Source organism: Thermosynechococcus sp. QKsg1 (genome assembly GCF_031586415.1).
Classification (GTDB): Bacteria; Cyanobacteriota; Cyanobacteriia; order Thermosynechococcales; family Thermosynechococcaceae; genus Thermosynechococcus.
The window spans coordinates 395,832-452,521 of sequence record NZ_CP134200.1; the positions used below are offsets into that span (position 1 = coordinate 395,832).

Genomic DNA, 56,690 nt, shown 5'->3' on the forward strand with positions numbered 1-56,690 from the left:
ACGCAAGAAGAAATAGCGATTGAACTTGCCCAGCGCATTCGTGAGGCCATTACCCGTTATCGCCAAGATCGCGTTCCCCAAAACCTGCTCAAAAATACTGTTTTTGCAGTTTTAACAACGATTCTCACCCTGATCCTCTGTTCAGTGATTATTCGCATCTCCGGTAAGATTTTCCCGCCGGTAAGCCGCTGGGGTGGCGAGCGGATTCCCCCTTTACGCCTGCAAAATTTTGAGATTATTTCTCAGGAAACGGTTGAGCTTTGGCTATTGCGGATATTGCAGTTTACGCGGTTGGCGCTGCTGCTATTTATCCTCTATCTGTACCTGACGTTTGTTTTCAATCTCTTTCCTTGGACACGCGCCTTTGGCAAGAATTTTCTCAATCACTTCTTGGGTTCCCTTGAATTTATTCTCACGAGTATTGGCAACTATCTGCCTAATCTGGTGGCGATCGCCGTCATTGTGGCTATCACCTACTACATCTTGAAAGGGGTGCGGGCGATTTTTTATGCCCTTGAAACCGAGCGTTTGGTCATTCCGGGCTTCTACACCGATTGGGCAAAACCCACCTACAACCTGCTGCAAATTTTAATTATTGCTTTGGCGGCAGTCGTTGTCTTTCCCTACTTACCCGGCTTTGACTCCCCAGCCTTCCGAGGTATTTCTGTGTTTTTGGGGATTCTCTTTTCCTTGGGTTCCACCTCGGCGATCGCCAACGTGGTGGGTGGCGTCATTCTCATCTATACTCGCTCCTTTCAGGTGGGCGACCTCATTCAAATCGGCGATGTTAAGGGGATTGTGGTACAAAAAACGCTCCTTGTCACCCGTATTTGTGCCTTCAATAATCAAGTGATTACAGTTCCCAACTCGTCACTGCTCAACAGCACAGTCATCAATTACGCTGTAGCCATTCGGGAAATGGGTCAGCCCTTGATTTTGCAAACTACGATTACCCTTGGCTATGATGTCCCTTGGCGCGACGTTTATGCAGCCATGATTGAGGCGGGTCGCCGCACTACAAACATCCTCAATGATCCTGCCCCCTTTGTGTTGCAAATTGCCCTCAATGACTACCACATCGCCTATGAGCTGAATGTTTACACCCGTAACTGGAAGGGGCTACGCTATACCATTTCTGAATTGCATCAAAACCTCCAAGACGCCTGCAACGAAGCGGGTATCGAAATCATGTCACCAAGCTACTTGGCACTGCGGGATGGCAACACCAGCACGATTCCCAGCAACTACTTAGGGGATGACTATCTCCCCCCCGGCTTCCGCATTACGCTACCGAAATAGCTCAAGTCATTGAATCCGTTAACAAACTCTAAAACTGGATGGCAATCCCAAAAATCCTGTGCTAGAATCAAGCAAAATTGCTAGTTGTACTTCACTGCTACCATGGAAATCTCTAGTCTTTTGGAGGCTGCTCTCGAACACCTCAAGGCTGTAGATACTGCTGTTAACCAGATTACTAAACGCGATCCACAAATTCTTAACCAGCCTCACTTACAGGCAATACTCCAACAGTTTTACGATACCTACACCGAAGCCAAAGAACGGCTAGAACATCCCACCTTTCGCATTGCTACTATTGGCACTACATCTTCAGGTAAATCTACCCTTGTTAATGCCCTTATTGGTCGTAGAATTGCGCCAATTGAAGCACAGCAAATGAGTGCAGGAATTTTACGCATTCATCACAGCCTTCAAAATAGATTAGTCATTAATCCCACGATTGGTTGGCAAAACCTCACTGATGAGGATATCTACAGTAAGATTAAGGAGTGCATGACTCGTTACCATGAAAGAAAAAAAGTAGAGTCCGACCTTCCCTTCCCTGAAATTGAGGTCTATTGCCCAATTTTGCCAGTCATAGATCGCTTAAAAATTGGACTACCAGAGAGCGTGAACATCGAAATTCTTGACCTACCTGGCTTGGAATCAATTAACGATCAAAAAAACTTAAAGCTTATTCAGGATACCATCAAAGGCTGCTTTAGTATCGTTACAATTAATTATCAAGAAACAGATAGTGATAAACAGGAAACGCTTCTTAAAGAATTAAAAGACATTGTAGAGTGGTTTGGGGGAGACCCCAAAATGATGATTTTCATTCTAAATAAGATAGATAGCCGTACGAGTGAAGACGACTCAATAGAAAAGCGCATTCAGAACTTGAAGGCACAAATACAAACAACCCTAGGGCTAGGCACACCACCTGAAATCATTCCAATGACAGCACTATTCCTCTACTATGCACAGCTAATTCATGCTTACTCAGAATCAGCCTATCAATTGGATATTCTAGAAAACCTGCTGCATGATTGTGCAAACATTTTTACAAGAGAAGAAAAATATAATGAAGAAATAGCTAATTTCTATGATGATCTAAGACGGAAATCTCGTCGTAAAACAGCACTTACATCAGAAGAATCTAAAAAACTTTTAGACTATGCCTTGAATATAAGTGGCAGCAAGATATTTTGGCAAACTTTAAGTAAATACTGTCAGTCATCATTTCGGCAAAGTGTTCTTGCACCCATTTTATTAGATTTCATTAACAAATCTAAAAATCTTCAAGCAGAGATAGGTACTGCTCTTGAAATTAAACGTAAAATCTCAATTGAAGAAATTGAAGAAGAAAAGCAAGAAATCGAAACCAAACAGAAAGAAATTCAAAAAAAGATAGAAGAAACTTTTGAAGAATTCAGTAACAAACTAAATCAGTTAAGTAATGTGATGATATCTAAAAGTACTGAAACTGAAAAAAGAAGCAAGATAAAAGAGTTAAGACTTCCTGAGCAGTGTCAAGGAAATGTTACTAAAACAATTGACTTTCCAAGTGAAGTCAAGACAGATCTATCAATTGAAATTTTAAGTCCTGTAAATCAATACTTGAGAGGCTCTAGAAATTATGATAGCCATAGTTTACCTAAGTCATACGATAATTTAAGGCAAATTCTTCAACCCCATCTATTCAATCGTGTTCTTCAAAATTGCCAAAACCTTAGTGAAGTTATTGACAAAAGCATCGACATTCTAATTAATGTTTTAGATGCGGATGACAACATAAAAAGTCAAACAATTAACCAAGTAAGGAAGGCAATTGAGGGAGCCATTATTGTACTTAGTTCTGATATAGAAGAAGCTTGTCAAGAACGAACTAGGTTTCTCATTCAAGCCCATCGCTCCACTCTCGAAAACTTTGCTAACTCCTACAGCCAAATTACTCTTGATAACTTGATCCATAAAATAGATGAAATTTTACCTCAATTGAGTATTGCAGAACGTATTAAGACTAGTATTGAAGCTGCTCGATCTTATCCTAATGTAGATGATCTTTTGAAAAACTTGTCAATAGCCAAAAGAATATCTATCCCTATTTCCAATCTTAAAGACACGGGGGAAGCTGCTGCAGGCGGTGCATTCTTGGCAGGAATGACTGGGGCTTTACTAGGTCTAATCTTTGGCCTTACAACTGCAGGGGTTGGTGCAGCTATTGGGTTTGGCTTAGGTGCAGCAGCTGGCTCTAGTATTGATCGTGACAATAGAATAAAAGAAATCAAAGATTTAAAACTAACAATTATTAACAAGCTTTATGAAAATTGGGAATCATCATTAGGGGCGTCTCAATTTAACAATAAAGTTGTTGAAGCGATCACAAGATGGGTTACAGCAATAATAGATGACTCAAGAGAAAGGATTCAAGAAACAGTAAAACAAGTTTCCGAAACATCAATAGAATACTTAAATAGCCAACGTTATGAAATAGAGCAAAAAAGACAAGGAAATGAAGATGATTTAGATTACTTAAATCAGCAGAATAATTTGATAATTGATAATCTGACTGAATTAAAGAAAATAGCTGGGGTTGAATCTGTATAATAGGAAACTCCAGCGGAGAGGGTGCAGCGACTCCTGCGCCTTTCCCCCCAAGATAATGCACTTACACCCCAACAGCGCTACAACCGTGAACGGGATGTGAGAGTTGAGTTTGCGATGACCTATTTTGGACAACTGCCACCGTCATGGTTCCAGACTCAGATTGCCTATGCAGAATTCCTCGACTGGCTACTTGCTAGGCTAGGCTTAGGTAATGTTTGGAGCAGCGGATCATGAGTCTTCTGGGCAATATCATTTGGCTAATCTTTGGCGGCTTCCTGACGGGCATTGGCTATATGCTGGGCGGTGTGACGCTGTGCCTGACGATCATTGGCATTCCCTTTGGGATTAAAGCCATTCAACTGGGCTGGAGTGCTCTATTGCCCTTTGGGAAGCAAGTTGTTGAAGCGCCCGCTGCCAACAGCACCCTAACGATGATCTTTAATATCCTGTGGCTTTTGGTCGTGGGCTGGGGTATTGCCCTCAATCACCTCTTTTGGGGGTTGCTCTTGGCGGTGACGATTATTGGCCTGCCCTTTGCACAGCAGCATTTCAAGCTGATGATTTTAGGATTACTGCCCTTTGGCCGTGAGTTGAAGTGATTACCAGTAATGGGGGGCTAGGGTGCCCCCTCCATCCCTTCCTCTGAAGTCCTACTTGAGGATGCCAAAGTAGTAGGCGGCAACCAAGAAGTTAATGGCCAACAGCAGCACAGCCCAAAAGGTACGGAAAGCGTAGGTGGGTTTTGCAGATTTTGTTGCCATAGTTGACATCCTCTGGATAGGAAACGGTAACTTTATTATACGCCGATAGCCCCTCGGATGCTTGGGACAGCATGATATACTTCAAATGAATTCTAGCTGCAACTGCCTAGGGTCTGGAACACCAAAAAATAATCCGAAGCCCAAGGGTGGCCTAAAGGTTGCTAGAGTATATTTTTAAGGCTGCTGATTCGTTATAAGGGTTCTGTTTATGTCCAGTGCATTGTCCGTCACGGATGCCACCTTTGAAGAAGAAGTATTAAATAGTGATATTCCTGTACTGGTGGACTTTTGGGCGCCTTGGTGTGGACCGTGTCGCATGGTGGCTCCCGTTGTTGACGAAATTGCCAATGAGTATCAGGGCAGGGTCAAGGTTGTCAAGGTGAACACTGACGAAAACTCTAAGGTGGCCACCGACTACGGTATTCGCAGTATCCCAACACTGATGATTTTCAAGGGCGGTCAAAAGGTGGATATTTTGGTGGGTGCAGTACCCAAAACCAAAATTGAAGCAACCCTTGCCCAGTTCCTCTAGGTTGGATATGCCCTTGTCACTATGGTTCCTGTTGAGCCAGCGATCGTCATCCATGTCAATGGCACTCCTCACACCTTGAGGCGATCGCTCTCAATTCCAGAACTCTGTGACCTGCTCAATATTCATCCCCGCCTTGTTGCCATTGAATACAATGGTGAGATTTTGCATCGGCAGTTTTGGGACACCACCTATGTGCAGGCGGGCGATCGCTTGGAAATTGTCACGATTGTCGGTGGCGGCTGATGCGCGGGTGGCGATGGCCTCTAATTGCGCTACTGGTTTGTCTATGCACCCTCAGCCTCGGAAGCTGTGCTGGCCTAATTACGCCGCGTGGCAACCAATTGGTGACCGCCGTCACCTCAGACCCAAAAACCTTTAACTATGCCCTGAGCCAAGAATCTCCCAATGTCTTTGGCTACCTTTACACAGGGTTAATTCAAGAAAATGGCCTTACAGGTGAGCTAGAGCCAGCCCTTGCTGAGTCTTGGCAAATTAAGCCTGAAACCCTCGAGATTGTCTTTCAACTCAAGCCGAATCTGAAATGGTCGGATGGGATGCCCCTCACCAGTGAGGACGTGGTCTTTACCTACAACGAGATCTATTTCAATCCGGAAATTCCCACCAGTAGCCGCGATATTCTGCGCATTGGCCAGAAGGGGTTGCTCCCTGAAGTGACGGCCCAAGGCGATCGCCAAGTAACCTTTAAGCTCCCCGAACCCTTTGCCCCTTTTTTACGAAACACGGGTCTGCCGATTTTGCCCGCCCATCTGCTGCGGGAGGCCGTACGAGAACGGGATAGTCAAGGGCGGTTGAAGTTTTTGTCAATGTGGGGAACTGATACGGATCCACGGCAGATTGTGGGGAATGGTCCCTTTGTCATGGATCGCTATGTGAATAGCCAGCGGCTGATTTTTCGGCGCAATCCCTTTTACTGGCGATCGCCCCTACCCCATCTTGAACGGTTTATTTGGCAAATTGTGGAATCCACCGACACCGCCATGCTGCAATTTCGCTCAGGCGGTCTGGATTTATTTGCCGTTACCCCTGAGATGTTTTCCCTCCTCAAGCGGGAAGAAAAGCGCGGCCAGTTTCGCATCTACAACAGTGGACCGAGTCCCAACACCCTCTTCTTGTGTTTTAATCTCAATCGCGGTCGCCGCAATGGCAAGCCCCTCGTAGATCCGGTGAAATCGGCGTGGTTTAACGATGTCCGCTTCCGGCAGGCAGTGGCCTATGCCCTCGATCGCCAGCGGATGATTAACAACATCTACCAAGGCCTAGGGGCGCCCCAACACTCAACGATTCCCGTACAAAGCCCCTTTTACTTCTCCCCTGAGGAGGGATTGCCCACCTACCGTTACGATGTGGCCAAAGCCAAGGCATTACTGCAAGAGGCAGGCTTCCGCTACGACAATCAAGGTCGCCTCTTTGATGCTCAAGGGAACCGCGTCCGCTTTTCACTGATTACCAATGCGGGCAACAAAATCCGTGAGGCGATAGCGACACAAATTCAGCAGGACTTGGGGGCGATCGGGATGCAGGTGGATCTGCAATTTTTGGCTTTTAGTACCCTAGTAGATCGCCTGTCCAACTCCCTAGAGTGGGAAGCCCACATCCTTGGTTTTACAGGGGGTGGCAATGAACCCAATAGCGGTGCCAATATCTGGCGCGTGGATGGCCTTTTGCATACGTTCAATCAGCAACCGGCCCCCAACCAACCTCCGATTACGGGTCGAGTCGTGGCTGACTGGGAGCAGCGCATTAGTGATCTCTATGTACAGGGGGCACAGGAACTCAATCTAGAACAGCGCAAGCAAATCTATGCTGAAGCCCAGCGGCTGGCTCAGGAATATCTCCCCTTTATCTACTTGGTGAATCCCCTCTCCCTCACGGCTTTTCGCAATCATGTGGTGGGCGCGAATCCCACGGCGCTGGGGGGTGCCCTGTGGAATCTGGATGAACTGAAAGTGGAAATGGCAGCCATGGATTAGGCCTCTTCGGGTTTGGTCTCCGGTGGCACTTCGGTTCGGTTGTCTGCGGCTAACTGTACCTTGGCCTGTTGCCATAGGGCTTCCAGTTCTTCTAGGGTGTAAGTTTCAAGGGGGCGATCGATGGCAGCCTCAATGCGTTCGAGGCGTTGGATAAAGCGTTGGTAGGTTTGTTGCAGGGCATTCACAGGATCTAGTTGGCACCAGCGGGCGAGGTTAATCACACTAAAGAGCAGGTCTCCCAATTCCGCAGCCTGTTGCTCGGCATTCCCTTGTAGAAGCGCCTCTTGAAACTCCGCCAGCTCCTCGTAAAATTTCTCCCACGCACCGCTAATGGTCGGCCAATCTAGGCCAGCGCGACTAGCTCGCTCACCAATTTTCATCCCCGCCATCAGGGGGGGCAGGGTACGGGCATAGCGTTGCAGCTTTTGACTCAGGGGGAGAGGTTCTTCTGTCCCTTTTTCAGCCGCTTTGATTTGCTCCCATTGGTCGCGCACCTCTTGCGCAGTGGTGAGAGCCACTTCACCAAAGACATGGGGATGGCGACGGATCAGTTTATCGGTAATTCCTTGAATGACCTGGGCAAGGGTAAATTGGTTGGCTTCTTGGGCCAGTTGACTCTGGAGCACGACTTGCAGCAACAGGTCTCCCAATTCTTCGGCGATCGCCCCGGTGTCTCCCTCTTGAAGGGCATGGACGACTTCATAGGCCTCCTCAAGAACGTAGGGAATGAGGGTGGTGGGTGTTTGCTGCAAATCCCAAGGGCAGCCTCGCTCAGGATGGCGCAGTTCTCGAACCACGTCAATCAAGCGTTGAAACTGAATCAGTACCTCTGGTAGGGGGGGTGGCACATACAGTTGTAGCGGGCAGGTGGCCTCCGTTAGTTCTGCTAATTCGCCAAGGGTGAGGAGTGTGCTCTGGTGTTGGGCGTCAATGAGTGTCAAGGGTGTCTCTAAAGGCCAGTGGTGGCGGAGGTGGTGTGCCAAGCGGTGGGCGATCGCCAGCGTCGGAATCTCCGTAATCAGACCCCCTTCAGGCAATTCTGTTGCTTCTGCCAAGACAGTTGCCGCCGACAAAACAGTTAAGGACATGGCCATAGGCGCAATCACTGGACGCTGCATCACGATTGTTTGCCTATCATCGCCAATTTCCTGAGGTTCTTGCTAGGGGTCTCCCAAATGTTGCCCGTCAGGTGGCTGCCCTTAGGGTCAATTGAAAGGAGATAAACTAAGTGTAACGAAACATTTCTTTAGGCTAATCATGGCAGATTTTCTGTTGCGAGCAACGGCTGCGGCTGAAGGCATCCGTGCAGTGGGCGTCATTACCACTCAACTCACCGATGAAGCCCGCCAACGCCACCAACTCTCCTACGTGGCCACGGCTGCTTTGGGACGAACCATGGCCGCTGGCTTAATTCTCGCCTCTAGTTTCAAACAGCCCCAAGCACGGGTGAACGTGCGCATTCAGGGCAATGGCCCCCTAGGAACGGTTTTCGCGGATGCGGGTGCCGATGGCACAGTTCGCGGCTATGTGCAGTATCCCAGTGTTGAACTGCCCCCCAATGCCAAGGGCAAACTGGACGTGGGTGCGGCAGTGGGTCATCAGGGGTATCTCTACGTCATCCACGATCTTGGCTACGGCTATCCCTATTCCAGCACGGTAGAGCTTGTCTCCGGGGAAATTGCCGAAGATGTCACCTACTACCTCGCCACTTCAGAGCAAACCCCCTCAGCCCTGATGTTGGGTGTTTTTGTTGAAGAGGCCGGGGTGACTGCCGCCGGTGGGTTGATGTTACAGGTGCTACCCAAAGCTGCCAATGATGAACACCTGATCGCCACCCTTGAACAACGGGTGGCCAATCTCAAGGGCTTTACACCCCTGCTACAGGCGGGGCGGACACTGCCAGATATCTTTCAGGAACTCCTTGGGGATATGGACTTGCAACTCTTGCCCCAACGGCAAATGGTGCGCTTCCACTGTGGCTGTTCCCATGAACGGATGCTAGCGGCACTCAAGCTCCTAGGGGAGGCAGAATTAAAGGATATTCTAGCCACAGAGGCGAAGGCGGAAGCCACCTGTCAGTTCTGTAATGCTGTCTATTGGGCGGATCAGCCGATGTTGGAACAGTTGATTGCGGAGTTGGCCACTGCCTCAGTCTAAACTCTTGTTTCTGAGGAGTTTGTGTCATGTCCAGTGTGGTTGCGACTGCCCAACCCCCGTTGGATTTTCTCCCCCAGCGGTTTAGCTATCCAGTTTGGTGGACGGCGGCACGACTCCTGCCCCTCTACATCCGCTACGGCCTTGGTCTCAATCGGGTGGAAGGGGTGAATGTCGAGACCCTTGCCCGTTATTACGAACAGTTTCAACGGGGGCAGGTACGGCTGCTGATTGCCTTTCGCCATCCTTGTACGGATGATCCTTTGGTGATGGGCTACCTGATGTGGCATCTGTTGCCCCAGACCGCTCAGCGACTGGGGATTCGGCTGCAACCACCGACAAATGGTTATTTTCTCTACGATCGCGGAATTCCCCTCTGGGCAGGGGAGCAAATTGGTTGGCTCTTTTCACGGTTGGGGGGGATTTCCATCATGCGCGGCAAGCTCGATAGCCAAGCCCTGCGATCGGCACGGGAGTTACTCTTGGAGGGACGATTTCCCCTAGCAGCAGCGCCGGAGGGGGCAACGAATGAACACAATGAACTGGTGGCACCTTTAGAGCCGGGCGTGGCACAACTGGGATTTTGGTGTCTGGAAGATTTGGCCAAGGCGGGGCGATCGCTCCCTGTGGTCATTCTCCCCGTTGGCATTCAGTACAGCCTCAGTCAGCCCTCTTGGGAACGCATGGCCATGCTGATGACTCAACTGGAGAACCGCCTTGGCTGCCCCACCAATTCTCAGAGTACCGAACCGCAGGACCTCTACCGCCGCCTGCTCAATTTGGCGATGCACCTACTGGATCGCCTAGAGACCTTTTATGCCACGTCCTACCGCCAAGTCTTTCCAGAGCTGCCCCCCTTTGACTCCCCCAATGCCGAATTGGCAGCACGGATTCAGCGACTCCTCAACAGTGCCCTTGTAGTGGCAGAGTCCTACTTTGGTCTTAAGGCCAGTGAAGACTTTATAAGCCGGTGTCGGCGGATTGAGCAAGCGGCATGGGAGCGCATGTTTCGGGGGGATTTAGACCAGCTCTCGTCCGTTGAGCGCTGCCTAGCGAATTGGTTGGCCGAGGAAGCCAATGTGCGATTACGTCATATGCGCCTTGCGGAGCGATTTACCTCGATTACGGGTAGCTATATCCGTGAGAAATTCACGATTGATCGCTTTGCCGATGTGGCACTGATTCTCTGGCGGACGTTTGATTGGCTCGAGGGAAAAAGCCCAAATGTGAATCGCTTGGTGGGTCTGCGCCAAGTGCGCCTCAGTGTCGGAGACCCCCTCAATTTAGAGAGCTATTGGCCGCTGTATCGGCGCGATCGCCAAGGGGCACGGCAGGCCGTCAAGGAAGTCACTGATCAGATTCGCCAACAATTTGAAGCCTTGATTGTGCCTACGGATTCTTAGAGGGATTCAAGCCAAGCACAGGAGCGATCGCCCCTCCTGAAGCTGCTGCAGTGCCCTAAACAGATCGCGGGTCAGCTGGGGAGCAGTATGTTTGGGGCGGGTTAAATCGTAATTGTCCGTACTCAAGGGGGCACCAATAGCCACTTTGACATCACTCTGCCAGCGGGGATAGGGCTGAGCATAGTCCAGTAAAATCGGCACAATCTTAATTGCCTGTTCACAGCGCTGAGCTGCCTGAAGGGCTAAACGCGCCAAGCCCGGCTTTAGGGGATGAATCTGGCGATCGCGAAAGATATTGCCCTCAGGAAAGACCACCAAGGCCTGTCCCTGCCGCAGAAGTTCCACACCTGTCCGCAAGGCACTCACCGAAGGCGCTTGGGTATTGACGGGAAAACCACCACACTGACCAATCACCCAGCCTTGCAGTCCCAGCATTTCATCGTGGGAGACCATGTAGTAGAGGTCGCGTCCACTCACCCGCCGTCCCGTCACATAGGGAATAATGAGCGCATCCCAACGGGAACGATGGGTGGGTGCCAAGATCACAGGCCCCCTTTTGGGTATCTGCTCCTGCCCTTGCACCTCAAGGGTACGAAAATAGCGCCGCAGGACAATATCCCCCACCAGACGGTACATCAGGGGAGTGAGGAGAGGCGAAATGTGGGGGAATGAGGACTTGACAGAATCTAGCATCAGGCGTGAAGAGTGAACCGGCTGTGACACACAAGGACTAGCCTAGGGCGATCGCCCGAATCTGGCTAGGGATGGCGAACCAGTTCGCAAATTGGCAAATTGAGTTCCAGTGAGTTATTGGCTTAGTTATTGGCAATACTCAGAATCCAAGTCCCGATATAACGCATCAGGGGAATATCGCCGGGGGAGCCAATGCGCGCATTGAAGTAGTACATCCCGCCATGATTGGGATTGCGGACATTGTTCAAGACAACTTGTACTGGCGTACCTGCGGGAATGACCTCTGCGGGCACAATGTCAATGACGCGGTTATCGCGGTCAAGGGACACCTCCGCCAGTTCAATTTTTTGGCCAAGATTACGGCGGAATTGAAAAAAGCGATTCCCGCGATCGCCCCCTACCCGCACCTCGATACCCCTAGGATCAATAATGCCATTGTAGTAATCGGGATAAGTAATGTTAATGCGATTAATCGCGACTTTTTGTTCACCCAAGCGCAGCCAGTAGCGATCGCCCATAAAACCGGGGGTGCCGTTTTCTAGATGGTATTGGAGTTGCTGCCGTCCACTAGGGCCATCTCCCCAAGTAAACGTAAAGCCCTGATTGGCTTGGGCTCGCACAAGGGCAGGGGTCACAAGACCAAGACTACACCCCAACAGAATCAGAACCGGTAGGAAACGCTTCACCATAGACAACCCTATTACGACACACCACAGATACCTGACTTTCAGACGGGGAGGATTCGCTAGACGTTCCCCTACGGATCAGTCTGCTTAGTATCCTAACGGCAAAGAATCACCATTGCGAAGAAAAATTAAACTTTGTTGAGAGATTTTTCCTTAGTTGCTGGTTTGCTGTACGAGCTGGGCAAAGAATCCCCCACGACTAGTCACACTGGAGGGAGCATCCTTATCAGCCATTTGCACAGCCACAATTTCTGAGGTGAGGACAGTTAACTTCTTGCCCACTTGGCGATCGCACGTCAGTTCGAGGACAGTCGGGGTGCCACTGGCCATCGCCTGCTGAATTTGCTGATAGGCTGCTGTCGCTGCGGCACTTTCCTTGCGTTCAATGCTCACGGGCATGGGGACATGACGCAGAATTAAATCAATCGTGTACATTGCGTTCTTTAATCACTCAGGCTAGGTTCGTATATTCTTCACTGTAAAACGCTGTGGCCAGAAAATCATCGGTGACTCAACGTACTTGTCCACTGTTGGTGGAGCGATCGCAATAGGGGCACATCGACATAGGTCGTCCAACCCACCTCACCGTGAATCACTTGAAAGGGGTAGTCGGGTTCCCCTAAGCAATCCAAGACAAGCGCTGCATCCCGAAAATCATGATCCTTGGTGTAGTCGGTGATCGTGATAATGGTCGCTAGGCGACTGGCGGTGGCTGCCTGAATCCCATTGGCGGAATCCTCAAAGGCAAGGCACTCTTGGGGCGAGAGGCGCATCTTTTCAAGGGTGTAGAAGTAAATATCGGGCGCAGGTTTCTTGGCGGGCACCACATCCCCAGCGGCAATCACCTCAAACCAACTGACGCCATCAGCAGCAAGGGCATTTTCAAGGAGTGCGGTGACATTGGCAGGGGTGGTTGTGGTGGCGATCGCTAAACGTAATCCTGCTTCACGGGCTTCAGTGAGCAGCCGTTTCACCCCCGGCCGCAGGGGAATCGCCCCTTCTGCCAATAGCTCCGTATAGTAGCGGGTCTTCGCCTTGTGCAGGTCGGCAATCAGGGCATCCAAATTTTGGGGACGTAGCCAATCGGGACGAAAGCGATCAAGGTAATACTTCATCCGCTCCTTACCCCCCGCCACCGCCAGCAGTTGACCATAGAGGGGAATATCCCACTCCCAATCTAGGCCTGCCGCAGCAAAGGCTTTATTGAAGGCAATGCGATGGCCGTCCCGCTCAGTGTCCGCTAAGGTGCCATCCACGTCAAAAATCAGGGCTTTGAGGTGAGCCATAGAGGGTTTTTACTCTACCCCTTTTAGGGGAAAACTTAATGGAATGACTGTAATTTTACCAGTCGTGCTCGCACTGCCTGATGATTGCCCACGGGTTCACGGAAGTGCCAAGTTTCCTCAGGACCAAGGCCATAAACCTGTACCGAAACGGCACCGACCCGCTGCCCGGCCTTGTCAAAGAGTTCAAAATCCGCCTGAATCATGCGAAAGTGCTCTTCACTGTAGTTTTTCAGAACGCCCACAATAAACGGTGCACCGCCCTCGAGGTGCCACTTAAAATCGGCCATGGTGACGCCTTGTTGCGCAAGGGTACCGCCAATCAACTGCTGCATGCGTTGCTGTTGCTGCCACTGACCGAGATGATAGCCAAAGATCACTAGTAAACTCACAACCCCAGCGGCGATCGCCACCACCCACGGAGCTGAGGAAGCATACACAGGGGCAGCTAGGGCTGGGTTGGGGGGGCGTAGATCAATCACCTCTTCCCAATCGGGTTTAGGCGACCCTTGAATGCGGCCAATAATTTTAATGCGGGCAATATCGTCGAGGTGAAACTGTCCCAAGCGGGATTTGAGGAGATCCACCAAGGCAGAATAGTGGGCAACGGTGCCGGGGGGCTTATTCAAAACAATGTTTAATTGGTTGCGAAACTGATTGACTTGAACCACAACGGCATGTTCTGAAAGAACGTCCTGAAGGATTTCACGAATTTGCTCAACTTGTAGTAGCCCCATGCCCGCAACCCCTACCTTGTGGCAACAGAATGACTGTTGGGCAACCTTTGCTTACTGATGGTAAATCTGCCATTCTATGTGCCAGTGTACACAAAGTCCCAGTGATACAAATCTGTGAATTTACGGTATTTTACAGGTGCGGTTCGCAGGCCGACAGCGATCGCAATGGCCACAACGCAATCCCCTTGCCTCAGTGGCAAAACCAAAGGCTTGGAGGAGAAACTGCCAGCGGCAGCCGCGGTGATAGAGAAACTCTTGCATCAACTGTTCTTGAGTGTCTTTGGGCGGCGGTGGCACCTGTGCTAAGGGTTGACGGCAATAGTGAAAAGGGTCTTGCCAGCGGAGTGCCCCCTGTTGATGCAGTAATGCTAGGGTCAATTCCACCTCAGGAAAGTGTTGTCGCAGTTGCGGAAGATTACCCCTGAGGGGCAGATGCGTCTGAAGTGCCATGGCGCGATTGTAAGTATCTTGACTTTGGCGCTGAAAAAAGTGCCAACGCTGTTGATCTTCGCAATCTAAACCCCAGCGATCGCTCACCAAGGCCAGTGCCTGTGCTGGTTGGCCATCTCGCCCAGCGCGTCCCACCTCTTGGAGGTATTCACTGAGTTGCAGGGGTGGCTGATAGTGGCAAATCCAACGCACATTGGGTTTATTCACCCCCATACCAAAGGCATTGGTACAGACCACAAAGGGCAGCTTATCCTGCAACCAATCGCTCTCGATTTGGCGTCGCTGTGCTGCCGGCAGTCCGCCATGGTAAGCGGTGGTGCGGTGCCCCTGCTCCTGAAGCCAAGTGGCAAGGGTTTCACAGTCGCGGCGGGTGCGGGCATAGATCAAGCCTGAGGTTCTGCCCTGCTGCTTGAGAAATTGCTGGAGGCAATGGCGGCGATACCCCCGACTCCACACAGAGCGTACGGCTAAATGGAGATTGGCACGATAGGGGCTGTGAATGATCTGCACAGGCTGCTCTAGACCTAAAACCTCAATGAGGGTGCGCTGGGTCTTGGGATCGGCAGTGGCAGTAAAGGTAGCGATCGCCAGCCGCGGGTGCAGTGGTTTACATTGGCGCAGGGCAGGCCGCACGGTTCCCAAGCGACGATAAACAGGTCGAAAGCGATCGCCCCACTGTACAAGGCAATGGGCTTCATCCACAATCAAGCCATTGAGTTGAATCGGTGCTGCACAGAGGTGCTGCCAAAGGGGGGTGGAAAATAGGGACTCCGGCGAAAGATACAGCAAACGGTAGTCCCTTAGGTGCGAGAGAATCTGGCGGCGTTGGCGGCTGGGCAGTTCACTATGATAGGCTGCGGCCGCCAGACCCCGTTGCCGCAATTCAGTGATCTGATTTTCCATGAGGGCAAGCAGCGGCGAGATCACTAGCGTCAATCCGCCCTGCAGCACTGCTGGCAACTGAAAACAGAGACTTTTGCCCGCTCCAGTAGGGAGGACAATTAAGGCATCCCGCCGTTGTAAGAGTGCCGTCATCACCTCTGCTTGAGGCGATCGCAACTCAGAATAGCCCCAGTATTGTTGTAGGGCGGCCTGTATGAGATCTATATCGGCATCCGGCATTGCACTGGCTTAAGCCTTGATGAGAAGTCTCAGCGTTGCAAAAAGCGGCACAGTCTTCTGGGAACAGCAAGAGGAGTGAATTTAGAATAATTTTAAGCAAGAAATCCTAGGATGCCTAAGACCCTTTAGGCCTATCACTGTTGCCGAAGTGTAAAACGCTTATGGAGATGAACCTATGGGCATGAAATTTGTGCCGCTGGTGTGCGTGGCAATGTTGGCAGCGGTGGTCGCTCCGGCAACTGCCCAAAGCCGCCGCCAACCCATCAATCCCCAACAATTTCCCATTAGCCAACCTACCCTACCCCAAGCTTTTGAGCGTATTGATGGCAGTCAGGGGTACTGGCAAGATGATTCGATCGCAGGAGATGCTGCTTTTACATTTGGCGCTCCCACTTTTCGCGATAATGATATCGTGAATCGAGGACGGCGGATCAACTACCTTTCCACCGATGCTTGGTACCAGCAAAGCAACCAACCACCGATTCGCACCCGCGATCTCGATAGCCCCTTCTGCACTTCAATGTATGGTACTCCCTTCCCCTGTAACTTGATGGTGGAGTCTCCCTTACCACCACCGCAACCGCCCTTCTTGACCCCCCCACCCCCCCCAGCGGTGATGCCAGCTCCGCCGGTACGTGCCCTGTATTAAACGCAGTGAACAACATGAAGGATTGGGGGCACTGCCCCCTTTTTTGGTGTTTAAGGGGCGATCGCCAAGGAAAAAACTATAGCATCCGCTATGCAGTTCTATTAAAATAGATTGCAGTGGTTAAAAAGCATTAATAAATGTTTTCTTTTTCTTAAAAGTGTTCCCACTGAACCATTAGCGAACTTTTATTTTTCTGATTACGAGCGATCGCAAAACTTATCGTATATTTCCTTTTACCTTCTTTTTATCTTGTTACCTGTTGAAGGACTAGCTCTTGCTCTCTTGAATCCTGTCAAATTCTCTCCTATAGAATGTATAAAACCCATCGCCTATTCAAGCTGCTATCAACGGTTCTTCTATTACACATACATCACTGATCTATAGGTTCTCCCTAATTATGCTTACCCATCAAGAACGGCTCTCAATTTTTATCGATGGGAATAATATGTTCTATGCCCAGCAGAAAAATGGCTGGTTTTTTGATCCCCGTCGTGTTCTCGAATTCTTCACCCGTGATCCCAACATTGTATTGGTGAATGCCTTTTGGTACACCGGCCTCAAGGACATGCAAGATCAGCGTTCGTTTCGCGATGCCCTCATTAACCTTGGCTATACCGTACGCACAAAACTGTTGAAGGAATATTACGACGAGACCCTAGGCAAGTATTACCAAAAGGCCAATTTAGACATTGAAATTGTGATTGATATGTTCAACACCGTCGGTCAGTACGATCGCGTGGTTCTCTTTAGTGGCGATGGCGATTTTGAGCGGGCGATCGAACTCCTGCGCTCCAAAAACACCCACATTACGGTTGTCTCCACCGAAGGCATGATTGCCCGTGAGCTGCGCAATGCCACCGATCGCTACATTGATTTGAACGAAATTCGGCCTTTTATTGAAAAAACTGACTCGCAAAATCCCAACTAAAAAGCGCATCCAGCGATCGCCAGATGCGCAAGCAAATGAAGTGTTTTCTTAAGATGCCTAGAACAGGCCGAGAGTCAGCGACTTATCCAAGGGGAAAGCAGCACCAATCCCCAGCCATAGCGTCACCAATGTGCCAAAGAGGAAGACCGTCATGGCCACAGGACGACGGAAAGGATTCTGGAACTTGTTGACACTTTCAATGAAAGGAATCAGCATCAAGCCCAAGGGAATGGAGGCATTCATGAGCACCCCCAGCAGCTTGTTGGGCACCACCCGGAAAATCTGGAAGGTGGGATAGAGGTACCACTCCGGCAAAATTTCCAAGGGGGTGGCAAAGGGATCCGCTGGCTCACCGACCATGGCAGGATCCATCACCGCTAGACCGATCACAAGGGCGATCGTGCCCATAATCACCACGGGGAAGATATAGAGCAGGTCATTGGGCCAAGCGGGTTCGCCATAGTAGTTGTGGCCCATGCCTTTTTTCAGTTTTGCCCGCAGCGCCGGATTCGTTAAATCAGGCTTTTTCAAAACTTTTGCCATAAATCAATCGTTCTCCTAGAGGGTCAGCAAGGGGGGAGATTACTTGGAGCATAACAAGGGAAACCGCCGAGAATAGCAGGCCCTGTTACATTTCTTGATGCTTGGCTTACAGGGGACCCGAAATGCCCTGCTTACGAATCATCAGGAAGTGCATCAGCATAAAGACGGCGATCGACCAAGGCAGCACAAAGGTGTGCAAGCTATAGAAGCGAGTGAGGGTCGCTTGACCGACACTTTCACCACCACGCATCAGTTCCACCAGTTGATCACCCACCACGGGAATTGCCGCAGGGATACCAGAAACGATTTTGACCGCCCAGTAGCCCACTTGATCCCAAGGCAGGGAGTAGCCCGTGACACCAAAGCTGACGGTAATCACCGCCAAGACCACACCCGTCACCCAAGTGAGTTCGCGGGGTTTCTTGAAGCCACCGGTAAGATAGACGCGGAAGACATGCAGAATCATCATCAAGACCATCATGCTGGCGGACCACTTGTGAATGGAGCGGATCAACCAGCCAAAGTTGACCTCATTCATGATGTACTGCACAGAGGCAAAGGCTTCAGCCACCGTCGGTTTGTAGTAAAACGTCATGGCAAAGCCCGTGGCAAATTGGATTAAAAAACAGGTGAGGGTAATGCCACCCAGACAGTAAAAAATGTTTACGTGGGGCGGTACATACTTGCTGGTGATGTCGTCAGCGATCGCCTGAATTTCGAGGCGTTCCTCAAACCAGTCGTAAACTTTGTTCATAACAGTGATTAGTCCTGCGAAACCGCTGCTTTACTTTGAAAAATGTAACATATGCCCTCTCAGACTTTCCATATTCAGTTGATTGCTGCCACCCACCGTCCGATAATAAAGTCTCAACAGCTTCAGGATGCTGACTTGGGGCTGTCTCCTCTGCTACCTTACTCACAACGACCGCTTGGGAGGCTTTGAGATGAATCTGTTGAAGAAACTCTTTGGTGCGATTTTTGGCCTATTGGGGGCGATCGCGAAACTCTTTGGTTTGGGCAAAAAGGGCGAGTTTTACATTGAATTAGATAAGAGCACGGCGGCCCCTGCCGCACCGCCAACCCCTACTAAAGTGGTAGAACCTGCCCCGACCCCTGAACCTGCTACTGCCCCTCAACCCGCTCAACCCGTTGCCACAGCTCCCGCAGCACCCACACCGACCCCTGTCACCCCCAGTGTTCCCTACACCCGGTTTGCGCGGCGTCGTCCCGGAGCCAATATGGCTGCCTTCTTGAATATGGCGCGGCAAGTTCGTCCCTCTACCTAGGACACCTCATCCACAGAGCATTGGATGCAAAGGGGCTGTTGATGTGGGAATGCCCCTTTTTTTGTGCAAGGTATCCTCTCTGCGCATTGCAAGATGCCCCCAGTTGCAGTAGGATGCTGGCAAATTACGAGGGTGTACAACTATGGGTCAAAAACCGTCAAGCGGATGGGCAGCCGCCAAGGTTTTTGCAGGCTTACTTCTCCTCTTTACCATTGGTGCCTGCGAGGCGGACACCACCACCACAACCCCAACGGGTGAGGGACTGCGCATTGGCTCATTATTGCCCTCAACCGGTGACTTAGCCTCCGTGGGAACCCCTATAGCTGAAGTTGTCCCCCTGCTGGTGGAAACGGTGAATGCCTGTGGTGGTGTTAATGGCCAGCCCGTTACGCTCATTGCTGCCGATGATCAATCCAATCCTGCCTCTGGGGCAGAAGCGATGACGAAGTTGGTGGAGATTGACCGAGTTGCCGGAGTCGTTGGTTCCTTTGGCAGTAGTGTCTCCAATGCCGCCGCCGATATTGCCACCCGGGGTCAAGTGATGCTAATTTCCCCCGGCAGTACGAGTACACTCCTGACTGAACGCGCCAAAAAAGGAGACTTTAACGGCTATTGGGCACGCACTGCTCCCCCCGACAATTACCAAGCCCAAGCCCTTGCCCAACTGGCCAAAGAACAGGGGTATCAACGAGTCGCCACTGTGGTGATCAACAATGACTATGGCCGCAGCTTTGAGCAGGAATTTACCCGCGCCTTCAAAGCCCTAGGGGGCACAGTGATCAATGAAGACCGCCCGACCCGTTATGATGAGCGGGCAACCACCTTCACGACAGAAGCTGCTGCTGCCTTTGGCGGCAAGCCCGATGCGGTAGTGGCGATTTTGTATCCCGAAACAGGGAGCTTGCTTTTGAAATCCGCTTTTGAGCAAGGTCTCACCCAAAACGTGGCCATTCTCCTCACCGATGGTGTCAAGTCCGAAAGTTTCCCTGAGCAAGTGGGCCGTACTCCCGATGGCAAATATATTATTGCCGGTGCCAAGGGAACGGTTCCCGGCGCCGATGGTCAAGCCCTGAGTCGCCTGCGAGAACTGTGGCGTGCTAAAAAAGGGAGCGATCTGCCGGCCTTTGGTGCCCAAGCTTGGGATGCCGCCGCGCTCCTTGTACTGGCTGCACAAGCCGCAGGACAAAATACGGGTGAAGGGATTCGCAGCAAAGTGCGAGAGGTGGCTAACCCTCCGGGCGAAGCAGTGGATGATGTGTGCGCTGCCCTAGCGCTGCTGCGGGAAGGCAAAGAAATTAACTACCAAGGCGCTAGTGGCAATGTCGATATTGATGAAAATGGCGATGTTGTGGGGGTGTACGACATTTGGCAGGTCACGGATGACGGTAAATTAAAGGTAATTGGTCAAGTGAATCCCCAAAAACCCTAGGCATGGCAAGCACCTTTTCCTTTGATATTGTGAGTGACTTTGACTGGCAGGAGCTGGTCAATGCAGTGGATCAAACGGAGCGAGAGATCAAAGCCCGCTATGACCTCAAGGATACCCAGACCACCCTTGAATTAACCAAAGAGGGACTGACGATTCACACCAATAGTGAATTTACGCTCAATTCAGTGCAAACGATTCTGCAACAGAAGGCGGCGAAGCGGCAGTTGTCTCTGAAAATTTTTGACTATGGGCCTGTGGAAGCAGCGGGTGGTCAACGGGTGAAACAACTGATCAAGTTGCGCCGTGGCATCCCTTCAGAACTGGCCAAGGAAATTAGCAAACTCATCCGCAATGAATTTAAGAAGGTGCAGGTCTCGATCCAAGGGGATGTGGTACGGGTCAGTGCCAAATCAAAGGATGATCTACAAGCGGTGATCCAACGCCTGAAAACTGAGGATTACCCCGTGCCATTACAATTTACAAATTACCGTTAGTGGTTCAAGGGTCATGTTGGGGTCTGTATCGCTGGGAACGTTGGGGTTAATTGTCGGTTCACTGCTGACGGTGGTGGGAGTGGTGGCCTATGCCACGGGGAATGCCACCTTGAATCTAGCGGGCTTTTTCTACGGTGTGCCCCTACTCTTGGGCGGCTTGGCACTCAAAGCGGCGGAACTCAAGCCGGTGCCCTATCGTGAAGCCCCGACCCCAGAGGCGATCGCTGGCCGTGCCCAAGCAACCCCCACCCAAACCCAAATCCGTAAGGATGTCACCCGCTATCGTTATGGCCAAGAAGCACACCTAGATAGCACATTGGCCACTTTAGGCTTGAGTCCCTCGGATGCTGAGCGTCCTGTCTTAGTGGCGATCGCCGAGACCTTAACGGACGGTGCCTATACATTAATTTTAGAATTTGACTCCCCGGCGGTTCCCCTTGAGGTGTGGCAATCGAAGCAAGCCAAGATGCAGACATTCTTTGGCCCCAATATTCGGGTAAGTATTATGGATCAGGGAAACAACCGTGTGGCGGTGGCACTCATGCGCGAGTAAGGCTGTGGTCAACCCTGTTCCAGTTGACTAAGATGATTGGTAAACCGTTTTGCCTTGAATTCAGGTGTTACGATAGCATCATCATTGCGGCATTCTAGCCTAAAGAGTAAGACTTTTTTGCAAGCAGTCTCCTCCTAACAACGCATTTTTGGAAACGGCGATTACGGCTATGGGTAAAGTCATTGGCATTGACCTTGGAACCACCAATAGTTGTGTGGCAGTCTTAGAAGGGGGGAATCCCGTCGTAATTCCCAGTGCAGAGGGCGGGCGCACCACCCCTAGTATTGTTGCCTTTGGCAAATCGGGCGAACGGTTGGTGGGTCAACTGGCGAAACGGCAAGCGGTCACCAATGCCGAGAACACGATTTTCAGTATCAAGCGGTTTATTGGTCGCCGCTGGGAGGAAACCGCTGAAGAACGGGCGCGCGTGCCCTATACCTGTGTGCCGGGTCGCGATGGCATGGTGGATGTGCAGATTCGCGATCGCACCTATACCCCCCAAGAAATTTCCGCCATGATCCTGCAAAAGCTGAAGCAGGATGCGGAAGCCTATCTGGGGGAACCCGTGACCCAAGCCGTCATTACTGTGCCAGCCTATTTTAGTGATGCGCAACGCCAAGCCACCAAAGATGCGGGGGCGATCGCCGGCCTTGAGGTAATGCGCATTATCAACGAGCCAACGGCAGCCTCCTTGGCCTACGGCATCGACAAGCAGGATCAAGATCAAACCATTTTGGTTTTTGACTTGGGCGGGGGCACCTTTGATGTCTCGATTCTGCAACTAGGGGATGGCGTCTTTGAGGTGCGCTCCACAGCGGGGAATAACCACCTAGGGGGCGATAATTTTGACGAATGTATTCTTGATTGGCTCTTGGCCTGTTTTAAGGAGCAGGAGGGGATCGATCTCTCGAAAGATAAAATGGCACTGCAACGCCTGCGGGAAGCCGCCGAAAAAGCCAAGGTTGAGCTGTCGGGAACCCTGAGCACTTCCATTAACCTGCCCTTCATTACGGCTGATGAAACGGGGCCTAAGCACCTTGAAATGGAACTCACCCGCAGTAAGTTTGAGGAACTCTGCGCCCACTTGGTTCAGGCCACCCTCGAACCCATGCAGCAGGCGATCGCCGATGCGGGTCTGACTGTTCAGGATATTGACCGCGTCTTACTCGTCGGTGGGTCTACTCGTATTCCTGCGATTCAGGAGTTAGTGAAGCAATTCTGTGGCAAAAATCCCGATCGCTCCGTCAACCCTGATGAAGCCGTTGCTGTCGGGGCAGCTATTCAAGGGGGCATTCTGGGCAAGGAAACAACGGTCAAAGATCTCCTGCTGCTGGATGTCACGCCCCTCTCTTTGGGGTTGGAAACCCTGGGCGGTGTCTTTACCAAAATTATCGAACGCAATACCACCCTCCCCACCAGTAAGACGCAGACCTTTTCCACGGCTACCGATGGCCAAACGGTCGTGGAAATTGCTGTCTATCAAGGGGAGCGCCCGATGGCAAAAGACAATAAACAACTGGCCTGCTTTGAACTCACCGGCATTACTCCCGCCCCTCGGGGTGTGCCGCAAATTGATGTCACATTTGATATTGATGCCAACGGTATCCTGAGTGTGTCTGCCGTCGATCGCGCCACCGGTCGCCAGCAAAGTGTGCGCATTACCAATCGCGGTGGCCTCAGCACTATGGAAATCGAGCGCATGCGCCAAGAGGCAACGATTTATGCCCAAGCCGACCAAATCAAGAAAGAGATTGCCGAATTGCGCAACCAAGCCGATGCCCTGCTGTACAGCTATGAATCAACCATCAAAAACCATGGCATCACATTAACTCCCGATCTACGGGCACGGATTGAGCCGGTGGTTCAGAGTATGCAGGCAGCAATGGTGGATGACAATATTACTCCCGATGAAATTCGCAAGCGGATGGAAGCCCTGCAGCAGGCCTTGGTGACCTTGGGAACGGTGGTGTATCAACAAACCGCAGGCGGTTCCATGATGACCTCAACCCCGACAATGGGGGGTGCTACGATTAGTTCCCAAGCCACTCAAGTTTTAGATAGTGAGGCCACAATAATCAGCGATAATGAAGAAACAGTTGTTTCAGATTATGAAGCGGTTGATTAATTTAGGTAACGGTGGCTATGGCTCGTGATTTCTATGACATCTTAGGTGTCTCACGCTCTGCGGATGCTGAAGAATTAAAACGAGCCTATCGGCGCTTGGCTCGCAAGTATCACCCCGATGTCAATAAAGAACCGGGCGCTGAAGAAAAGTTCAAGGAAATCAACCGCGCCTACGAGGTGCTCTCGGATCCCCAAGCGCGAGCCAACTACGATCGCTTTGGTGAAGCCGGGGTCAGTGGCGTCGGGGCTGCTGGCTTCAGTGACTTTGGCATTGGTGACATGGGCGGCTTCGCCGATATTTTTGAAACCTTCTTTGGGGGTGGATTTGGTGGATTTACCAGCAGTGGGCGGCGGTCACAGGGGCCAACCCGCGGTGAAGATCTGCGCTATGACCTCAAACTAGAATTTCGCGAAGCTGTTTTTGGCGGTGAGAAGGAAATTCGCATTAATCATTTGGAAACCTGTAAAACCTGTCAAGGCACAGGGGCCAAACCCGGCACACGGCCAGTCACTTGTAGTACCTGTGGTGGCATCGGTCAAGTGCGGCGATCGGCACGCACTCCCTTCGGCAGTTTTACCCAATTGACCACCTGTCCAACCTGTGGCGGTTCGGGGGAAGTGATTGAATCTCGCTGTGAGTCCTGTGGCGGCCAAGGCCACATCCAAGTCAGTAAAAAGCTGAAAATTACGATTCCTGCGGGGGTGGATAATGGCACCCGGCTGCGGGTCTCAGGGGAAGGGGATGCCGGTCTGCGCGGAGGCCCTCCCGGCGATCTCTACGTCTATCTTTTTGTCGAACCCGATCCCGAGTTTCAGCGCGAAGGCAACAACATCCTATCGCGGATTAAAATTAGCTACCTGCAAGCGATTCTGGGCTGTCGGATTCCCGTGAGTACCGTGGATGGCGAAGCAGAACTGAAGATTCCCGCAGGCACCCAACCCGGTACGGTGTTCATCCTAGAAGGCCGAGGCGTCCCCCGTGTGGGCAATCCTGTGGCGCGGGGCGATCACCTCATTACCGTTGATGTCGAAATTCCCACCCATATCACCCATGAAGAGCGAGAACTGCTGGAGAAATTGGCCAAGATTCGCGGCGAGCGTATGGGCAAAGGCGGTCTAGAGGGCTTCCTCGGCAGCTTGTTTGGTGGTTAGGGCGTGTTGCCTAAAATAGAAAAAACCGTTGGGGGCGCCGGCCATGCTGACTGAGGTTTTGACAGCACTGGATCAAGGAAATTTTCAACAGGCAGAAAAATTGCTGGCCACCTTGCCTCCTGAGGATCCCCGTGTCCTCCTGTGCCGAGGTCAACTCTATCTCAAGACAGAGCGGCTAGAGGAGGCGGAGTCAGACTTTCGCCAATTACTGCGGCTGAACTGTGGCCCCAAGCTGACGCAAATGGCTCGGCGTGGCCTCGAAAAAATTGAGCAAATTCGCCAACAGCAGCGGCAACAGGCCATTTTAGCAACCCATGCCGTGGTGGGAGTCGAGCAGCAGGGCGTTCTGGTTTTGGAGGGGGTGGCTGGCTCTGAGCAGCGGACGATCCTCGCCCGTCTTTTGGCCACCATGTTTAAGATTGACCCCTACACGGCGCGACTGTTGATTCCGTCGCGGGGCTGGCGTTTGATCCGCACGGGCAATTTTGCGGAACTCAGGGTCTATTGCCAAGAACTGAAACAGCAGGGGTTTACCCTCTTTTGTGTCCCCTTTGAGGCACTGACAGCCACACCCGTCTTGCAGGTGCGTTATTTTGTGGCCTTGGAGCCACAGCCGCGTGTGGTGTGTACCACTTCGCTCTCGCCAGAGCCAGTGGCGTTAACGTTTACTTGGTCGCAGGTGAGCCAGCGGGTAGAGGGGTTGCTGCCGATTTTTGAGCAGGTGTTCGATCGCGATCGCCAAGGAAAAGTTACCCGCAAAGAACAAATTCAGGATCATGCCCAGTGCTGTGATCTCCACCTCTTTCAGCAAAATCAAATCCTGCGCTTTTATCGCGGCGGTTACCAGTTTCACCAAGGGATTCCCCTCAATCAAGTGGCAGAGGTGATCCAGAGTGATTTGGATTTGGATCAAAATACCTCATGGGTGAAGTGGCGGCAGTTATCGAGTCTGTGGCAGCAGCACTGTGGCGATCGCCCCGTGTGGCAAGACTTTACCAGTTTTGCCGAAACCGCCTTGGACTTTACGGAACTCCTGAGTAAAATTCCCCCCCACATTAACCTCTTTCGCCGTGAGGAAAGTCCTTGGGATGCCGCCTTCATGCTCTACAGCAGTTTGGCCTTTCACCGTGACCGCAGTGGCAGCAACCGCTAAGCTAGAAACAGAAGTCTGCTCGTGCGAGTATCTGTGCTGCACCGACTCCAACAAGCAATTAAAAATGATCTCATTGCTGGTCTGCTGGTGGTGATCCCGCTGGCAACAACGATTTGGCTATCGATTTCTGTTTCCAGTTGGGTCTTGGATCTCCTCACCCGTATTCCTAAGCAGGTGAACCCCTTCAAAACATGGCACCCCCTGTTGGTGGATCTGCTCAATGTGGCGGTGGGGATTGTTGTGCCCTTAACAGGGATCTTGCTCATTGGCTTGATGGCACGCAATATCTTTGGCCAGTGGCTGTTGAACACAGGTGAGAGCATTCTCAAGCGCATCCCCTTGGCGGGCACTATTTATAAAGTGCTGCAACAACTCCTAGAGACGATTCTGCGGGACTCGCGCGATCGCTTTCGCCGAGTAGTGCTCGTAGAATACCCGCGGCCGGGTCTGTGGGCCGTGGCCTTTGTCACTGGCACGATTAATGGTTCATTGCAAACGGTTTTTTCCGAGCCAATGTTGAGTCTATTTATCCCCTCATCGCCTAACCCCACCACCGGTTGGTATGTGATTGCCAGTGAGCGGGATGTGCGAGATTTGGATATTTCGATCGAGGATGCCTTTAAGCTGATTATTTCCGGGGGGATTGTCACACCGGGATCAGTTCCGACCTCGACCCTGCCCCCCGCCCCTGCGTCGTTGCGTTAAGAACTCGTTTTTGAGGATTTACCCATGATTACTGCTCGTCGTGTTGCCCGTGAATTGGCGTTGCTCAGTGCCGCTCAAGTGTTACGCCAACCGAAACTGCTCGATGAAAGTGACTGCCGCAGCTTGATCCTGATGGCGGTACGGACGCTGGCGAGTGATGTGCGCGATACCCTCGAACAGGCCGGCACTGAACTCAGTGAAAGTCAGCGACTGCTCAACCATAGCGAGTTTCAGTTGCCCCACCTCAAAAAGGCACAGATGGTGCTTCAAGATGCCCTCAATCGGGCGGAAAAGGGCTTGAACAAAATAGGTGCTGCCCTCGATTTACCCGAAATTCTCTACTTTGCCCATCAAGAGGAAGTTCAAGCCTACGCGATCGCCCTACTGCGCTGTTTGCAGCGACACCAAACGGAGATTCAAGAACTGGTGAATCGCTCAATGGTGGATTGGCAACTGGAGCGACTGACACACTTAGATCGCGCCATTATTGAAATGGCCGTCGCAGAGATGCGCTATCTTGACGTGGCCAAGCCAGTGGCCATCAACGAAGCGATCGAACTGGCCAAACGCTACAGCGACCAAGGTAGTCATCGCTTTATCAATGGTGTGCTGCGGCGGATCAGTGAAGCCCTTGACACGGCTCAGGCGGCCACTGGTAACTGAAACGACTGCCACAATTGCTGCCGCCCCAACTCCACATCCTCAGGCCGACATTGCCAGTGGGGATGGGCACTCATCACTAAACTTTCGAGGGTTTCGCGATCAAAAAGATGCCAAACAGGGGCACCGTCAACATGGTGGGCGATCGCCAGCAGATTTTCAGCCACGCAGTGAATTTCTAAACAGGTGGCTGCTCGCTGAATTTGCAACTGCTGCCCCGGTAGGAGCGATCGCACCGCATCCATAATCTCCCGTAGTTCCGAGATGCTCTGGACACAGACCCCCGGAATGGCCACCCGCTGCTGGGGATCCCCATTGACTTGCAGCCAATAATGACGGCTGGGATCAATTCCCAGAAGCCAAGGATCAACATCATCTAAGCGATAACGGGGAGCCAAGGAGAGTCCGTGCATCATTTATCCATTTCCTAAATCACAGCATTGATATCTAGCGATCGCAAGGGATCACTCTCGTATATGTAGTGTGATAAGTCTCCTTTATTTGATCAATCAAAGTTAATAATGCTTAATTTTTTGCCCATAGTTGTTAACAAAGCGCCGTTTTGCCACCAGCGAGATCACCGTTTTGTTACGGCAGCTACGGTTATCCGAGAGAAAACGGTTAAAATGAAGTTAAGAATAGGTTAACCCCTGAGAAAAAAGGATAGGTAAGCAATGAATAAATACGAATTTTTACATCCCCACAGCCGTTACCACGGTGAGTTTACACCCGAAAACTTTTTATTTGATGCCAACTTACAGGAGTTTGCGACCCAAGTGAGCTACATTTCCGGTCTGGAAAACAGTGGCAAGCTTTCCCCTCAGGAAGCCTATGAGCAAATTAAACGCCTTTGGAAAGAACTGAAAGCAACCAAAAAAGCGCTGCTAGATACTGCGCCCCCTAGCTAGGCTTGGAGGCGATGAAGCGTCTCCCGAATCAGTTCGGTCGGCACCTGATCAAAAATGTCCACATGGCCAATGGCAGTGGGGAGAATAAACCGCACCTGTTGTGCCTGAACCTTCTTGTCATGCTGGAGGAGTGCCAGCAGTCCCTCGACATCAAAGTGAGGCGGGATCGTTGTCGGTAGTTTTGCTTTGAGAATCAATGCCCGTTGGGCGGCGGCGGCTTCTACTGACCAATACCCCAAGGCCACCGCCAGTTCTCCAGCGGCAATCATGCCAATGGCCACAGCCTCGCCGTGATTCAAAAGACGATAGTTGCCCATACTTTCAAGGGCATGGCCAATGGTGTGCCCGTAATTCAAAATGGCCCGCAGTCCGGCTTCGCGCTCATCCTTGCTGACCACATCCACCTTCACTTGGCAGGAACGCTGCAGAATTTGGAGCAACTGCTCAGTAGGCAAAGCAGCCATGCGATCCAAGCGCGGCAGCTGACTCAACAAATCAAACAGCTCAGTATCCCAAATCACACCATACTTAATCACCTCTGCCATACCAGCCCGGAATTCTCTGGGGGGCAGGGTTGCCAAAACATCGGGATCAATGACCACAAGACGGGGTTGATGAAAGGCACCGATGAGATTTTTGCCCTGGGGATGGTTCACCCCTGTTTTCCCGCCAATCGCCGCATCCACCATCGCCAAGAGACTGGTGGGAATCTGAACCACGGCAATCCCCCGCAGCCAAGTGGCCGCTGCAAAGCCAGTCATGTCGCCAATGACGCCACCGCCAAGGGCAAAGAGGGTGGAACCCCGCTCTAAACGCTGACTCAGGGCCGCATCATAGATCTTTTCGACGGTTCTGAGGGTTTTGTAGCGTTCCCCTGCTGGCAGAATACAGGGGGTGACCTGCCAGCCTGCTTGCGTTAATGCCTCTTGCACATCCGTGCCGTAGTGCTGCCAAATTTGCGGATTGGAAACGATGAGGGCGGGTGCTTTCGGCGTCAACGGCGTATATTCGGCCAACAGTGCAGGCAACTGCCGCCGTGTGTTGACACCAATGGCAATGCGGTAGGCGTGCTCACCAAGGGGAACGGGAATCAGCGTCGTCATTGTTGGATTTGCTGGGGACAACTACATTAAGTATCTTTAAGTATTTTCAGTCATCACTGCCGGGGCGGGGAAAGGCTGGCTTCGCTTGCCAAGGGGCAAAAAACGGCAGGAGGAGAAGTGCCGGTAGGGCAGCACCAATCGTAAAGAGAAAAAAGAGCGGCCAGCCCATGATCTCTGCCGCTTTACCCGCGGGCGCTGCCAACACATCCCGACTAAAGGCAAACAAACTGGAGAGCAGGGCATACTGTGTTGCACTAAATTGAGGGTTGCACAGGCTCATTAAAAGAGCCGTTAGAGCCGCGATCGCCAGTCCGGCACAGAAGTTATCAATACTAATGGCGGCCACCATCACCGTTGGATTGGCACCGGCATTGGCCAAAACAAAGTAGGAGACATTGCTAGAAGCTTGCAATCCCCCCATGATCCAAAGAGCACGGTGAATACCGATTTGACTGATGGCCGCCCCGCCGGCAAGGGCACCAACAATGGTGGCAATCAGCCCGACCCCCCCTTGCACCGCACCAATTTGGGTTTGGCTAAAGCCCTGCTGCAACAGGAAAGGGGTCATCATGTTCCCTGTGAGGGCATCCCCCAAGCGGTAGAGGCAGATAAAGAGCAGAATAATCAGCCCTGTTCCCCAGCCGTAGCGCTGGAAAAAATCAAGGAAGGGGCGAATCACGGCTTGCGCCAATGAAGGAGGAGCCGGGGGATGGACTTCGGGTTCCGGTGCCCAAAGGGTCGTGACCATGCCCACGAGCATCAGCAGCGCCATCAGGACGTAAACCACGGGCCAAGGCAGTTGATCGGCAAGAATCAGGGCTAGGGAACCCGTGACCAAGAGCGCAATGCGATAGCCAAGGACGTAAATACCCGCACCCGCCCCCATTTCAAGGGGTTCTAGGACATCGGCACGGTAGGCATCCACCGCAATATCTTGGCTGGCGCTCAAAAAAGCAATGGCGAAGGCATTCACTGCCAACAGCCGCAGGCTCGTACTGGGATCCTGTACCGCCATTAGGGCGATCGCCCCCAAGAGGAGCACCTGAATGAGCAGTAACCAGCCCCGCCGCCGTCCCAAAAAGGGAATTGTATAGCGATCTAGCAAGGGTGACCAGAGAAACTTCAGTGAGTAGGGCAACCCCACGAGGCTAAAGAAACCAATAGCGGTCAAGTCAATGCCCTCAACGGTCATCCATGCCTGCAGTGTTCGGCTGGTGAGAAACAGGGGCAACCCTGAGGAAAAGCCCAACAAGAGCAGGGCCGCCATTTTGCGACTTTGAAACACCCGTAGAGCTGCGCCGATTCCCGCCATTCATGTCGTTCCCCTGCTTGAGACTTGCCCTAGTGTAGAGCAAAAGGGGCAGTCACCTAAAGACTACTGGCTTGACTGATGCGGCTGGGGCGAAAAGCGGGCCGACAGGTATCTAGGGAAACGGGGACGGGTTTGACGTGCCAGATGTCTTTGCAATACTCCGCAATCGTGCGATCGCTAGAGAATTTGCCCATGCGCGCCACATTGAGAATAGACATCTGTGTCCAGTGGCTCTTCTCGCGGAAGGCTTGGGCAACCCGTTGCTGACAGTCCACATAGGATTGGTAGTCCGCCAACAGCATATAGGGATCTTCGTTGAGCAGGGAACTGACAATCGGTTCAAATAGCCCCGGCTCACGTGGATTGAAGTAGTCGGAAATCAGGCTGTCAATCACTTTCTTGAGCATTGGGTTGCTGTTGTAGTACTCGCAGGGATTGTAGCCCTCAGCTTTCAGGCTCATTACCTCTTGCGCCGTCAGACCAAAGAGGAAGAAGTTCTCTGCCCCCACCTCTTGGCGAATTTCCACATTTGCCCCATCCAGAGTACCAATCGTCAGGGCGCCATTGAGGGCAAATTTCATGTTGCCGGTGCCGGAGGCCTCCTTACCAGCGGTGGAGATCTGCTCTGAAAGATCAGCCGCAGGATAGGTCATTTCCCCAAGGGAAACGGAATAGTTACTGAGGAACACGACCCGCAGACGGCCATTGACATCCCGATCATGGTTGACCATATCCCCCACCGCATTGATCAGCTTGATGATCATCTTGGCCATGAAGTAGCCGGGGGCTGCCTTGCCGCCAAAAATAAATGTGCGCGGCTGAATGTCAATGTTGGGGTTGGCCTTGATTTGTTCGTAGAGGGTAATAATGTGGAGCACCGCCAAGTGCTGCCGCTTGTACTCATGGATCCGCTTCACTTGAATGTCAAACAGGGAATAGGGATCCACTTCAATCTGGTTGTGGCGCCAGATGTACTCCGCTAGGCGTTCTTTGTTGGCTTGCTTGATTTGCTGCCACTTGGCCTGAAAGGCGGGATCCGTGGCGTAGGGTTCTAGGCCGCGCAGGTCTTCAAGGTGGGTAATCCAGCGATCGCTCTTCAGTGTTTCGGTAATCAGGCTGGCCAAGCGGGGATTACTCATCAATAGCCAACGGCGGGGGGTAATGCCATTGGTTTTGTTCTGGAACTTGTTGGGGTACATCTCGTAGAAGTCCCGCATCAGCTCCTGCTTGATCAGCTCTGTGTGCAGTTCGGCGACCCCGTTGACCGTATGGCTGCCGACACAGGCCAAATGCGCCATGCGCACCTGCTTGGGATGACCTTCCTCAATCAAGGACATGCGTGCTAAGCGGGCAATGTTGCCGGGATAGCGTTGGCGAATCTCGTTGAGGAAGCGGTAGTTAATCTCGTAAATAATTTCAAGGTGGCGCGGCAGTAGTTGCGCAAAAAGTTCCACCGACCAGCGTTCAAGGGCTTCCGCCAGCAGGGTATGGTTGGTGTAGGCAAAAGTGCGCTGGGTAATGTCCCACGCTTTTTCCCACGGGAGTTGGTACTCATCCACCAGCAATCGCATCAGTTCAGCCACACCAATGGCAGGGTGGGTATCGTTGAGCTGAATGGCTACTTTGTCGGGGAAGGCATCAAAGCTGGTGTGCCGCCGCAGGTAAAGGCGAATAATGTCCTGCAACGAACAGGAGACAAAGAAATACTGTTGCCGCAGGCGCAGCTCCTTGCCTTGGGGAGTGTTGTCGTTGGGGTAAAGAACCTTCGAGATATTCTCACTAAAGGTTTTTTCCGAGACCGCTTGGGTGTAGTCACCGGCGTTGAACACCTGAAGGTTAAAGTCCTGCGCTGCACGAGCACTCCACAGACGGAGCGTATTCACCGTATTTTTGCCATAGCCTGGAATTGGCGTATCGTAGGGCGTGCCAAAAACGGTAGTGCTAGGAACCCACCGCACCCGGTAGTGCCCTTGGACATCGGTGTAGGCTTCGGTGTGGCCGCCAAACTTAACTTCGACATTGTAGTCGGGCCGGGCAATCTCCCAAGGGTTGCCAAAGCGCAGCCAGTTGTCGGGGACTTCGTGCTGCCAGCCATTGGTGATGATTTGCTCGAAAATTCCATACTCGTAGCGAATGCCGTAGCCAACAGCGGGAATTTCGAGGGTGGCTAAGGAGTCGAGGAAACAAGCCGCCAACCGTCCTAGGCCGCCATTTCCTAAGCCTGGTTCAGGTTCGCGATCCATGAGTTCATTGAGATCTAAGCCAAAGTCGGTCATGGCCTGTTTGGTTTGCTCATAGAGGCCGACGTTAATCAGGTTATTCAGGAGCAAGCGACCAATGAGAAACTCTGCCGACAGGTAATAGACCACCTTCGCATCCTGCTCAAAATAGGTTTGGGCGGTCTTAATCCGTCGATGCAGCAGGCGATCGCGCACCGTGTAGGCCAGTGCCATGAAGTAATCGTAGGGCGTGGCAAACATGGCATCCTTGCCTTGGATGTAGTGCAGGTTATCCACAAAGGCGCGCTTCAGGGTTTGCACTGTCATCCCTGTGCGATCGCTCTCGATATACAAATCGCAGTGTTCGTCGTTGGCAGCAGGGTTGGTGTGGGAAACTGAATAAACAGGATGACCGTTAGGAGTGGAGGAACTATTCATGCAACCTGTGGCTCTGAAGGAATCGGAAATAACTTAACTTAAGGCTAATACAGATTTGTGAAATGTACATTAGATTACCGCTGCGGGAATTTTAATAATTGATTTATCTGCCTTTACATTTTTTTAATCTTCTCAAAGAGTGATCCAATCCCTTGGACAATCCCTAATCAAACCAACCAATTTCTGCATCGCCAAGGTGAGAGGCATTGGGATTGGGGATGGGAATTTCATTGACAAGGGGCTTAAATCCCACATCCTCAAAGCGGTAGGGCTGAGGCGCCGTGAGTTGGCGAATGACTTCTTTGGCCTCTTCAAATTCGGCTTCTAGAGCCTGATGGCGGGTTTGGAGGTCCTGAAGCTCAGTTTCGAGGGCTTGGGCGCGATCGCGCCACGTTTGCACTTCCTGTTGCAGTTGCTCTATCTGGGTGCTGTGAGCGGTTTTCTCAGCTTCTGCCGCTGCTAACGCTGCTTTGAGGGTGGCCAGTTCTTGCTCTAGTTCTGCCTTGGTGGGCTGGTGTCGACTCCGCTTGCTGGGCGCTTGACTTTGTTTGGCTGCCTCTTGCCGCAGTAGATCGCTGAGGTTTTGGTGTTCCATCAAATGAATGATTAAATTACTTGCACAATCACAGTCTTTCTCTTGTTGATCTTTGCATAAAATTCGCACTGATAGGATATAATCGCTTGGAATTCTTTTGGCTGTGAGAGTGAAATATGCTAACCTCGACCGCAACGCCGCTGACCACAGAGCAGGCACACCTCAAGATTCAGGGGGGCTATCGGTTATCGGGGGAGGTGAGGATTAGCGGAGCCAAGAATTCAGCATTAGTCTTGATGGCGGGGGCGCTCTTAGCAGCCGATACAACCATTCTTCGTGCAGTGCCTGACTTGGCGGATATTCGTCGCCTTGGGGAAATTTTACAGGCATTGGGGGTCAAGGTACAACGCCTCGGTAGTGAAGCGATCGCCATTGATGCCACGGACTTAAATACCAATGATCCGCCCTATCGCTTGGTCAGCCAACTGCGGGCGAGTTTCTTTGCCATTGGCCCTTTGGTGGCACGCTTGGGTGTTGCCCGCGTCCCCTTGCCTGGCGGCTGCGCTATTGGCGCTCGTCCGGTGGAACTGCATGTGCGCGGTCTGCAAGCGATGGGAGCCGAAGTCACGATTGACCACGGTGTTGTTACCGCCAGTGCCCCCAAACTGAAGGGAACCCGCATCTATTTGGACTATCCCAGCGTTGGTGCAACGGAAACCCTGATGATGGCCGCCACCCTTGCCGAGGGGGAAACCACGATTGAAAATGCCGCTCAAGAACCGGAAGTGGTGGATTTGGCCAACTTTTGTATCGCCATGGGGGCAAAAATCTATGGCGCAGGCACCAATTCGATTACCATTGTTGGGGTCGATCGCCTCCACGGCACTGAATACGAAATTATCCCTGATCGCATCGAAGCGGGCACATTTCTCTTGGCGGCTGCTGTCACTCGCTCGGCCATTACCCTCGCACCCGTGATTCCTAGCCACCTGACTCCCGTTATCGCCAAACTTGCAGAAATGGGAGCAACGGTTGAATTTCCCGATCCCACGCGCGTCCGCTTTACCCCTGCCCAGTGCTATCGTGCCACCGACATTGAAACGCTCCCCTACCCCGGCTTTCCCACGGATATGCAGGCCTTGATGATGACATTGCTGGCCATCAGTGAGGGGAATAGTTTAGTCAGCGAAACGGTGTTTGAAAATCGCTTTGGCCATGTGGCTGAACTGAATCGCATGGGTGCCGATATTCGCGTCAAGGGGAATCACGCCGCCATCCGAGGGGTGCCCCATCTTTCCGGTGCACCGGTAACAGGTACGGATTTACGCGCCACAGCGGCTTTAGTCGTTGCTGGACTGGCTGCCCACGGCGAAACCCACGTCTATGGCTTGCAGCACTTAGATCGGGGCTACTGGCAAATTGAAGCCAAGCTGCGGGGTTTGGGCGCACAGCTAGAGCGCTATATTCCGAATGCAGCGCCTTCTCCAGTTTTTTAGGCCGGCCTTGGGGGCAAGTGCCATCTCGGTTCCTATCCCCCCTGTCCATTGCACCATCACATTTGCCAGCACTTCAGCTACGGTGGGCGTCCAATGTTCCCATGCGCTAAGGGGCAAGGCCAATGCCCCCCAATAGGCACCAAAAAGACAGCTTAAGAGAAAACCAGCACTGGGTTGCTGCTTGATAACAATTTCATGGGCTAATTCTAAGTCCCACGGGGCGATCGCCAAGGCATAGCGGATCATCTCCCCTTTTTCTGAGGGTACGGCCAAAGGCTCAGGTGCCCAAGCCGCCGCGAGGTATTCATGGAGTAGGGTCTGAATCTCCTGCAACGCCGCGGGGACTGAGATCAAAGGTTGATCCCATGATGCCAACAACTGCGGCAGCTGAACGGGCCACTCCCCTTGGTTGGGGGTTAACCATTGGTGGGGTAGTGTCTGGGCTAGATAGATATCCTCTTTAGCGATGCCCCACAGAAGTCCAAGGAGGGCACCGCGAAACTGCTCATAGACGCCCCCTCTGACCATCACGCCGACTGCTTTTGACCCACAACAGCATAGAAGGGATCGGTGAATCCCAGCCAAGACCAGCGACGGGGCAGATGGGTTTCGATGACCTTAAGGGAGGGAATGCTGTTGATATAAGTTTGCACCAACTGCACGCGATCGCCCTCGGTACCCTCGCGCCACGCCTGAATCGCCTTCTCAAAAAACATTCGATTCGAGAAGCTGACAATGACCACCCCTTGGGGTTTGAGGATACGGGCAATTTCTGTAAAAGTGGCCTCAGGATACTGGAGATACTGCACCGACACCGCCATCAGCACGGCATCAAAACTGGCCTCCTCTAGGGGCAAAGCCAACGCTTCATTGAGGTTCTGGACAAAGTAGCGATCCAGCCGAGGGTTGCGGGCTAGCTCCGCCGCATTCATCCCATGACCCACCACCTCCGCAAAGGATAGCTCTGGTGGTAGATGGGACACCCAACTACTCATTAAGTCCAAAACCCGCATTTGTGGCTGCAGGTATTCGCGGTAGAGATTTGTGAGGCGCGCCAGAAAGAAATCATCCACGTGGGTAACAAAGCGCGGTGCCGCATAAAAGAGAGCATCGCTGCGGCTATCCAGTTTCGTGCGCTGGTAGGGATTGAGAATCATGGACCTAACTGCTGAGCAATCTCCTTTTGAAGATAACGAACAACCTCGGTTAAGGGGAGGGTGGATTTGGTACCGCTTGCCCGGATCACCAGTTCCACTTCCCCCTTGGCGATCGCCCGCCCCGTCACTAGGCGATAGGGAATGCCAATGAGATCCGCATCTTTGAATTTCACCCCTGCCCGCTCATCGCGATCGTCGAGGAGCACCTCAATTCCTGCCGCCTGAAGTTGATCGTAGAGGTCAGTAGCCACCTGCATTTGCTGACCATCCTCGATGTTGGGAACGACAATGATCACCTGATAGGGGGCGATCGCCAGCGGCCAAATGATCCCCTGAGCATCGTGGTGCTGCTCCACTGCCGCCTGTGCCAAGCGGGAAACCCCAATGCCATAGCAGCCCATCACCAGCGGCACTTCTTCCCCCTGTTCATTGGTGTAGGTGGCCTTCATCGCCTCAGAATACTTTGTCCCCAACTGGAAAATATGGCCAATTTCAATGCCACGGGCCGTCTCTAGGTGCTGTGTTGGATCGTGGCAGGCGCGATCGCCGGCTTGGGCTTTGCGCACATCGGCCACAATGGCCGGTAATGGACAGGATTTGCCCCAATTGACACCGACACGGTGCTGTTGATCGCGATTGGCTCCTGTAATAAACCGCTTTAACTCCGTTACGGTGTGATCGGCAATGCGAATCCAGTGGGGAATGATCTGGGGATCGGCTTTAATAACGCCGTCCTCTATGTCAGGGCCAATGTAACCAAAGGGAATGGGGGTGGCTGCCCACTCTTGGGCGGTATTGGCATCCGCCACCCGCAGATCCAGCAATTTCGTTGCCCCGTAGTTGGGCGCAAGGGAAGTGAGGGTGTTGTGCAGCTTGACGCTATTCACCTCTTGATCGCCGCGAATACTCACCAACACGAGACCCACCCGCCCATTATCGAAAACCGCTCGATAGAGGACATTTTTCACAATTTGCGTCGGATGGCACTGCAAGTGCTCAACAAGGGCATCAATGGTTGCCGTATTGGGGGTATCTAGTGTCGCCACCTTTTTGTAGGTTGTGGGCACCGCGTCAGGGGGCAGCGAAACGGCCTTTTCCGCATTGGCGGCATATTGGCCGTCAGCCGTATAGAGCACTTCATCTTCGCCGGCGGCAGCCAGCACCATAAACTCATGGGATCCCGATCCGCCGATCGCACCCGAATCCGCCTCTACAGCTCGAAACGTCAGGCCACAGCGCTGAAGAATACGGCTATAGGTGTCGTACATCACCTGATAGGTTTCCTTGAGGCTGGCCACATCGGCATGGAAGGAGTAGCCGTCCTTCATAATGAATTCTCGTCCCCGCATCAGACCAAATCGCGGGCGAATCTCATCGCGGAATTTGGTTTGAATTTGGTACAGGTGAACGGGCAACTGACGATAGGAGCGAATCAAGTCCTTAGCGAGGGTGGTGATGACCTCTTCATGGGTCGGCCCTAGTCCCAACTGCCGCTCAGCGCGATCGGTGAGGGAAAACATGATCCCTTCGGCCTTGGTATAGGTATCCCAGCGTCCCGACTCTTGCCACAGTTCAGCGGGTTGCAATTGCGGCAACAAACATTCCAAGGCACCACTGCGGTTCATTTCCTCACGGACAATGGCGCTCACTTTTTGCAGCACTCGCCACATCAAGGGCAGATAGCTATAGATGCCACTGGCAATCCGCCGAATATATCCCGCCCGCAGCAATAATTTGTGGCTGGGAATTTCTGCTTCCGCTGGATCATCGCGAAGCGTGACAAAAAGCATTTGCGAGAGGCGCATAGCTGGGCTACCGATACTGCACAGAGCCTCTATTTTACGATGACCAGCGATCGCTAGGGGGTAGCCGTTGGTTCGGGGTCTGCTGCTGGCGGTTGAATGGGTGTCGGCGTCGGGGCAACCGTGGCCTCAGGTGTCGGTGCAGGACTGGTAGGGGTAGGAGCAACGGTGGTTTCAGGGGTGGGCGTAGGCGTTGGAGATGTCTCAGGTGTCGGCTTAGGAGCAGCAGTGGCTTCAGGGGTGGGTGTGGCTGGCGGCACTGATTCTGGTTCGGTTACTGGTTCAGAAGTCCTTTCAGGGGGACTGGGGGGGCTTTCCCACCAAGCGGGCGTGGGTGCTACCTGTTGACGTTGGCGCAGGCTGAGTTCATAGTCCCACTGCCAGATGCGATTGAGGGCTTCACGGTAGAGAGCGCGATCGCGACCAATTTGCTCAGCGGTTTGAATGGCTTCCTCTAGTTTGCCTTCCCGTGCCAAGCGAATCGCTCGATCGAGAATCGGACGATCCTCAATTTCTTCCAGTTTTTCCTGCCACTCGTTGCGGTAGTTGGCCACTACAGAAGCAAGCATAGCATTGTTGGGGAAGTATTGCAGAACCCCTAGGGCGGCCTGATACTGTTTCTGTTCTGCGAGGGCGATCGCCGCATGGAGCAAGGGCTGCTCATCAATCGTACGCAGATCCCGCTGCCAAAGGGCAATCAAACCTTGGGCTTGACCCCGTTCCGGCTGACCAAGGGGCACCTGCCGAGCTTGAGCAATGGCCAAGGCATACCCCCAGCGCAGATGAGAATTGGCGAGCCACGATGCCCACTGAAGATGCTGCTGGTTGCGCAACTGCTGCTGCCATGTCTTGAGGTAGGCCTGAGCCGATGCATAGAAGGGATCCGTGGTGGGAATCTGCTGCACGCGAGCGATCGCTTCCCAGTAGCCCAAAACCGTTCCCTTGGCCGCAAGGGCTTTGGCCTGCCCCAAGATGACAATCGGGCGATCGTGGTAGGACACATCGAGAGCGGGGGCAATTTTTTCAATGAGGGCTAGGGCACCCTCGCGATCGCCGGCCGCTAGGCGTTCTTCAGCGTACACAAACACTTCGGGAATCCAACGGCGAATATCCGCTTGGGCTTGGGAATAAACAACCGCCTCGGGGGGAATTTGCAGAGCCAGCATGACCGCCTCGGCCAGTTCATTGGCTGTTAACCAAGCCGCCAAATCCCGTGCCTGTACCAATTGCACCCACGCATCCTGTTCTTGGGAGATACGCACCGAGAGCTTTTGGGCCTGTTCGCGCCAGTAGTCGGTGCCCAACTGGTTCATCAGTTTCACTTGCAGTAATGCCAGCCCCCAATCCTGCTGGCGCAGTGCCGCCTCAGCCGTGGCCAACAAGTTTCCCCCTTCTCCCACATTGGTTGCGCTCAGTAGCTCTTGGGCTTGGGAGTAGCTGGCTGCAGTGGTGGGGATTTTTTTCAGGAGCAGCGTTGCCAGTTCGATGTTGCCTTGGCTCAACTGTTGGCGGGCAATCACGAGTAGGGCGGCTGACCATTCATCCACGCGCCGCTTCGCTTGGGGAAAAAGGGGGTGATCTTCGGGCCACTGACCGACGGTTTCAATGGCTTGAGCAACAGAGGGTAAGTTGCCGTGGAGGGCGGCTTGATCGGCACAGTAGAGGCGATCGCCATCGCTCATGACGAGGCCGGGGCGACGACAATCGGGCAAGGGGGGTAAAACCAATAGCCAAGCACTGGCGGTCATCAGGGTTGCGCCGGAGATTAAAAAGGGGATGAGCCAAGGCCACCCCTCATAGGCCATGAGTCGTTGGCGGTAGGTTTGCCAGCGGGAGGGCAGAGATGCAGTGACTGTTGTCCCCACAGGGGCGATCGCTAGCTCCGCTGACTTAGGAACCCGCCGCAACCACCGTTGCCAAACCTCTAGTGCTTTCATTTCCTGCTGCGGCTCCTCACCCACTGCCTCAAATTTCCCTAGGATGCTAGGGAGGTCGTTAGAACTTTTATAGCAAATCAACTTGGCAATTCCCTCCTCAAGTTGCCGTTTCCCACGGCAGGATTATAATTTAAGGATACGAATCGCAATAATCGTTAACATTTCTCCTGATTTTGCAACGCCTGTGACCCCACTCTGGCAACGCTTGATTTTAATCTCCCCCTTTTTCTTTTGGGGAACTGCCATGGTGGCCATGAAAGAGGTGATGCCCCATACCTCGCCGCTGTGGGTTGCCGGTGTGCGCCTTGTGCCCGCAGGCCTTCTGGTGTTAGCGGTGGCGATCGCCCTCGGTAAGCCCCAACCCAATAGCTTACGGGCGTGGGGATGGATTAGTCTTTTTGCCCTTGTGGATGGCTTTTTATTTCAGGGGCTTCTGGCCACTGGCTTAGCAAAAACGGGAGCCGGGCTGGGTTCTGTCATGATTGACTCCCAACCCCTTGCGGTGGCATTGCTGTCCCGCTGGCTATATCAAGAGCGCGTTGGCGGCTGGGGCTGGCTGGGGCTATTTCTTGGCTTAGTGGGCATTAGCGGTATTGGTCTAGGCGATGATCTCTTGACGTTGCTCCATCAACCCAGCGCATGGCAAGGTATTCCTTGGGGACAGTGGTGGCAGCGAGGTGAACTGTGGATGCTGTTGGCTGCCCTCTCAATGGCCGTGGGAACCATTCTCATGCGTCCCTTGGCACGCTATGCGGATCCCGTTGTGGCTACCGGCTGGCACATGGTCTTGGGCGGGTTGCCCCTCTTGCTCTTGCCGAGCCTGAATACCCCAGCACCTTGGGCGGCTCTACAGTGGCCAGATGTCTTTAATTTGGGCTATGCCACCCTCTTCGGTAGTGCCCTGTCCTACGGTGTCTTTTTCTATTTCGCTGCCAAGGGGAATCTGACTAGTCTCAGTGCCCTGACCTTTCTCACCCCAGTATTTGCCCTCACCTTTGGGCATTGGTTCTTAGGGGAAACCCTGAGTCAGGTTCAGTTGGTGGGGGTGGGGCTAACGCTCATGAGCATTTACATCATCAATCAGCGCCAAGTGCTGGGGCGGTGGTGGCAACAACTCCCCTTACCCGCCCGCTTGCGGGAATCGGCAACTTCGGTCAGCGTTAAAGTAGTCGATCAAAAGTAGTCGATTAACCTCAGTCAAATAGGTCGGTTTCCTGCCCAGCGTCCCCACACCCCAGCAAGTCTATGAATGATCCCTTTCACCTGATCCAGTTATCAGATCTGCATCTATTTGCCACAGATGAAGGCAGACTCCTTGGCCTGCCCACGGCTCAATCCCTAGCTGCTGTTTTAGGGGTAATTCACCGTCATGCCCCTGCTGCCCTGCTGTTGACGGGAGACTTGGCACAGGAACCCGTTGCCACCACCTACGACCGTTTGGCCACTGCTTTCAGGGACTTTACCTGTCCCGTATATTGGATTCCCGGTAACCATGATGAACCAAGGGTAATGCTGCCGGCGCTGGAACGTCCGCCGCTGAGGGGCGATCGCCAGATCAATCTTGGGACTTGGCAAGGCCTGCTCCTCAGTTCCCAAGCGGATGGCAAAGTCCATGGTGAATTGCGTCCTGAAACCTTAAGCTGGCTAGAGGCAACCTTGAGTCGCGCGGGCGATCGCCCCACATTCATTGCCCTGCACCATCCCCCCTTTGAGACCGGTGCCCCTTGGCTCGACAGTAGCCGCCTACAAAACCCTGAGCACCTTTTTGCTGTGTTGGATCGCCATCCGCAGGTGAAGCTTGTCCTCTTTGGTCATATCCATCAGGAATTTGCCACCGAGCGGCAAGGGGTGACGTATCTCGGCTGCCCCTCCACCTGTATCCAGTTTTTGCCTCGCGCCCCTGAATTTTCCCTTGAACCCATTGGTCCCGGTTTTCGTCATCTGTTGTTATACCCCGATGGCACCTTTAGAACCCACATTGAACGGGTAGAGATTCCCCTCACCTTGGACTTTAGTGCCAAAGGGTACTAAAACCTAGGCGATAGCCGCATTTGTAGGCTATACCTATTGAAAAGTGCGTGTAGGTAGGAGTGGTGGGCTATGAACCTCAGTCGGAACACCGATGAGATTAAACTGGTTCCCGAGATGACCGGTGGTCGAGTCCCCTATACCCCCCGCAACCATCGCCGTATTCTCTGCATTTTCCCCCGCTATAGCCGCTCCTTTGGTACGTTTCACCACGCCTACCCCCTCATGGGCACGGTACGCGCCTTTATGCCACCCCAAGGGATTTTGTTGGTGGCCGCCTATCTTCCAGACTCTTGGGAAGTGCGCCTGATTGATGAAAATGTACGGCCAGCAACCGATGCTGACTATGCTTGGGCTGATATTGTCATTACTAGCGGCATGCACATTCAGCGGCCACAAATTTTAGAAATCAACGACATTGCCCATCGTCACGGTAAACTCACTGCCCTCGGCGGGCCTTCGGTCTCCAGTTGTCCGGAGTACTATCCCGATGTGGATATTCTCCACCTAGGGGAACTGGGGGATGCCACCGATAAAATGATTGCTTACTTTGACGAGTACGGCAGCCAGCGCCCGCCCCAACAACTGATCTTTGAAACCACGGCACGGTTACCCTTGAGTGAATTTCCTGTGCCTGCCTACCAGCACGTGCGCATGGAAAATTACTTCCTCGGCAGTGTGCAGTTTTCCAGTGGCTGTCCCTTTCGCTGTGAGTTTTGTGATATTCCCGAACTCTATGGCCGCAATCCGCGCCTGAAAACGCCGCAGCAAATCCTCAAGGAACTGGATACAATGCTGGCTTCAGGAAATCCGGGGGCGGTCTATTTCGTTGACGATAACTTTATTGGCAATCGCCGCGCCGTCATGGAACTGCTGCCCCATCTGATTGACTGGCAAAAGGCCAATGGCTACCCGCTGCAATTTGCCTGTGAAGCGACCCTGAACATTGCCCAAAGCCCAAAACTTCTAGAAATGATGCGGGAAGCCTATTTCTGTACGATTTTCTGTGGCATTGAAACCCCGGAACCTGAAGCGCTCCACGCCATCCACAAGGATCAAAACCTAAGTATGCCGATTTTGCAGGCGGTGCAAACCCTCAATCGTTACGGCATGGAAGTGGTTTCTGGGATCATTATTGGCTTTGATACCGATACACCCCAAACGGGCGATCGCATTCTTGAATTTATTCGCGCTTCCCACATTCCCACTCTGACGATTAACCTGCTGCACGCCCTACCCCGTACCCCCCTCTGGCGTCGGCTGGAAGCAGAAGGCCGCCTCAACCATGACGAAAACCGCGAATCCAATGTTGAGTTCCTGATGCCCTACGAAGAAGTAGTGGAAATGTGGCGCCGCACCATCACCACCGCCTATGAACCGGAGTTTCTCTACGAGCGGTTTGCCTATCAAATGGAACACACGTATCCCAACCGCATTGCAGTGCCGAATAGCCCAGCTCGCCTCAGCCGCGAAAATATCCTGCGGGGACTGCGGATCATGAAAAATCTCCTCTGGCACGTGGGGCTTTGGGGGAGCTACCGCAAGACGTTCTGGAAGCTGGCAGGGCCTGCCCTGAAAAAAGGCCAAATTGAACAAGTGATCCACGTGGGTGTGGTGGGGCATCATCTGATTAACTTTGCCCAAGAATGTGCCCGTGGTGATGAGGCGGCGTCCTTCTATGCCCAACGGCTACGGCAAAAAAACACAACGGCCACCTCGCCCAAATCGGCCATCAAGTTGCCAGTGAAGCTGCGCTAACGCTCCTCGCAGCATTCCCCATCCCTAGGATGGGCTGCTTTATTTACTGTACAGTCATATAATAGAGTTATTAAGCTAAGTTATCTTGATCTGTGTCTCTAGTGTGCGATATCCCCTATGGTTGACCTCCCCTCCCCTGACTTGCTCACCCACGTTGCCGAGTATTTCAAAGTGCTGTCGGAACCGAGTCGCCTGCAAGTGCTCTGTGCCCTAAAACAGGGACGGCGCAATGTCTCGGAGATTATTCAGGAAACGGGGTTGGGGCAGGCCAATGTCTCAAAGCACTTGAAAACCCTTGCTCAGGCGGGTCTGGTGCGGCGACAACCCCAAGGGGTTACCGTCTATTACGAAATTGCTGACCCGACGATCTTTCCGCTGTGTGATCTGGTGTGCCAGCGGCTGAGGCAGCGCATTGAGGAGCAATCCCAAGTCGTCAAGGAATTGGTGCACAATTTCTCCTAGGCGCCATGCCCCAATATGCGAGAATAGTTGCGTAGGTTTTGATGAGTATGGCCTCTGCGGCTTAGCACTAGCATTCAGCAATGACGAAATATGTTTTTGTGACTGGCGGTGTCGTCTCCAGTATTGGGAAAGGAATTGTCGCCGCTAGTCTGGGGCGTCTATTGAAATCGCGGCAGTATTCCGTGTCAATTCTCAAGCTTGATCCCTATATCAATGTGGATCCGGGCACAATGAGTCCCTTCCAGCACGGGGAAGTGTTTGTGACCGACGATGGTGCCGAAACGGATTTGGACTTGGGGCACTACGAGCGCTTTACGGATACACCCATGTCCCGCCTCAATAGCGTCACGACGGGATCCATTTACCAAGCGGTGATTAACAAAGAGCGACGCGGCGACTATATGGGGGGAACGGTGCAGGTCATCCCCCACATTACGAATGAGATTAAAGAACGCATTCTACGGGTGGCGAAGGACAAAAACCCCGATGTGGTGATTATTGAAATTGGGGGAACCGTTGGCGATATTGAGTCGCTGCCCTTTCTAGAGGCCATCCGTCAGTTTCGCACGGAGGTGGGGCGGCACCATGTGCTGTTTATGCATGTAACCTTGGTGCCTTGGATTCCCTCGGCAGGGGAGATGAAAACAAAACCCACCCAGCACTCGGTCAAGGAATTGCGCTCCATTGGGATTCAGCCGGATATTCTGATCTGTCGTTGCGATCGCCCCCTTGTACCGGGCATCAAGGAAAAGCTCTCCCAATTTTGTGATGTCCCTGTGGAATGTGTCATTCCCTCGCCGGATGCCAAAAGTATCTATGAAGTGCCTCTGCTGCTTGAGCGCGAAGGGTTAGCCACCCAAGTTTTGAGTCTTTTGAACTTGGAGCAACGGCAACCGGATCTCAGTCAGTGGCAGGCTCTGGTGGAGCGGCTCTACCGTTCCCATACCCCCTTAGAGGTGGCGATTGTGGGCAAATATGTCCGCCTCAGCGATGCCTATCTTTCGGTGGTGGAAGCCCTGCGGCACTCGGCGATCGCCCTTGATCAGGAACTGCGTATCCGCTGGGTCAACTCCGAAGAAATTGTTGAAAATGGTGTAGAAAATGCCCTCAGCAATGTCGCGGCGATTGTTGTGCCGGGGGGGTTTGGTATTCGCGGCGTCGAAGGCAAAATTGCCGCCATTCAGTACGCCCGTGAGCAAGGAATTCCCTTTTTGGGGTTGTGCTTGGGGATGCAGTGCGCGGTGATTGAGTGGGCACGCCATATTGCCGGTTTAGAAAATGCTAACAGTGCTGAGTTTGATGCCAATACCCCCCATCCGGTGATTCACCTGTTGCCTGAACAGCAGGACATTGTGGATTTGGGGGGAACGATGCGCTTGGGCTTGTATGCCTGCCGCCTAGCCCCCAATTCCCTTGCCGAAAAGCTCTACGGCGAAACGGTCATCTACGAGCGGCACCGCCATCGCTACGAGTTTAACAATGCCTATCGCAGCCTCTTTTTAGAAACGGGCTATCAAATTACAGGCACCTCTCCTGATGGCCGCTTAGTAGAAATTATCGAGTATCCGGCTCACCCCTTCTTTATTGCGGTGCAGTTTCACCCCGAGTTTCGTTCCCGCCCCAATGCGCCTCATCCTCTCTTTTACGGCTTGCTGGCAGCGGCAGCCAAGAATTCTAATCGTGACAATTCACAGTTAGTCCCAAGCCTCTAGATTTCGCAGCGGTTCCACAAGGATAGTGCTGGCATCTGTTGCCCGTATGGCCACATCGGTCAGGGCACCCACCCGTACGGCCAAGGTTTGACTGAAGGGGGCACGACGCAACAGGGTGACGGTTTGGCCGACGGTAAACCCCACGGCAGCAAGGCGCCGTTGCCAAGCAGGTGCCCCCTCAATGGCAGTAATCCGCGCCGAAGTACCAAGGGGGAGGTCAGAGAGCACCACAGGATAATTCATGAGACGGGTGAAGCAGGTGTCGCCAAGCGCCGGACCTCTTGAAGGGCTTCCTTGGCGGAGGGGTAGCGATCGCTAAAGTTAAATTTCACCATCTTATTGAGCACTGCCGCTAGACCTTCACTCACTGTGACACACTGCTGCCAATCCACTTCACCCGTGCGCGGATCTCGCGGTAGATCGCGGGGTTTAATACCCGTTAAAGCCTGCAGCACAATCATGCTGACAGCGTAAATATCACTGCTGAGGGTGGGCTGACCGGAGAGCTGCTCTGGCGGAGCATAACCCATCGTACCAATGACCACGGTGCTCCCTTGGGTTTTCTCCACTTCTTGGGGTTGAATTTGCTTCACTGCCCCAAAGTCAATCAGCACCAGCTTGCGATCGCTGGCACGGCGAATAATATTATCGGGCTTAATATCGCGGTGAATCACATAGTGACTGTGGACAAAACTCAGCACTTCCAAGATTTCCCGTAGGAGTTGAATGGCCTCAGCTTCCGTGTGTTTGCGTTGCAGTTCCTCACTTAGGGAAGCACCATCAATAAACTCCTGCACCAGATAGAATTCCTGATTTTCCTCAACATAGGCCAGCAAGAGGGGAATTTGATCGTGGCGTCCTAGCTTTTCAAGGATTTCTGCTTCGGTATGAAAGAGCCGTCGCGCCACCTGCATAAAGCGCTCATCGGTGCGTCCCGGTCGCAAATGCTTGACCACACAGAGGGGGTTCCCCGGTCGCTGGGTATCCTGAGCCAAATAGGTGCGGCCAAAGCCCCCTGACCCCAAGACTTTTTGGATTTTGTAGCGACCACTGAGGAGAGAACGGGGTTTGCCGGTAATTTCTGTGGGTTCTCGCAGGGCTGCATTGAGGGCTGCCGTATCCTCGGCCATCAGCGATCGCAACAGTGCCAAGGCTTTTTCCTGTTCCTGTACTTTTTCTTGGAAAGATTTTTGCTCCTGCTGCGCTTGATAGCTAACGTAGCCAACCATGCCGACACTGCTGAGCACTAGGGCGATCGCCGGCGGCACCACGGGAATCCAGCCACTCCCCATGACAAAAATGCCAAAGCCACCACCAAAAAGGACAATTAGCCCCCCCACTACCGCGCCCCCCAACCCCAGGGGTTGCCGCAACCACCAGCCAAGGACACTGCCCACCCCAGCCCACAGCAGAATCCAGCCGAGCACCACTGGCAGCGGCCAATACCAAATGGGACTTTCGCCGTCGAGGGCCGCACTCAGGAATTGACTCACCATCTGGCCATGAACAACCACCCCCGGCATTTGCTGCGTCACGGCATCACTACCGCTATAGGGGGTGAGGAAAATATCCTTGATGCTCGGCGCAGACACCCCAATCAAAACGACGCGATCGCGAATCAGGTCTTCGCTCACCCGTCCGGTCAGTACATCCGTTAGGGAAACCGTTGGCCCCACTGCGTTGCGTGAGCGGTACTTCAGCAGGGTTTGCATGCCGCGATCGTCCACCCCCACATAGCCACCGGCATCGCTGCTGAGGAGGGGAAAATGCACATCATTGAGGGTCAAACCCTTGTCATCGAGTTTGATAGTCTGAGCGGGGTCTTGTTCTAGGTAGCGCAGTGCCAGCATCAAGGCAAAGGAAAAGGGCGTTGTACACCGCTGTGCTTTAGGATTGCTGATCACAAATAGATTGCGGCGAATGACACCATCGTTATCGAGGGGGATATCGGCAAAGCCCACTCGCTCTGGCACCTGTGCTGCGGGAATACTGGGTGGTGGTGGCACTTCGGGTTGCTCCGCTGTTTCCCCCGTTGATTTGCACACTGGAATAATGCGCGGGTTGATGCGAATCATGTTTTGCAACTCGTCGTGGCCGGGGGGGTGGGGCAAATCGCGGAAAATATCCAAGCCAATGGCACGCGGGCTAGCGGCATTAAGGCGGGTGAGGAGATCGGCAACGGTAGCATCCGGCAGGGGCCACGTTTTTTGGGCTTGAATGTCCTGCTCCGTCACCAGCACCGTCAGGATACGCGAATCAGGGTCACGGGCGGGTTGCGATCGCACATAGAAGTCATACAGACTCAGTTCCGACGGCTGAAGCAGTCCCAGTTGGCGCACACCGATCACCACAGCGGTTACTCCCAGTGTGGTGGCAACAACCGGCATCGGCAGCCATTTTGGCCAAGGGTAGGGCACGATTTCAACTCCTCGCGCAATTGTGCAGCGGCGCCCCGAGAGCATCGCTAGACCGATTTTAGCGAACCGCCATCTTCCCTTTCCGCTGCTGCTAGGGGATGAGCAACGGGATAGGGGGTTAAGAAGCAGCCAATAGAGGCAACTGTTCTCTTGGTGCTAGATGGCGATCGCTCGCTCCCCAGCGCAATAATGTAACAACATGTAACAAAAGTCAGCGATCGCGCGGGGGAAACTGAACCCTTACAATAGGTTTCAGATGTGCTATTTTGCGTCACTGGCAAGCCAAACTCAGCTTTCTTGTGCGGGGATAGATATCAATTGGGCATGATTCCTGATAAGTTCAGAAAAACGCCTCTTAGTGGCACGCCTATGGCCTCAATGCCTATGTCCGAACTGCCCTTTTCCCTTGATCAATTGCGAATCCTGAAGGCGATCGCCCTCGAAGGAAGCTTTAAGCGAGCCGCTGACAGCCTTTACGTCTCCCAACCCGCAGTGAGTTTACAGGTGCAAAACCTTGAACGCCAACTGGATGTTCCCCTATTTGACCGCGGGGGACGCCGTGCCCAACTCACCGAAGCCGGACAACTCCTACTGGCCTACGGCGATCAAATTCTCTCCCTGTGCCATGAAGCCTGCCGTGCCATCGAAGACCTACAAAAATTGCAGGGGGGGACATTGATCATTGGAGCCAGCCAAACCACCGGCACCTACCTGATGCCCCGCATGATTGGCCTGTTTCGCAGCAAATATCCCGAAGTCGCTGTTCAACTCCATGTGCATTCCACCCGCCGCACCTGCTGGAGTTTGGTCAACGGTCAAATTGATCTAGCAATTATTGGCGGCGAAGTCCCCTCAGAACTGAGCGAGCAAATTACCATCACCCCCTATGCGGAGGATGAACTGGCACTGGTCTTACCCGTGGATCATCCCTTGGCTAGTGCCGAAACCCTCACCAAAGAAGACTTGTACAAGCTGGGCTTTATTGCCCTCGATGCCCAATCCACCATTCGCAAGGTGATTGATCAGGTGCTGCAGCGCGCCAACATTGACCCCCGCCGCCTGAAGGTGGAGATGGAGCTGAATTCCATTGAGGCGATTAAAAACGCCGTGCAGTCGGGCTTGGGGGCTGCCTTTGTCTCCATTTCCGCCATTGAGAAGGAGTTACAACTGGGGAGCCTGCGGCGGATAGGTATCGAAAATGTGGTGGTGAAACGCACCCTGTCACTGATTACCAATCCCAATCGCTACCGATCGCGGGCAGCCGAGGTCTTCTGCCGTGAAATTCTCACCCAATTTGCCACCTTTGCCATTGATACAGAACTGACAACGGCCAAGTCCCCCATCTCCGATAGTGAAAAACCCCTTAAGGAACTGCTGACGATCGCCCCCCTTGAGGAAAACAGCACCAATGTCAGTAATTCTTAGGGCAACGCAGTGGCAGCCAACAGGCAGAATAGTCGCGCTCAGGAGAGTTTATTATTTCAAAAGATCGGAGTATGATAATAGATCGCGCTATTCATAACTGATGACCATGGCCCTGCAACACGACGTTAAACAAGAAATCATCAACACCTACCAGATTCACGGTACCGATACTGGCTCTGCGGATGTCCAAGTTGCCATCCTCACGGAGCGGATCAAGCAGCTTTCTGAGCATCTCAAGGCGAATAAAAAAGATCACGCCTCTCGCCGAGGACTGCTGAAAATTATTGGCCGTCGCAAGCGGCTACTGGCCTATATCCATCGCCACGATGCCCAGCGCTATCGCCAACTCATTGAACGTTTAGGAATTCGGGGTTAAAGACAATGGCAAAACGGTCGGATCTGCCTTTTGAGCCTAAAAAGAAAAAAGGAGCAACCAAGCCTGCCAAAGCTCCTGCTGCCGCAGCCGTCCGTTCTAATGCCCCAAAATCCCCAGCCAAGCCAGCCAAAAAAAGTACAGGCATTCCAGAAATTGTCAGCCAACGCATGGTTACCCGGATGGCAATCTGCTGCGGTACCCCCACGCTTTTGGGATTGATGACGTTTCCCCTCAGCTATTTCATTGTCCATGAGGGCTGGTTTAAGTTGCCTAATGTGGCCGTTGTCATCGCTAGTCTCGGTCTCTTTGGCCTTGGGGCGCTGGGGCTGAGCTATGGGATTCTTTCTGCCTCTTGGGATGAGCACGAGCAGGGAAGTTGGCTCGGTTGGCGAGAATTCCGCACCAATTTTGGTCGTGTGATCGAGAGTTGGCAGGCCTATCAAGCCCAGCGATCGCAAAACGCCGAATAGGGGCGATCGTTGAGTCACATCTGCTTCTCTCATCAATAAAATGTAAGGAATTCTTTACGGATTCTTATCATTCTCCGTCGCTTATCTACCATAGATTTATATAGTTACACCCTTTCAGTCACACCTGAGCACAGTCAGCAACACCTTAAAAGGGCTTGATGGCAACACTGCTTCAGGCATGACCAACGGCAAAGGGTGCTCAAGTCGCTCAAACCTTGTAACCCCTATGACAGCAACGGAAATGTTCCCAGTTGAGACTCGCACAAACGTGGGAGATCTGCCCATTAGCCTACAGTCCGCTAGCTTTCTGCAAAATTTGCTGGGATTAGTGGCAGAAACCCTTGAAGATGTCGTGGGTCTCGATGATGCCTCTGGGTTTATTGCCCTTGTAGGGCAGCAAATGGGCAATCAAATCAACGCTCTCTACACTCAAGCCCTTGGCGATCGCCCCCTTGATGCCAAGACGGTTACCCAAATTCTTGTGGATCTCAAAAATCGCATTGAAGGGGGATTTTTCCTGATTGAGCAGGATGAGGAACGTATTATCTTAGGGAATCAGCGTTGCCCCCTTGGCAGTGGTGTGGTGGGTCATCCCTCGTTGTGCATGATGACCTCAAATGTGTTTGGCGTGATTGTGGCGCACCATTTGGGCTATGCCAAGGTCTGTATTGAAAAGGCGATCGCCAATGGGGATCAAGGGTGCCACGTGGTGATCTATACCCAACCTACTGCTGCGGCCTCAGCGGCCAAGGGGCGAGAATACTATCGCATTGAGTCAGTCTAAGCCAGTCAAGTCCTTACATTCCGGCGGGGTTAAGATGAGCGACTTTACACTCGATATTGGCGCATGGATCGATCTGTTGCCAGAGCCAACGCTGGTCATGAATGTCCAAGGCAACATTGTGGCCATTAACCCCAGTGGCCGTGAATTTTTTGGCAGCAGTGTGCTCAATTGCAACCTTCGGGAACTGGTCGCCACCCCCCCAGAGAAACTCAATAAATGGCTGCCCCTCTGGCAACAGGCGACGCAAATGGTGCCCGGCACTCTTCGAGGTCCCCAAGGACAAAAAATCGAAGTGGAAGCCGTGGGTATCCACCGTTGCCAGCCCCCCTTGATTCTCCTGCGCCTGTTTCGCCAGCCCCGTTTTCTGCGACAGTTCATCGTCCAACGGCAGCAGTTTCAGCGCTTGCAAGAGCAAATGGCTCGGCAAACAGCTCTAATTGTGGAGCTACAGCAGCGGCAAAAACAGCTAGAGGCGGAAAATCGCCATCTCCAAGGGGTCTCCCAGCAGGACAGCCTGACCAAATTGGCGAATCGGCGTGCCTTTGAAGACGGTCTGCGGTCGGCTTGGCGGGAATCGGCCACCACCCATCTTCCCTTTGCCATTGCTCTGCTGGATATTGATCACTTCAAGCGCTACAACGACACCTACGGCCATCTGGCGGGCGATCGCGCCCTGCAACGGGTTGCCCATGCCATTAAATCCCAAGTGCGGGAAGCTGATCTCGTGGCTCGCTATGGCGGTGAAGAGTTTATTCTCCTGTTGCGCCACACCCACCATGACGTTGCCATTTGCGTTTTAGAGCGGATTTTTAACTACATTCGCAGCCTAGGGATTCCCCATGCCAGTTCACCAGTGCAACCCTACCTCACCGTCAGTGCCGGCATTTGCACCGTGAGCGCCACCCTTAGGGACTGCCCAATGGCGGAGCTGCTAGCGACTGCTGATGCTGCCCTGTACGAGGCCAAACGCTCAGGGCGCGATCGCTATGTGTTACAAACCTATGCTTGGATGAGTGCGCCTGTCTCTTCCAGCCAAGAAATTCAGCCCTACCCCTAGGGAAAGCCCCTGTAGCTGCCTCTGCTAGATATAATGTGGGTGGCCAAAGCACGGCAATCCCGTAGCCGAAACGTGATAGTTGATCGCGGTTGGGACGTTGTGTTGCAGAATGTAAAGCTGAGTAAATTTTTGGAGATCGTGTAGCCCATGTACAATGCGACGAATTCTGGCAGTCGGATGTTTCGCTATGAAGTGGTGGGACTGCGACAAAATGCCGAAACCGATAAAACCGACTATGCCATCCGCAACAGTGGCAGTCAATTTTTCAACGTTCCCTATGACCGCATGAATCAGTTTATGCAGCAGATTACCCGCTGGGGGGGCAAAATTGTGAGCATTCAACCCCTCGATGGTACGGCTGCCACCACGGAACCCGTATCCAATAATAGTGCTGCCCCAGTTAAAGAAAAGAAAGTTGATATTCCCGTCAATATCTATCGTCCCAATAATCCCTGCGTTGGTAAGGTCATTTCCAATGAAGAGTTGGTGCGCGAAGGGGGCGAGGGAACCGTCAAGCACATCATCTTTGACATCTCTAGTACTGAGTTGCGCTATCTCGAAGGCCAAAGTATTGGCATTATTCCTGCGGGTACTGACGCCAACGGCAAACCCCACAAGCTGCGCCTCTACTCGATTGCCTCGACCCGCCACGGCGACTTTCAAGATGACAAAACCGTCTCCCTGTGTGTGCGCCGTCTAGAGTACAAAGACAAAGAAACCGGCGAAACCATCTATGGGGTCTGTTCTTCTTACCTGAACCAACTGCAACCTGGCGATGAAGTGAAAATCACCGGGCCTGTCGGTAAAGAAATGCTCCTGCCCGATGATCCAGAAGCAACGATCATTATGTTGGCAACAGGAACGGGGATTGCTCCCTTCCGTGCCTTTTTGTGGCGCATGTTCAAAGAAAATAATCCAGACTATCAATTCAAGGGTCTGGCATGGCTCTTCTTTGGCGTTGCCTATACCGCGAATATCCTCTACAAGGATGAGTTAGAAGAACTTCAGGCGAAGTATCCAGATCAGTTCCGCCTCACCTATGCCATTAGCCGTGAGCAGAAAACCCCCGACGGCGGCAAGATGTACATCCAAGGTCGCATTGCTGAGCATGCGGATGAAATCTGGCAACTCCTTCAGAAGAAAAACACCCATGTCTATATGTGTGGTCTGAAGGGCATGGAGTCGGGTATTGATGAAGCAATGGCAGCAGTGGCAGCCAAAAATGGTGCCGACTGGCAAGAGTTCCTCAAGGGCACGCTCAAAAAAGAAGGCCGTTGGCACGTGGAAACCTACTAGGAAGATCAGTTGGGGGGCGATCGCCCCCTTTTTTCCTCAATGCCAATTGCCCTTTGGATCTGTCAGGATAGAAGTAAGTCGCCTGATGGAGCTGTTCCTGAAAGATGTTTGGCGTACGGTTGCTAGAATGTAGCCTATTTAACGCCAAGTCATGAGCATTCTCGTATTCTTCTAATGGTATGGTGAGTACCCAGCGATCGCCTATGATTTATCCTCGCTTTCTGCGCAAAGCCTACCGTAAAGAACCCATCTCCGCCTTCCTTCTGCTAATGGGAGGGGTGGATTCGACCATTGGTGGCTTGGGGGGCTACAACGGTCTGCTGCTATTGGGTCTAGGTTTGATGGGCAGCGCGCTGCTCTATCGCCTGCTCCAGCGATCGCCCGAACGTCCTCTCCCTGAGAAAGTTCCCCAGTATGCGCTGCCGCCTCAATCCTCCCAGCCCTTGCCGATGCTGACGATGAGCAAAAAACAGCCCCCCCTGCGCTAGGCTAAAGCAGAGATCATCGTCTGAAATTTCCACAGGATTTCCTGCCATTCCCGTTCCGGGTGAGAGCCTTTGACAATCCCCGCCCCAGCAAAAAGATGGGCAGAGTTGCCCTGAAGGTGGGCAGAGCGAATTCCGACAATGAATTCCCCTTCTCCGGTGGGTGTCACCCAACCAAGGGGGGCAGCATAACCACTGCGATCAAAGGGTTCCAGTTGCCGCAGCCAGTACTGTGCCCGTGAAGCAGGATACCCTGCCACTGCTGGCGTCGGATGTAAGGCCGCCACCCCTTGGAGAATATGAATGGGTTGCGGCAGCGGGGCCTGAATCAGCGTTTGCAGATGTTGGATATGACTTAGCTCAAGGATACGTGGTTTGGTCGGCACCTCACAGGTCATGCCCAACTGTTGGAGGGTTTGGCAGAGAAATTCAACAATGACCTGATGCTCGTAGCGCTCCTTGGGGCTGTGGTAAAGGCCATTGCGCAGGCTTTGATCCTCCTGTTGGGTTTGCCCGCGGGGACGGGAACCCGCCAAAGCATCGGCACAGAGAACGCCATCGGCAATCTTGACCAAGCGTTCGGGACTCGCCCCCAAAAAGACCTGCTGCCGCTCTTGGCCAACACTGAAGATGTAGCAATTGGCGTACTGCTGACGCAGGTTTTGCAACGTTCCCAGCCAGTTGAACCCCTGAGGCTGCTCTAGGGTGAGGGCAGCGGCCAAAACCAATTTTTCGAGGTCTCCCTCCTCAAGGAGCTTGAGAGCCTGCTGGACACTGGTAATAAATTGCCCGTATTGCTCAGTTAGAGGCGGTAGGGCGATCGCCAGTGGTGGTGGACAGGGGGGTGGATCAGCCAGAATGTGGGTCAGTGCCCGCTGCACGAGTTGCCAGTCTTGCCAGAGGCGATGGGGTGTACTGGTCTCTAGGGCACAACTGAGGGTGAGCCAAACCTGATCCAGACGCTGAATCACCTGCCAGCGGGGTAAGACCCCCCGGTTAGAGCCTAGGTGATCCCAAAAACTAAATTGACAGAACAGGCGCGGTTCGGCTGGAGCGATCGCCCACACGCGGCTGAGAGTTTGTTCACTAAAACGCTGGAGTTCCACAAACCGTTGATGTCCCTGAACACTGCGGGTCGCCACCGCACCACAGGCAGCAACAATCTCTCCCGCTTGCTCAAGGTAAAAATGCTCACTTTCGCCACTGACTTGCATCAGCCCAGCCAATAGGATCAGGGGATCAACGGTGGGTAAGGAGATGCCTAAACTCAGGAACTGACAATTGGCCTGCTGTGCTGCCTGCATTCCAGCGCTGACCTGAGTATAAAACTCGGACTCAGAGGACAAATCAAAAGTAAGGGGCAGCGAAACGGGCATAACCAAACAAGGTCAAGATTGCCCTTACATTTTCCCCTTGGCAGGGAACCTTTGGCAAAAAGACTGGAACTTCCCTGTCTGCCTAAGTATGCTGAGGAGTAGGATCACTGTCTATTTCTGAGGCAAGCATGGCTAAGGTTGTGAAAACAGATGCGGAATGGCAAGCTCAACTTACCCCTGAGCAGTACTATGTCACCCGCAAGAAGGGAACGGAGCGCGCCTTTACGGGCTGCTACTGGAACAACAAAAAGCCCGGACTCTATCGCTGTGTCTGCTGTGGCACGCCGCTCTTTCGCTCTGAGACCAAGTATGACTCTGGCAGTGGCTGGCCGAGTTTTTGGCAACCCCTTGACCCCAAAAATATCCGCATGGAGCGGGATCTGTCCCATGGCATGGTGCGCACGGAGGTTCTCTGTAATGTCTGCGACGCCCACCTCGGCCATGTCTTTGAGGATGGCCCGCCACCCACGGGACTGCGCTATTGCATTAACTCAGCGGCACTGGAATTTATCCCTGACGCTGCCGCCTCTTGATGACCCCCGTGATTGAACAACTGCAAAGTCTCAACCGCATTTTGGTAGAACTGGCGCGGCGGCAGCCGTTCCACGGGGCAAACTTTGAGGAGATTTTGCAGGACATTCTCTGGACGAGTGCCCGTAGTCTCAATGTGGCACGGGTGAGTCTGTGGTTTTATGGGGGCGATCGCCAGCAAATTCAATGTGTGCAGTTGTTTCAGCAGTCGCCCCAGGCCTTTACGGTGG

At 52.8% G+C, this 56,690-nt stretch carries 57 protein-coding genes (2 of these 57 cut by a window edge); 35 read left to right on the forward strand and 22 right to left on the reverse strand.

The window, feature by feature from the left end; translation table 11 throughout:
* From RHP47_RS02000 to RHP47_RS02010, 3 genes are all read left to right on the forward strand, one after another.
* On the forward strand, positions 1-1,299 hold the 3' portion of the coding sequence (locus RHP47_RS02000; RefSeq protein ID WP_302679044.1) for a mechanosensitive ion channel family protein. 375 nt of this gene lie to the left of the window's left edge; the window shows 1,299 of its 1,674 coding nt (coding positions 376-1,674); the start codon falls outside the window, past its left edge; its stop codon occupies positions 1,297-1,299.
* Positions 1,300-1,401: 102 nt separating this feature from the next.
* The gene (locus tag RHP47_RS02005) at positions 1,402-3,888 is read left to right on the forward strand and encodes a dynamin family protein (RefSeq protein WP_310840915.1); all 2,487 of its coding nucleotides are present in this window, start codon (positions 1,402-1,404) and stop codon (positions 3,886-3,888) included.
* Between the two features lie 230 nt (positions 3,889-4,118).
* Positions 4,119-4,487: a YccF domain-containing protein gene (locus tag RHP47_RS02010; protein WP_286626378.1), complete on the forward strand. Its 369-nt coding sequence runs from the start codon at positions 4,119-4,121 to the stop codon at positions 4,485-4,487.
* Between the two features lie 51 nt (positions 4,488-4,538).
* Here RHP47_RS02010 and psaX read toward each other — a convergent pair whose 3' ends face one another.
* Positions 4,539-4,649, reverse strand: coding sequence for a photosystem I protein PsaX (gene psaX, locus RHP47_RS02015; protein WP_081711791.1), 111 nt, complete (start codon positions 4,647-4,649; stop codon positions 4,539-4,541).
* A 208-nt stretch (positions 4,650-4,857) separates the two neighbouring features.
* Here psaX and trxA point away from each other — a divergent pair, with 208 nt between their 5' ends.
* Genes trxA through RHP47_RS02030 form a run of 3 tightly spaced genes read left to right on the forward strand, consistent with a single transcriptional unit; the run spans position 4,858 to position 7,172 of the window.
* Positions 4,858-5,181: a thioredoxin gene (gene trxA, locus RHP47_RS02020; RefSeq protein ID WP_149817697.1), complete on the forward strand. Its 324-nt coding sequence runs from the start codon at positions 4,858-4,860 to the stop codon at positions 5,179-5,181.
* Between the two features lie 21 nt (positions 5,182-5,202).
* Positions 5,203-5,424, forward strand: coding sequence for a sulfur carrier protein ThiS (thiS, locus tag RHP47_RS02025; RefSeq protein ID WP_149817699.1), 222 nt, complete (start codon positions 5,203-5,205; stop codon positions 5,422-5,424).
* Positions 5,424-7,172: an ABC transporter substrate-binding protein gene (locus tag RHP47_RS02030; protein WP_310840916.1), complete on the forward strand. Its 1,749-nt coding sequence runs from the start codon at positions 5,424-5,426 to the stop codon at positions 7,170-7,172. Before thiS ends, RHP47_RS02030 begins: the two co-directional genes overlap by 1 nt.
* Here RHP47_RS02030 and mazG read toward each other — a convergent pair.
* A complete protein-coding gene (gene mazG / locus RHP47_RS02035) occupies positions 7,169-8,290 on the reverse strand; it encodes a nucleoside triphosphate pyrophosphohydrolase (RefSeq protein WP_310841385.1) in 1,122 nt (373 codons plus the stop codon). The two genes, RHP47_RS02030 and mazG, sit on opposite strands and share 4 nt — an antisense overlap.
* Before the next feature lie 139 nt (positions 8,291-8,429).
* On the opposite strand from mazG, the gene hslO reads away from it, so the two are divergent.
* Complete coding sequence (gene hslO / locus RHP47_RS02040) at positions 8,430-9,329, forward strand: Hsp33 family molecular chaperone HslO (RefSeq protein WP_310840917.1); 900 nt, start codon at positions 8,430-8,432, stop codon at positions 9,327-9,329.
* Positions 9,330-9,355: 26 nt separating this feature from the next.
* Positions 9,356-10,729, forward strand: a complete 1,374-nt coding sequence (locus tag RHP47_RS02045; RefSeq protein WP_310840918.1) for a 1-acyl-sn-glycerol-3-phosphate acyltransferase — start codon at positions 9,356-9,358, stop codon at positions 10,727-10,729.
* Between the two features lie 6 nt (positions 10,730-10,735).
* Here the strand turns inward: RHP47_RS02045 and RHP47_RS02050 are convergent, their stop codons facing one another.
* The 6 genes from RHP47_RS02050 to RHP47_RS02075 all read right to left on the reverse strand — a co-directional run bounded on the left by RHP47_RS02050 (position 10,736) and on the right by RHP47_RS02075 (position 15,700).
* A complete protein-coding gene (locus RHP47_RS02050) occupies positions 10,736-11,422 on the reverse strand; it encodes a lysophospholipid acyltransferase family protein (RefSeq protein WP_310840919.1) in 687 nt (228 codons plus the stop codon).
* Positions 11,423-11,544: 122 nt separating this feature from the next.
* The gene (locus tag RHP47_RS02055; RefSeq protein ID WP_149817709.1) at positions 11,545-12,111 is read right to left on the reverse strand and encodes a DUF2808 domain-containing protein; all 567 of its coding nucleotides are present in this window, start codon (positions 12,109-12,111) and stop codon (positions 11,545-11,547) included.
* Positions 12,112-12,261: 150 nt separating this feature from the next.
* The gene (locus RHP47_RS02060; protein WP_149817711.1) at positions 12,262-12,543 is read right to left on the reverse strand and encodes a hypothetical protein; all 282 of its coding nucleotides are present in this window, start codon (positions 12,541-12,543) and stop codon (positions 12,262-12,264) included.
* A gap of 65 nt (positions 12,544-12,608) precedes the next feature.
* Positions 12,609-13,394 (reverse strand): HAD family hydrolase, encoded by a 786-nt coding sequence (locus tag RHP47_RS02065; RefSeq protein ID WP_286626385.1) that lies wholly within the window; start codon positions 13,392-13,394, stop codon positions 12,609-12,611.
* Positions 13,395-13,429: 35 nt separating this feature from the next.
* A complete protein-coding gene (locus RHP47_RS02070) occupies positions 13,430-14,128 on the reverse strand; it encodes an FxLYD domain-containing protein (RefSeq protein ID WP_190278163.1) in 699 nt (232 codons plus the stop codon).
* Positions 14,129-14,248: 120 nt separating this feature from the next.
* Positions 14,249-15,700 carry an ATP-dependent DNA helicase RecQ gene (locus RHP47_RS02075; RefSeq protein WP_286626386.1) on the reverse strand — a complete coding sequence of 484 codons (1,452 nt, stop codon included), beginning with the start codon at positions 15,698-15,700 and terminating at the stop codon, positions 14,249-14,251.
* A gap of 175 nt (positions 15,701-15,875) precedes the next feature.
* On the opposite strand from RHP47_RS02075, the gene RHP47_RS02080 reads away from it, so the two are divergent.
* Positions 15,876-16,349, forward strand: coding sequence for a hypothetical protein (locus RHP47_RS02080; RefSeq protein ID WP_149817717.1), 474 nt, complete (start codon positions 15,876-15,878; stop codon positions 16,347-16,349).
* Positions 16,350-16,746: 397 nt separating this feature from the next.
* On the forward strand, positions 16,747-17,277 hold the full coding sequence (locus RHP47_RS02085) for an NYN domain-containing protein (RefSeq protein ID WP_149817720.1): 531 nt from the start codon (positions 16,747-16,749) through the stop codon (positions 17,275-17,277).
* A gap of 57 nt (positions 17,278-17,334) precedes the next feature.
* On the opposite strand, the gene petD is transcribed toward RHP47_RS02085, so the two are convergent.
* The gene (petD, locus tag RHP47_RS02090; protein WP_011056640.1) at positions 17,335-17,820 is read right to left on the reverse strand and encodes a cytochrome b6-f complex subunit IV; all 486 of its coding nucleotides are present in this window, start codon (positions 17,818-17,820) and stop codon (positions 17,335-17,337) included.
* A 106-nt stretch (positions 17,821-17,926) separates the two neighbouring features.
* Positions 17,927-18,574: a cytochrome b6 gene (gene petB / locus RHP47_RS02095; RefSeq protein ID WP_011056639.1), complete on the reverse strand. Its 648-nt coding sequence runs from the start codon at positions 18,572-18,574 to the stop codon at positions 17,927-17,929.
* 190 nt (positions 18,575-18,764) lie between these two features.
* Between petB and RHP47_RS02100 the strand changes: the two genes are divergently transcribed.
* From RHP47_RS02100 to nusB, 9 genes are all read left to right on the forward strand, one after another.
* Positions 18,765-19,106 (forward strand): hypothetical protein, encoded by a 342-nt coding sequence (locus RHP47_RS02100; RefSeq protein WP_190278164.1) that lies wholly within the window; start codon positions 18,765-18,767, stop codon positions 19,104-19,106.
* Between the two features lie 142 nt (positions 19,107-19,248).
* On the forward strand, positions 19,249-20,535 hold the full coding sequence (locus RHP47_RS02105) for an ABC transporter substrate-binding protein (RefSeq protein WP_310840921.1): 1,287 nt from the start codon (positions 19,249-19,251) through the stop codon (positions 20,533-20,535).
* Between the two features lie 2 nt (positions 20,536-20,537).
* Positions 20,538-21,029, forward strand: a complete 492-nt coding sequence (locus RHP47_RS02110) for a YajQ family cyclic di-GMP-binding protein (RefSeq protein WP_149817724.1) — start codon at positions 20,538-20,540, stop codon at positions 21,027-21,029.
* A gap of 13 nt (positions 21,030-21,042) precedes the next feature.
* Complete coding sequence (locus tag RHP47_RS02115) at positions 21,043-21,582, forward strand: DUF2854 domain-containing protein (protein ID WP_149817726.1); 540 nt, start codon at positions 21,043-21,045, stop codon at positions 21,580-21,582.
* 169 nt (positions 21,583-21,751) lie between these two features.
* A complete protein-coding gene (dnaK, locus tag RHP47_RS02120; RefSeq protein WP_286627154.1) occupies positions 21,752-23,707 on the forward strand; it encodes a molecular chaperone DnaK in 1,956 nt (651 codons plus the stop codon).
* A gap of 17 nt (positions 23,708-23,724) precedes the next feature.
* Positions 23,725-24,858: a molecular chaperone DnaJ gene (gene dnaJ, locus RHP47_RS02125; protein ID WP_286626392.1), complete on the forward strand. Its 1,134-nt coding sequence runs from the start codon at positions 23,725-23,727 to the stop codon at positions 24,856-24,858.
* 43 nt (positions 24,859-24,901) lie between these two features.
* Positions 24,902-26,011 carry a M48 family metallopeptidase gene (locus RHP47_RS02130; RefSeq protein WP_286626393.1) on the forward strand — a complete coding sequence of 370 codons (1,110 nt, stop codon included), beginning with the start codon at positions 24,902-24,904 and terminating at the stop codon, positions 26,009-26,011.
* A 33-nt stretch (positions 26,012-26,044) separates the two neighbouring features.
* Complete coding sequence (locus RHP47_RS02135; protein ID WP_149817733.1) at positions 26,045-26,716, forward strand: DUF502 domain-containing protein; 672 nt, start codon at positions 26,045-26,047, stop codon at positions 26,714-26,716.
* A 24-nt stretch (positions 26,717-26,740) separates the two neighbouring features.
* Positions 26,741-27,379: a transcription antitermination factor NusB gene (nusB, locus tag RHP47_RS02140; RefSeq protein WP_149817734.1), complete on the forward strand. Its 639-nt coding sequence runs from the start codon at positions 26,741-26,743 to the stop codon at positions 27,377-27,379.
* Here the strand turns inward: nusB and RHP47_RS02145 are convergent.
* Complete coding sequence (locus tag RHP47_RS02145; RefSeq protein WP_149817736.1) at positions 27,358-27,792, reverse strand: hypothetical protein; 435 nt, start codon at positions 27,790-27,792, stop codon at positions 27,358-27,360. The two genes, nusB and RHP47_RS02145, sit on opposite strands and share 22 nt — an antisense overlap.
* 258 nt (positions 27,793-28,050) lie before the next feature.
* On the opposite strand from RHP47_RS02145, the gene RHP47_RS02150 reads away from it, so the two are divergent.
* Positions 28,051-28,284, forward strand: a complete 234-nt coding sequence (locus tag RHP47_RS02150; RefSeq protein WP_149817738.1) for a hypothetical protein — start codon at positions 28,051-28,053, stop codon at positions 28,282-28,284.
* Here RHP47_RS02150 and aroB read toward each other — a convergent pair.
* The 4 genes from aroB to RHP47_RS02170 form a co-directional block, all read right to left on the reverse strand.
* Positions 28,281-29,387: a 3-dehydroquinate synthase gene (aroB, locus tag RHP47_RS02155; protein WP_149817740.1), complete on the reverse strand. Its 1,107-nt coding sequence runs from the start codon at positions 29,385-29,387 to the stop codon at positions 28,281-28,283. The genes RHP47_RS02150 and aroB overlap by 4 nt on opposite strands.
* Positions 29,388-29,433: 46 nt before the next feature.
* Positions 29,434-30,699, reverse strand: a complete 1,266-nt coding sequence (locus tag RHP47_RS02160) for an AmpG family muropeptide MFS transporter (protein WP_310840924.1) — start codon at positions 30,697-30,699, stop codon at positions 29,434-29,436.
* 56 nt (positions 30,700-30,755) lie between these two features.
* The gene (locus RHP47_RS02165; RefSeq protein ID WP_310840926.1) at positions 30,756-33,356 is read right to left on the reverse strand and encodes a glycogen/starch/alpha-glucan phosphorylase; all 2,601 of its coding nucleotides are present in this window, start codon (positions 33,354-33,356) and stop codon (positions 30,756-30,758) included.
* Positions 33,357-33,519: 163 nt separating this feature from the next.
* The gene (locus RHP47_RS02170; protein ID WP_310840927.1) at positions 33,520-33,951 is read right to left on the reverse strand and encodes a hypothetical protein; all 432 of its coding nucleotides are present in this window, start codon (positions 33,949-33,951) and stop codon (positions 33,520-33,522) included.
* Positions 33,952-34,067: 116 nt separating this feature from the next.
* Here RHP47_RS02170 and murA point away from each other — a divergent pair, with 116 nt between their 5' ends.
* Complete coding sequence (gene murA, locus RHP47_RS02175; protein ID WP_310840928.1) at positions 34,068-35,387, forward strand: UDP-N-acetylglucosamine 1-carboxyvinyltransferase; 1,320 nt, start codon at positions 34,068-34,070, stop codon at positions 35,385-35,387.
* On the opposite strand, the gene RHP47_RS02180 is transcribed toward murA, so the two are convergent.
* Genes RHP47_RS02180 through RHP47_RS02195 form a run of 4 tightly spaced genes read right to left on the reverse strand, consistent with a single transcriptional unit; the run spans position 35,343 to position 40,283 of the window.
* Entirely contained in the window at positions 35,343-35,915 is a 573-nt protein-coding gene (locus RHP47_RS02180) for a hypothetical protein (RefSeq protein WP_310840929.1), read from the reverse strand. The two genes, murA and RHP47_RS02180, sit on opposite strands and share 45 nt — an antisense overlap.
* Entirely contained in the window at positions 35,915-36,544 is a 630-nt protein-coding gene (locus RHP47_RS02185) for a methyltransferase domain-containing protein (protein WP_310840931.1), read from the reverse strand. Before RHP47_RS02185 ends, RHP47_RS02180 begins: the two co-directional genes overlap by 1 nt.
* Positions 36,541-38,349 (reverse strand): proline--tRNA ligase, encoded by a 1,809-nt coding sequence (locus RHP47_RS02190; protein ID WP_310840933.1) that lies wholly within the window; start codon positions 38,347-38,349, stop codon positions 36,541-36,543. Before RHP47_RS02190 ends, RHP47_RS02185 begins: the two co-directional genes overlap by 4 nt.
* Positions 38,350-38,402: 53 nt before the next feature.
* Entirely contained in the window at positions 38,403-40,283 is a 1,881-nt protein-coding gene (locus tag RHP47_RS02195; protein ID WP_310840935.1) for a hypothetical protein, read from the reverse strand.
* 244 nt (positions 40,284-40,527) lie between these two features.
* Here RHP47_RS02195 and RHP47_RS02200 point away from each other — a divergent pair, with 244 nt between their 5' ends.
* From RHP47_RS02200 to RHP47_RS02220, 5 genes are all read left to right on the forward strand, one after another.
* Entirely contained in the window at positions 40,528-41,466 is a 939-nt protein-coding gene (locus tag RHP47_RS02200; RefSeq protein ID WP_399381605.1) for a DMT family transporter, read from the forward strand.
* Between the two features lie 62 nt (positions 41,467-41,528).
* The gene (gene cpdA, locus RHP47_RS02205; RefSeq protein WP_149817760.1) at positions 41,529-42,314 is read left to right on the forward strand and encodes a 3',5'-cyclic-AMP phosphodiesterase; all 786 of its coding nucleotides are present in this window, start codon (positions 41,529-41,531) and stop codon (positions 42,312-42,314) included.
* A 69-nt stretch (positions 42,315-42,383) separates the two neighbouring features.
* Positions 42,384-44,069 carry a B12-binding domain-containing radical SAM protein gene (locus RHP47_RS02210; protein ID WP_310840938.1) on the forward strand — a complete coding sequence of 562 codons (1,686 nt, stop codon included), beginning with the start codon at positions 42,384-42,386 and terminating at the stop codon, positions 44,067-44,069.
* Positions 44,070-44,186: 117 nt separating this feature from the next.
* Entirely contained in the window at positions 44,187-44,531 is a 345-nt protein-coding gene (locus tag RHP47_RS02215) for a helix-turn-helix transcriptional regulator (protein ID WP_149817764.1), read from the forward strand.
* An 80-nt stretch (positions 44,532-44,611) separates the two neighbouring features.
* On the forward strand, positions 44,612-46,243 hold the full coding sequence (locus RHP47_RS02220) for a CTP synthase (protein ID WP_149817766.1): 1,632 nt from the start codon (positions 44,612-44,614) through the stop codon (positions 46,241-46,243).
* On the opposite strand, the gene RHP47_RS02225 is transcribed toward RHP47_RS02220, so the two are convergent.
* Together RHP47_RS02225 and RHP47_RS02230 are read right to left on the reverse strand one after the other, a co-directional pair.
* Positions 46,226-46,486: a FeoA family protein gene (locus tag RHP47_RS02225; RefSeq protein ID WP_310840939.1), complete on the reverse strand. Its 261-nt coding sequence runs from the start codon at positions 46,484-46,486 to the stop codon at positions 46,226-46,228. The two genes, RHP47_RS02220 and RHP47_RS02225, sit on opposite strands and share 18 nt — an antisense overlap.
* The gene (locus tag RHP47_RS02230; protein ID WP_310840941.1) at positions 46,483-48,660 is read right to left on the reverse strand and encodes a CHASE2 domain-containing serine/threonine-protein kinase; all 2,178 of its coding nucleotides are present in this window, start codon (positions 48,658-48,660) and stop codon (positions 46,483-46,485) included. The genes RHP47_RS02225 and RHP47_RS02230 overlap by 4 nt, the downstream gene beginning before the upstream one ends.
* A 384-nt stretch (positions 48,661-49,044) precedes the next feature.
* Here RHP47_RS02230 and RHP47_RS02235 point away from each other — a divergent pair, with 384 nt between their 5' ends.
* The 7 genes from RHP47_RS02235 (at position 49,045) to RHP47_RS02265 (ending at position 54,556) form a co-directional block, all read left to right on the forward strand.
* Entirely contained in the window at positions 49,045-50,085 is a 1,041-nt protein-coding gene (locus tag RHP47_RS02235; protein ID WP_149817772.1) for a LysR family transcriptional regulator, read from the forward strand.
* A 106-nt stretch (positions 50,086-50,191) separates the two neighbouring features.
* Entirely contained in the window at positions 50,192-50,461 is a 270-nt protein-coding gene (gene rpsO, locus RHP47_RS02240) for a 30S ribosomal protein S15 (protein WP_149821602.1), read from the forward strand.
* Positions 50,462-50,466: 5 nt separating this feature from the next.
* Complete coding sequence (locus RHP47_RS02245) at positions 50,467-50,931, forward strand: PAM68 family protein (protein WP_149817774.1); 465 nt, start codon at positions 50,467-50,469, stop codon at positions 50,929-50,931.
* Positions 50,932-51,172: 241 nt separating this feature from the next.
* The gene (locus RHP47_RS02250) at positions 51,173-51,715 is read left to right on the forward strand and encodes a methanogen output domain 1-containing protein (RefSeq protein WP_310840943.1); all 543 of its coding nucleotides are present in this window, start codon (positions 51,173-51,175) and stop codon (positions 51,713-51,715) included.
* Positions 51,716-51,749: 34 nt separating this feature from the next.
* Positions 51,750-52,772, forward strand: a complete 1,023-nt coding sequence (locus RHP47_RS02255; RefSeq protein WP_149817778.1) for a diguanylate cyclase domain-containing protein — start codon at positions 51,750-51,752, stop codon at positions 52,770-52,772.
* A 147-nt stretch (positions 52,773-52,919) separates the two neighbouring features.
* Positions 52,920-54,068 (forward strand): ferredoxin--NADP reductase, encoded by a 1,149-nt coding sequence (gene petH / locus RHP47_RS02260; protein ID WP_149817780.1) that lies wholly within the window; start codon positions 52,920-52,922, stop codon positions 54,066-54,068.
* 203 nt (positions 54,069-54,271) lie between these two features.
* Positions 54,272-54,556, forward strand: a complete 285-nt coding sequence (locus RHP47_RS02265; RefSeq protein WP_149821604.1) for a hypothetical protein — start codon at positions 54,272-54,274, stop codon at positions 54,554-54,556.
* Here the strand turns inward: RHP47_RS02265 and RHP47_RS02270 are convergent.
* Positions 54,553-55,899: an isochorismate synthase MenF gene (locus RHP47_RS02270; protein WP_302679764.1), complete on the reverse strand. Its 1,347-nt coding sequence runs from the start codon at positions 55,897-55,899 to the stop codon at positions 54,553-54,555. The two genes, RHP47_RS02265 and RHP47_RS02270, sit on opposite strands and share 4 nt — an antisense overlap.
* A 158-nt stretch (positions 55,900-56,057) precedes the next feature.
* Between RHP47_RS02270 and msrB the strand changes: the two genes are divergently transcribed.
* Positions 56,058-56,462, forward strand: coding sequence for a peptide-methionine (R)-S-oxide reductase MsrB (gene msrB / locus RHP47_RS02275; protein ID WP_149817785.1), 405 nt, complete (start codon positions 56,058-56,060; stop codon positions 56,460-56,462).
* A protein-coding gene (locus tag RHP47_RS02280; RefSeq protein ID WP_302679766.1) for a GAF domain-containing protein crosses the window boundary here: on the forward strand, positions 56,462-56,690 show its beginning. 1,952 nt of this gene lie beyond the right edge of the window; only the first 229 of its 2,181 coding nucleotides appear in the window; it begins with the start codon at positions 56,462-56,464; the stop codon falls past the right edge of the window. Before msrB ends, RHP47_RS02280 begins: the two co-directional genes overlap by 1 nt.

Bases quoted from the DNA above. Each gene is read 5' to 3' on its own strand.
- RHP47_RS02150 (WP_149817738.1), top strand. From the start codon at position 28,051: ATGAATAAATACGAATTTTTACATCCCCACAGCCGTTACCACGGTGAG.
- RHP47_RS02195 (WP_310840935.1), bottom strand. From the start codon at position 40,283: ATGAAAGCACTAGAGGTTTGGCAACGGTGGTTGCGGCGGGTTCCTAAG.
- RHP47_RS02055 (WP_149817709.1), bottom strand. From the start codon at position 12,111: ATGGTGAAGCGTTTCCTACCGGTTCTGATTCTGTTGGGGTGTAGTCTT.
- psaX (WP_081711791.1), bottom strand. From the start codon at position 4,649: ATGGCAACAAAATCTGCAAAACCCACCTACGCTTTCCGTACCTTTTGG.
- RHP47_RS02010 (WP_286626378.1), top strand. From the start codon at position 4,119: ATGAGTCTTCTGGGCAATATCATTTGGCTAATCTTTGGCGGCTTCCTG.
- cpdA (WP_149817760.1), top strand. From the start codon at position 41,529: ATGAATGATCCCTTTCACCTGATCCAGTTATCAGATCTGCATCTATTT.
- RHP47_RS02080 (WP_149817717.1), top strand. From the start codon at position 15,876: ATGGGCATGAAATTTGTGCCGCTGGTGTGCGTGGCAATGTTGGCAGCG.
- petB (WP_011056639.1), bottom strand. From the start codon at position 18,574: ATGAACAAAGTTTACGACTGGTTTGAGGAACGCCTCGAAATTCAGGCG.
- RHP47_RS02180 (WP_310840929.1), bottom strand. From the start codon at position 35,915: ATGGTCAGAGGGGGCGTCTATGAGCAGTTTCGCGGTGCCCTCCTTGGA.
- nusB (WP_149817734.1), top strand. From the start codon at position 26,741: ATGATTACTGCTCGTCGTGTTGCCCGTGAATTGGCGTTGCTCAGTGCC.
- murA (WP_310840928.1), top strand. From the start codon at position 34,068: ATGCTAACCTCGACCGCAACGCCGCTGACCACAGAGCAGGCACACCTC.
- dnaJ (WP_286626392.1), top strand. From the start codon at position 23,725: ATGGCTCGTGATTTCTATGACATCTTAGGTGTCTCACGCTCTGCGGAT.
- RHP47_RS02200 (WP_399381605.1), top strand. From the start codon at position 40,528: ATGGTGGCCATGAAAGAGGTGATGCCCCATACCTCGCCGCTGTGGGTT.
- RHP47_RS02100 (WP_190278164.1), top strand. From the start codon at position 18,765: ATGAATCTGTTGAAGAAACTCTTTGGTGCGATTTTTGGCCTATTGGGG.
- RHP47_RS02145 (WP_149817736.1), bottom strand. From the start codon at position 27,792: ATGATGCACGGACTCTCCTTGGCTCCCCGTTATCGCTTAGATGATGTT.
- RHP47_RS02190 (WP_310840933.1), bottom strand. From the start codon at position 38,349: ATGCGCCTCTCGCAAATGCTTTTTGTCACGCTTCGCGATGATCCAGCG.
- RHP47_RS02110 (WP_149817724.1), top strand. From the start codon at position 20,538: ATGGCAAGCACCTTTTCCTTTGATATTGTGAGTGACTTTGACTGGCAG.
- RHP47_RS02220 (WP_149817766.1), top strand. From the start codon at position 44,612: ATGACGAAATATGTTTTTGTGACTGGCGGTGTCGTCTCCAGTATTGGG.
- RHP47_RS02245 (WP_149817774.1), top strand. From the start codon at position 50,467: ATGGCAAAACGGTCGGATCTGCCTTTTGAGCCTAAAAAGAAAAAAGGA.
- RHP47_RS02050 (WP_310840919.1), bottom strand. From the start codon at position 11,422: ATGCTAGATTCTGTCAAGTCCTCATTCCCCCACATTTCGCCTCTCCTC.
- thiS (WP_149817699.1), top strand. From the start codon at position 5,203: ATGGTTCCTGTTGAGCCAGCGATCGTCATCCATGTCAATGGCACTCCT.
- aroB (WP_149817740.1), bottom strand. From the start codon at position 29,387: ATGACGACGCTGATTCCCGTTCCCCTTGGTGAGCACGCCTACCGCATT.
- RHP47_RS02185 (WP_310840931.1), bottom strand. From the start codon at position 36,544: ATGATTCTCAATCCCTACCAGCGCACGAAACTGGATAGCCGCAGCGAT.
- RHP47_RS02160 (WP_310840924.1), bottom strand. From the start codon at position 30,699: ATGGCGGGAATCGGCGCAGCTCTACGGGTGTTTCAAAGTCGCAAAATG.
- RHP47_RS02005 (WP_310840915.1), top strand. From the start codon at position 1,402: ATGGAAATCTCTAGTCTTTTGGAGGCTGCTCTCGAACACCTCAAGGCT.
- RHP47_RS02030 (WP_310840916.1), top strand. From the start codon at position 5,424: ATGCGCGGGTGGCGATGGCCTCTAATTGCGCTACTGGTTTGTCTATGC.
- msrB (WP_149817785.1), top strand. From the start codon at position 56,058: ATGGCTAAGGTTGTGAAAACAGATGCGGAATGGCAAGCTCAACTTACC.
- RHP47_RS02130 (WP_286626393.1), top strand. From the start codon at position 24,902: ATGCTGACTGAGGTTTTGACAGCACTGGATCAAGGAAATTTTCAACAG.
- rpsO (WP_149821602.1), top strand. From the start codon at position 50,192: ATGGCCCTGCAACACGACGTTAAACAAGAAATCATCAACACCTACCAG.
- RHP47_RS02085 (WP_149817720.1), top strand. From the start codon at position 16,747: ATGCTTACCCATCAAGAACGGCTCTCAATTTTTATCGATGGGAATAAT.
- RHP47_RS02265 (WP_149821604.1), top strand. From the start codon at position 54,272: ATGATTTATCCTCGCTTTCTGCGCAAAGCCTACCGTAAAGAACCCATC.
- RHP47_RS02070 (WP_190278163.1), bottom strand. From the start codon at position 14,128: ATGGGGCTACTACAAGTTGAGCAAATTCGTGAAATCCTTCAGGACGTT.
- hslO (WP_310840917.1), top strand. From the start codon at position 8,430: ATGGCAGATTTTCTGTTGCGAGCAACGGCTGCGGCTGAAGGCATCCGT.
- RHP47_RS02045 (WP_310840918.1), top strand. From the start codon at position 9,356: ATGTCCAGTGTGGTTGCGACTGCCCAACCCCCGTTGGATTTTCTCCCC.
- RHP47_RS02065 (WP_286626385.1), bottom strand. From the start codon at position 13,394: ATGGCTCACCTCAAAGCCCTGATTTTTGACGTGGATGGCACCTTAGCG.
- trxA (WP_149817697.1), top strand. From the start codon at position 4,858: ATGTCCAGTGCATTGTCCGTCACGGATGCCACCTTTGAAGAAGAAGTA.
- RHP47_RS02075 (WP_286626386.1), bottom strand. From the start codon at position 15,700: ATGCCGGATGCCGATATAGATCTCATACAGGCCGCCCTACAACAATAC.
- RHP47_RS02115 (WP_149817726.1), top strand. From the start codon at position 21,043: ATGTTGGGGTCTGTATCGCTGGGAACGTTGGGGTTAATTGTCGGTTCA.
- RHP47_RS02215 (WP_149817764.1), top strand. From the start codon at position 44,187: ATGGTTGACCTCCCCTCCCCTGACTTGCTCACCCACGTTGCCGAGTAT.
- RHP47_RS02105 (WP_310840921.1), top strand. From the start codon at position 19,249: ATGGGTCAAAAACCGTCAAGCGGATGGGCAGCCGCCAAGGTTTTTGCA.
- mazG (WP_310841385.1), bottom strand. From the start codon at position 8,290: ATGCAGCGTCCAGTGATTGCGCCTATGGCCATGTCCTTAACTGTTTTG.
- RHP47_RS02210 (WP_310840938.1), top strand. From the start codon at position 42,384: ATGAACCTCAGTCGGAACACCGATGAGATTAAACTGGTTCCCGAGATG.
- RHP47_RS02225 (WP_310840939.1), bottom strand. From the start codon at position 46,486: ATGAATTATCCTGTGGTGCTCTCTGACCTCCCCCTTGGTACTTCGGCG.
- RHP47_RS02170 (WP_310840927.1), bottom strand. From the start codon at position 33,951: ATGGAACACCAAAACCTCAGCGATCTACTGCGGCAAGAGGCAGCCAAA.
- dnaK (WP_286627154.1), top strand. From the start codon at position 21,752: ATGGGTAAAGTCATTGGCATTGACCTTGGAACCACCAATAGTTGTGTG.
- RHP47_RS02255 (WP_149817778.1), top strand. From the start codon at position 51,750: ATGAGCGACTTTACACTCGATATTGGCGCATGGATCGATCTGTTGCCA.
- RHP47_RS02060 (WP_149817711.1), bottom strand. From the start codon at position 12,543: ATGTACACGATTGATTTAATTCTGCGTCATGTCCCCATGCCCGTGAGC.
- RHP47_RS02235 (WP_149817772.1), top strand. From the start codon at position 49,045: ATGTCCGAACTGCCCTTTTCCCTTGATCAATTGCGAATCCTGAAGGCG.
- petH (WP_149817780.1), top strand. From the start codon at position 52,920: ATGTACAATGCGACGAATTCTGGCAGTCGGATGTTTCGCTATGAAGTG.
- RHP47_RS02250 (WP_310840943.1), top strand. From the start codon at position 51,173: ATGTTCCCAGTTGAGACTCGCACAAACGTGGGAGATCTGCCCATTAGC.
- petD (WP_011056640.1), bottom strand. From the start codon at position 17,820: ATGGCAAAAGTTTTGAAAAAGCCTGATTTAACGAATCCGGCGCTGCGG.
- RHP47_RS02165 (WP_310840926.1), bottom strand. From the start codon at position 33,356: ATGAATAGTTCCTCCACTCCTAACGGTCATCCTGTTTATTCAGTTTCC.